The organism is Streptomyces beihaiensis (assembly GCF_026274175.1).
Taxonomy (GTDB): domain Bacteria; phylum Actinomycetota; class Actinomycetes; order Streptomycetales; family Streptomycetaceae; genus Streptomyces; species Streptomyces beihaiensis.
In genome coordinates this window covers 1-56,260 of the sequence record NZ_JAPHNL010000157.1, presented here as the reverse complement: position 1 = coordinate 56,260, position 56,260 = coordinate 1, and the positions used below count along the sequence as shown (strand labels likewise).

The window sequence follows — 56,260 nt, the reverse complement described above, 5'->3', positions numbered from 1 at the left end:
CGGGCCCGTCGTCCTGCTCTCCCTCTACTGGCCGCGCATGACCTGGGCGGGCGCCATGGCCGGGATCGTCTCGGGCGCGGCCACCGTCCTGCTCTGGTCCCACATCAACCCGCTGCTCGGCCCCCTGCGGTCGGGCATCTACGAGATGGTCCCCGGGGTGCTCGTCGCCACGGTCGCCGCGCTGGTGTTCGGCCGATTCGTGGGCCGGCCGCCGAAACGGGCGTTCTGGCGGATGCCGGGCGGCGGCATGAGCCAGCTGATGAGCACCCCGTTCCTCACCCACGCGCCCGTGGGCCTCGCCGTCCTGGACACCGACCTGCGCTACGTGTGGGTCAACGAGCCGCTGGACCGGCTCATCCCCCTCGAACAGCGGATGGGCCGACGGGCAGGCGAGCTGCTGCCGGGCCCCGAGGGCGCGGCCCTGGAGGAGCAGATGCGTACGGTCCTGCGGACCGGGGAACCGGTCCTGGACTACGAGTACCGCGGCTCAGGACCCACCGGCCCCGGCCTCACCGATTCCGACCGCACGCGCGCGTACTCCGCCTCCTTCTTCGGCATGAAGGACCGCAAGGGCCGGTACGTCGGCATCTCCTACATGGTCGTCGACGTCACCGAACGCTGGCGCGCCCAGGAACGCCTGGCCCTCCTCAACGACGCCGGTGCCCGCATCGGCAGCACGCTGGAGGTGACGCGGACCGCCCAGGAACTCGCCGACGAGGCCGTGCCGTCCGTCGCCGAGTTCGTCTCCGTCGACGTGCTCGACTCCGTCATGCGCGGCGAGGAACCGGCTCCGGGACCCGTCGGCATGGCGCCCGTCCTGCGCCGGGCGGGGCAGAGTTCGGTACGGGAGGGCTGCCCCGAGGCGACCTTGGCGGTCGGTGAGACGGTCCGCCGCGCCCCCTCGTCACCGGTGACGCTCTGCCTGCTGCAGAGCAGAACCCTGATCGACCGCACCCTGGACCCCTCCAGCAGCCCCTGGGTGACGGAGGACGAGGCGCTGGCCGCCTCCATCCGCGACTACGACTTCCGCTCGCTGCTGGTCGTCCCGGTGCGGGCGCGCGGCGTCACCCTGGGCGTGGCGACGTTCGCCCGCTCCGGTGGCCGGGGCCCCTTCGCCGACGACGACGTGCGGCTGGCCGAGGAGCTGGTCTCCCGCGCGGCGGTCTGCGTCGACAACGCCCGCCGCTACACCCGCGAGCGGACGGCGGCCCGCTCGATGCAGCACTACCTGATGCCGCGTGAACTGTCGGGCGGCTCCGCCCTCGACGTGGCCTCCTGGTACCTGCCGGCGGACGCCCCCAGCGGGGTGGGCGGCGACTGGTTCGACGTCATCCCGCTCTCCGGCGCCCGGGTCGCCCTGGTCATCGGCGACGTCGTCGGCCACGGCATGAACGCCGCCGCGACGATGGGCCGCCTGCGCACCGCGGTCCGCACCCTGGCCGACCTGGACCTCCCCCCGGACGAACTCCTCGCCCACCTGGACGACTTGGTGATCGGGATGATGGGGGCGGAGACCGTCGGGGAACGGGGGGCGGGGCCTGGGGCGGGACCTGAGTCTGGGCGGGGTTCCGGGCCGGAGTGTGAGGCGGGGGCGGCGGTGGGGGAGCCCGCGGCCGGGGCGGGGGCCGGTGAGTCCGTGGGCGAGTGCGTTGGTGGGACCGCGGGCGGGCCGGCGGGGGAGGCGCCGGTTGATTCCGCGGGCGGGGCGGCCGGCGGGTCGGTGAGGGAGGCTCCCGGTGGGCCGCGGGACGAGGTGGGGAGCGGCATCGCCGGTGCGGCGGCCGGTACGGCCGTGGGTGAGTCCGCGGGTACCGCGTTCCTGGGCGCCACCTGCCTCTACGCCGTCTACGACCCGGTCAGCCGCCGGTGCACGCTCGCTCGGGCCGGGCACCTTCCGCCCGTGATCGTCTCGCCGGACGGTGCCGTCGAGATCCTCGACCTGCCCACCGGACCACCGCTCGGCCTCGGCTACCTCCCCTTCGAGTCCGCAGAGCTCGAACTGCCGGAGGGCAGCCTCATCGGGCTCTACACCGACGGCCTCATCGAGACCTTCGACCGGGACATCGACGTCGGCCTCTCCCGCCTCGGCGCCGCCCTCGCCACGCCCCGGCCGACCCTGACGGAGACCGGAAAGGCCGCGGTCGACGCCCTGCTGACCGGCCCGCCCTCCGACGACGTGGCCCTGCTGCTCGCCCGGACCCGGGTCCTCGCCCCCGACCACGTCGTCTGCTGGGACCTGCCCAGCGACCCGGCCGCCGTCTCGCACGCCCGCGCCGTCGTGGTCCGGCGGCTGGCCGAGTGGGGGCTGGACGACCTCGCCTTCACGACGGAGCTCATCGTCAGCGAACTGGTCACCAACGCCATCCGCCACGCCACCGGCCCCGTCTCCCTCCGCCTGATCCGCGACCGCGCCCTGATCTGCGAGGTCTCCGACGCCGTGAGCACCGCCCCGCACCTGCGCCACGCCCGGACCACCGACGAGGGCGGCCGCGGCCTGCTGATCGTGGCCCAGCTCGCCCAGCGCTGGGGCACGCGCTACACGGCGAACGGCAAGGTCATCTGGACGGAGCAGGCCACCGAGGGAACCCGGTTCTGAGACCGTCGCGCTGCTCGCGGAGCAGGAAGCGGGGGATATAGTAAAGATGTCACTTGCGAATATTCGCAATTGCTGAGATTCTTGCCGAACCTGCCTGAGGGGGGAGGACGCATGCCCACTGCGCCCACTGCGCCCACTGCGCCCAGTGCGCGCAGTGCGCCGCTCTACCAGCTGAAGGCGGAGTTCTTCCGGACCCTCGGCCATCCGGCCCGTATCCGCGTCCTGGAGCTGCTGAGCGAGCGCGAGCACGCGGTCGCCCAGCTGCTGCCCGAGGTGGGGATCGAGCCGGCGCACCTGTCCCAGCAGCTGGCCGTGCTGCGGCGGGCGAGCCTGGTGCGGACCCGTAAGGAGGGGGCGACCGTGTACTACTCGCTGACCAGCCCGGAAGTGGGCGAGCTGCTGCGGGTGGCGCGCTCGATCCTTTCGGGCGTGCTCGCGGGCCAGGCGGAGCTCCTGGCGGACCTGCGTGCGGACGGCGGACCCCCGACCAGTAGCCATCGGTCGGCAGGCAACCGGTCGGCAGGCAACCGGTCGGCAGGCCATCAGTCAGGAAGCGATTAGTCGGAGGCGGAGGTTCCATGGGCCTGTTGCGCAAGATCCGGGCCACCGGGAGGGTGGCCGAGCCCGCTCCGCCGCGCCCGGAGGGCGGGGTCCTGGAGAAGGCGCGGGAGCTGGGCGGCTCGGCGCAGGTGCGCTGTGTGGACGCCGGGTCCTGCAACGGCTGCGAGATCGAGATCGCCGCCGCGTTCAACCCCCTCCATGACGCCGAGCGCTACGGCGCCCGCATCGTCGCCTCGCCGCGCCACGCGGACGTGGCGCTGGTCACGGGCCCGGTGACCCGGAACATGGCCGAGCCGCTGCGCCGCACGGTCGCCGCGATGGCCGAACCGCGCCTGGTGGTGGCGGTGGGCGACTGCGCGATCGACTGCGGCGAGTTCGCGGGCGGCCACGGCGTCGAGGGGGCCGTGGCCGACGTCGTACCGGTGGACCTGACCGTGCCTGGCTGCCCGCCGGAGCCCGAGGCGATCGTGGCGGCGCTGCGGAGGGTGACCGGTCGGTGAGCGCCATCCCGGTCGCCCTGGCGACGGCCACGGGGCTCGGCGGCGCGGGCGCCCTCGCCGCGCTCGTCGTGCCGCACCGCGCGCGTGTCCCGCTCGTCGGCGCGCTGACGGCGGGTGTCGGCGCGGCGGGCGCCGCGGTGGGCGTCACCGCGCTGACCGGCACCCACTGGTCCGCCGAGTTCCCGAACGTGCTCCCGCTGGGCGGCACGTACTTGGCGGTGGACGCGCTGGCCGGATGGTTCATGACGATCGCGGGCGCGGTGGTCACGGCCGTCGCGGTGTACGGCGTCGGGTACGCGGCCGGCCGACCGGCGCGACGCCCTGCCCCCGAGTGCCGCGCCCCGGGCCCCGGTGTGCCGGGCCCCGGCGTGCGGGGTCTCGGTTCGCGGGGCGCGCAAGCGGTGTTGCCGCTGTTCGCGCTCAGCCTGCTGCTCGTCCCGGTCGCGGCGTCCGTGTCCACGTTCCTGGCGCTGTGGGAGGCGATGGCGCTCGGCTCGCTGCTGCTCGTCCTCGCCGACCACCGGGAGCGTCCCGCGGTGCGGCGGGCGGGCGTCTGGTACGCGGTGATGACCCACCTCGGGCTCGTACTCCTGCTGACCGGGTTCGCGCTGTTCGCCGCGGACGCCGGCGGGGAGACCTTCGCCGCGCTGCGGGCGGGCGCGCACACCCTCTCGCCGGGCGTGCGCGGCCTCGTCTTCGTCCTCGTCGCCCTCGCCTTCACGTCGAAGGCGGGCGCGGTACCGCTGCACACCTGGCTGCCGCGCGCCTACCCGGAGGCCCCCGACCCCGTCTCGGCGCTGATGAGCGCGACGATGGTCAACCTCGGCGTGTACGGGCTCGTCCGCACCGGTTTCGATCTGCTCGGCGGCGGCACCGCGTGGTGGTGGCTCGGCGTGCTCGCGCTCGGCGGGCTCAGCGCCGTGTACGGCGTGCTGCAGGCTGCGATGGCCTCCGACCTGAAGCGCCTGGTCGCGTACTCGAGCAGCGAGAACATGGGTCTTGTCCTGATCGGCGTCGGCGCGTCGGGCCTGTTTGCCGCCCACGGTGACCGGCCGCAGGCCGCCCTGGCCCTGGCGGCGGCGCTGCTGCACGTCGTCAACCACTCCGCGTTCAAGGCCCTGTTGTTCTGCGCGGCCGGGTCCGTGGTGCGGGCCACGGGCCTGCGCGACCTGGACCGGTTGGGCGGCCTGCGGGCCCGTATGCCGTGGACCGCCGGACTCTTCGCGCTCGGCGCGCTCGGCGCGGTGGCGCTGCCCCCGGGCAACGGGTTCGTGAGCGAGTGGCTGCTGCTCCAGTCCCTCATCCACGGTCTGCGTGTGCCCGGTGTCGCGGTGGCCGTCGTGCTGCCGCTGTCGGTGGCGCTGGTGGCGCTGTCGGCGGGGATCGCCGCGGCCGCCTTCGTGAAGGCGCTCGGCGTGGGCTTCTTCGCCCGGCCGCGCGACGAGCGGGCCGCGGCGGCCCGCGAGGCGCCGCCGCTCATGCTCGTCGGCGCGGGGCTCCTCGCGGTCGGGGTCGTGGCGCTCGCCGTGGCGCCGGGCCTGTTCGCCGACGGTCTCGGCCGGGCCGTGAGCGCCGCGACCGGACCGACCGGCGGCGGAGCGCCGCGGGGCGGAGGCGAGTTGGGGGTGCGGCTCGCCGACGTGTCCGCGCGGATGTCCCCGCTGTGGGTGGTGGCGGCTCTGACCGCGGCGACCCTGCTCGCGGCCGGACTGCCCCGGCTCCTGGCGCGTCGCCGCCGACGCCGCGTGCACGCCCGTCTGTGGGACTGCGGGGGCGGCGCCCCGACGCCGCGCATGGCGTACACGGCGACCTCGTTCGCCGAGCCGCTGCAACGCGTCTTCGACGACGTGCTGGCCCCCGAACAGGACGTGGACATCACCCCGGTGCGCGAATCGGCCTACCTGGTGGACCGCGTGCGCTTCCAGCGCAGCGTGCCCGACCGGATCGAACACCGCCTCTACGAGCCCGTACTGCGCGGTCTGGACCGGGCCGGGCGGGCGGCGAGGCGCCTCGCCAACGGCAGCGTGCACCTCTATCTCGGCTACGGCTTCGCGGGCCTCGTGGTCCTGCTGCTGGCACTGACGACGGGCTGGTGAGAACGAACCCATGGAAGCCATGAGCACATCCGTACCCATCGGAACCGCCCTGACCGCCGGAACCGCCGGAACCGCCGGAACCGCCGGAACCGCCGGAACCGCCGGAGCGGTCGGGTACGCGGCCGTGGCCGCACAGATCCTCGTGGTCGTGGCGGGAGCGCCGCTGCTGACCGGGTGGATGCGGCAGGTGCGGGCCCGCCTGGAGGGGCGGGCCGGTGCCGGAGTGCTCCAGCCGTGGCGGGACACGCGCAAACTGCTGCGCAAGGAGTCCATCACGCCGGTGGGGACGGGGCCCGCCTTCCGGGCCGCCCCCGCCCTCCTGGTCGCCACGACCGTGGTCGCCGCGGCACTGGTCCCGTTGCTGTCCACCGACACCCCGGTCAGTTCGCACGCGGACCTGATCGTGGTGGTGGCCCTGATCGCGCTCGGCACGTTCGCTCTGGCCCTGGCCGGGCTCGACACCGGCACGGCGTTCGGCGGGATGGGCGCCTCGCGGGAGATGACGATCGCCGCGCTGGTCGAACCGACCATCCTGCTCTCGGTGTTCGCGCTGTCGATACCGGCCGGCACGACCAACATCCCCGCCATCGTCTCCGGAGCCGCGCACGAACCGGCTCGCCTCGCCTCTCCGGCCGGTCTGCTCGCCGCCGCCGCGCTCGCGGTGGCGGTGATCGCGGAGACCGGCCGCATCCCGGTGGACAACCCGTCCACGCACCTGGAACTGACGATGATCCACGAGGCGATGACACTGGAGTACGCGGGCCCGGACCTGGCCCTGGTCGAACTGGGCGCCCAGATGCGGCTCACCCTGCTGCTCGGCCTGCTGTCCTCGCTCTTCGCGCCGTGGGCGATCGCCACCAGCGGCTCGTGGGCGGCGCTCGCGATCGCGCTGGTGGCGTTCGCGGCGAAGGTGTGCGTCCTTGCCGCGGTGCTCGCCGCGGCCGAGGTGCTCTGGGCGAAGGTGCGGCTGTTCCGGGTGCCGGAACTGCTCGCGGGTTCGTTCCTGCTGGCGCTGCTCGCCGTGGCCGCCTCGTACTTCCTGAACGGAGCGGGGTCATGACCGGCGGCGGCGCGTACCCCCAGCTCCTGGACCTGGCCTGCGGGGCCTTCCTGCTGGCGGCGGTCGTCGTACTGTGGCGCCGCGAACTCACCGCGATGGTGCGGCTGTTCGCGTTCCAGGGCGTAGCGCTCGCGGCCGTCGCGGTACTGCTCGGCGCCCACGAGAGGCGGTGGGACCTGGTCGGCGTGGGCCTCGGTGTGGGGGCGCTGCGGGCGGGTGTGCTGCCGTATGTGATCCGCCGGACGCCGACGGCGACGGTAACGGCGACGGGGTCGGTAACGGCGACGGCGACGGTAACGGCGACGGGGTCGGTAACGGCGACGGCGACGGGGTCGGTAACGGCTACGCCGACTGTAACGGCGGCGGGGTCGGACGCGTCGGGAGGGGACGACGGGCGCCACAGGGCGCGCGAGGTCGGGGAGGCCCGCGAGGTCGGGGAGGCCCGCGAGGTCCACAAGGCCCGGGAGGTCCAGGAGGACCGCGAGGCCCGCCCCCTGGTCAATGTCGCGGCCTCCCTCCTGACCGCCGCCCTGCTGACCCTCCTCGCCTACGCCGTGGCGCGCCCGCTGACCGAGCTGAACCCGACACCGGCCACCCGCGCCCTGCCGGTGGGCCTCGCCGTGGTCCTGATCGGCTTCTTCGTCCTGGTCACCCGGCGCCGGGCGCCGGCCCAGCTGGTCGGCTTCCTGCTCCTGGACAACGGCATCACCGCCATCGCCTTCCTCGCCACCTCGGGCGTGCCGCTGATCGTCGAACTCGGCGTCTCCTTCGACGTGTTGCTCGCGGTACTGGTGCTGCAGACCCTCACCACCCGTGTGCGGGCCGCGTTCGGCACGACCGACATCGACGACCTGCGGGAGCTGCACGACTGATGAACGCCACGCTGGTGCTGACCGCACCCGCCGCCGTACCGCTGCTCGTCGCCGCGGCGTACGCGGCGGCCGGCACGGGCCGACGCCGCCTCACGGGCTCGGCCGGCCTCGTCTCTGCGCTGGTGATCCTCGCCTGCGGCGCCCTGCTCGCGGTGTCGGCCGCCGCCTCGGCCCCGGGCGCGCCGATCCGCGCGTACGCCGGTCTGTTGCGCGGCGACGCGCTGACCGCGTGGATGCTGCTGGTCGTCGGCGCGGTCGCGCTGATCGCCTGCGGCGCGACGCCCGCGTACCTGGCGGGCGAGCGGGCCGCGGGGCGCGCGACGGACCGTACGGTGTGGCGCTATCACGTCCTCGTCCACGCGTTCCTCGCCGCGATGTGCCTGGCGGTGGTCACCGGCAACCTGGGTGTGCTGTGGGTGGCGGTGGAGGCGACGACCATCGTCACCGCGTTCCTGGTCGGCCACCGGCGTACGCGTACGTCCGTCGAGGCCGCCTGGAAGTACGTGGTGATCTGCTCGGCGGGCATCGCGCTCGCCTTCCTCGGCACGGTGCTGATCTACTACGCGGCCCGGCAGGCGGGCATCGCGGAGGCATGGGCGCTCGACTGGCCGACGCTGGTCGCCCACGCCGACCGGCTCGACCCGGCGGTCACCCGTCTCGGCATCACCCTGATCGTCCTCGGGTTCGGTACGAAGGCGGGGCTCGTACCGCTGCACGCCTGGCTTCCCGACGCGCACAGCCAGGCACCCGCGCCGGTCTCCGCGCTCATGTCGGGCGTACTGCTGTCCGTGGCGTTCGCGGCGATCCTGCGCTACCGGGTCATCGCGGACGCGGCCCTCGGCACCGGCTTCACCAGGACCCTGCTGGCCGGGATCGCGCTGCTCACCCTCGCGCTCGCGGCCGGACTGCTGCTCGCCCAGCGCGACTACAAGCGGATGCTGGCCTATTCCTCGATGGAACACATGAGTCTGACGGCCCTGGCCGCGGCCATCGGCACACCGCTCGCCCTGACGGCGGCCCTGCTGCACATCGCGGGCCACGGCCTGGCCAAGTCGGTGGCGTTCTGCGCCTCCGGCCGCGTGCTGCACCTGACCGGTACGGCGAGGATCGGCCGCGTTCGCGGGCTGCTCGCCCGTACTCCCGTGTCCGCGGGCATGCTCGGATGCGCGGTGGTGGCGCTGCTGGGGTTCCCGCCGTTCAGCCTGTTCGCGTCGGAACTGGCCCTGGCCCGGGCGGGTTTCCTGGCCGGAGGTCCCCTGGCGTGGGCGACGGCGGTCGCCCTGCTCCTGGTCCTCACGGCCCTGGCCGCGCTGGCCGCCCGTACGTCCCGCATGCTGCTCGGCCCGACGCCGGTCCCGGCACGGATACCGGTCCCGGCACGGATGCCGGCCCCGCCCGGAGCCTCCGAGGACTCCGAGGGCTCCGAAGCCTCCGAGGGCTCCGAGGGCTCCGCCCTCTGGCCACTGGCGGTGGGGCTGGCCGCGTGTACCGCCCTGGGGATCTGGCTCGGCCCACTCGCCGGTGTGCTGCACGCCGCCGCCCAGACGATCGGAGGGCATTGAGCCGATGCGCACCACCTACGAGATCACGCCGGACGAACTGCCGCGAAGGGCAGCGGAGTTGCTGTCAGAGGGGTACCGTCTGGCCTTGGTGGCAGCCCACCCGGACACCCACGGTGACGCCCGGGGTAAGGGCCACCGCCGCGGTGACCGCAACGGTGAGCGCCACGACCGGCCCGAGGGCATCCGAGTCGTGCACCTCTTCGTCGCGGGCCCGCCGGACACCCGCACGGAGCTCCACGTGCGCCTGGACCCGGACCGCCCCGAGATCCCGAGCCTCGCCGAACTCTCCTTTCCAGCAGGCCGGTTCGAGCGCGAGACGCACGACCTGTTCGGCATCGTGCCGCTCGGCCACCCCCAGCCCCGCCGCCTCGTCCGCCACTTCCACTGGCCTCGGGGCTGGTACCCGATGGCGCCGGGCGCGGGCGAGCCGCCGCCCTTCGGTGAGCAGGAGGGCCCCTACCCGTTCCTGGAGGTCGAGGGCGACGGCGTCTACGAGATCCCGGTCGGCCCTGTCCACGCGGGACTCATCGAACCGGGTCACTTCCGCTTCTCGGTCGTCGGTGAGACCGTCCTCAAGCTCAAGGCCCGCCTCTGGTTCGTCCACAAGGGTGTGGAAAAACTCTTCGAAGGGCGCGCCGCCACCGACGGCCTGCCGCTGGCGGAGCGCATCAGCGGCGACACGGCGGTGGGCCACGCGCTGGCGTACTGCCTGGCGGTGGAGGAGGCCACGGGCACCGAGGCGCCGCCCGAAGCGGCCCGTGCCCGCGCCCTCCTCCTGGAGCTGGAGCGCGTCCACAACCACGTCGCCGACCTGGGCATGCTCTGCAACGACGTCGGCCACGCCGTCCTCAACGCCCAAGCCCAGCGCGTACGAGAACAACTCCTGCGCCTCAACCGGGAGATCACCGGACACCGCCTCCTGCGCGGTGGCGTGGTCCCCGGCGGCGCGGTGCTCCACGCCGTGCCCGACCCGCACCGCCTGAGGGCGCTGGGCGAGGACATCCGGGAGATCACCGCTCTCGCGCTCGGCCACTCCACGGTCCGCGACCGTCTCACGGCGACCGCCGTCCTGAAGCCCGAGGCGGCTCGGGAGATCGGCTGCCTGGGCTATGTGGCCCGAGCCAGCGGCCTGGCCGTCGACGCGAGGACCACGCACCCCTTCACCGACTACGGCCACGGCCACGGCAATGGCGACGGCAACGGCGCCAGGCTGAACGTCCCCGTACACACCACCGGAGACGTGCTGGCCCGCTTCCTGGTCCGCGCCGAGGAGATCGACGCGTCGCTGGCCCTGATCACCCACTTCGCCGAGGACCTGACCGCCGGTGCCTGGTCCGCGCCGCTCTCCGGAGAGGGCCCACGCTCGGGCGTGGGGATCGCGGAGGGCTGGCGCGGCACGATCGTCACCCGCGTCGAACTCGCCCCGGACAGCACACTCACCCGCGTCAAGCCGGTCGACCCGTCCTTCTTCAACTGGCCCGCGCTGCCCGTGGCCATGGCGGACACGATCGTCCCGGACTTCCCGCTGGCCAACAAGAGCTTCAACCTCTCCTACGCGGGCAACGACCTGTGACCGAGGGGAGAGGGGCCGGGCCCGCGCCCCCGTGAGGCGGTGCGGGCCCGGCCCTCGGGAGGCGGGGGTGGACGCCTTCGTCAGAAGGCGCCTGTTCCGTCGGGGGTGCCCAGGCCGGTCGGGCCGTCGTAGCCCGGTCCTGCCGTGCAGAGGTAACTGCCTCCGCAGGAGCCGTTGTTGCCGGTGGTGACGTCGTTGAGTGCCGACGTGTGGCTGTACGGGTACGAGCCGCCGACGACCTGCGAGGTGTTGCCGGCCAGTGCGTAGACGCTCGCGATGATCGGCGAGGAGGCGCTGGTGCCGCCGACCTGGACCCATCCGTCGGCGCCCTTGGCGAGCCCGAGTTGGAGGAAGGTGTCGCACAGGGTGCCGCCGCCGCAGCTGTTGTACGTGTCGCGGACCGCCACCCCGGTCTGCGGGTCGGCGACCGCGGACACGTCCGTGACGGCGCGCTTCGCGCAGCCGGGGTCGTGCTGCCAGGACGGCTTGGCCTCCTGCGCCGAGCAGCCCGAACCCGCGCCGCTCCAGGCGGACTCGGTCCAGCCGCGCGTGTTGGACGCCTTCTTCAGGGAGGTGCCGCCCACAGCGGTGACGTACGAGGAGGAGGCCGGCCAGGAGACGCCGTAGCCGGAGTCGCCCGAACTGGCTGTGATCGCGACGCCCGGGTGGTCGAAGTGCGGGTCGGTGCCGGTGGTGGTGCTGTCCTCGGGGCCACCCCAGCTGTTGGAGACGGAGACGACCCCCGGGGTGCCGGCGGCGGTGTCCTCGGCCGTCATGAGGTCGGGGACGTTCGCCGAGTCGGACTCGACCAGGAGGATGTGGCAGCCGGGGCAGATCGCCGAGACCATGTCGAGGTCGAGGCTGATCTCCTCGGCCCACCCGTAGTCACCGGAGGGCAGCGGCGACGCCTGACCGTGCTGGTTCACCTTGCGGAAGCAGCCGTTGGCGGTGGTGCAGGCCGGCAGCCCGTAGGCGCTGCGGTAGGCGGCCAGGTCGGACTCCGCGTTCGGGTCGTCCATGGCGTCGACGATCGCCACGGTCCGGCCGGAGCCGGAGGTGCCGCCGAGGTGGTAGGCGGATCGCAGGTCGGAGGGCACATACCCGGTGGTGGTGGGGGACCCGGTGGTGAACGGTGACAGGCGGCCCGTGGCGGTGCGCAGGCCCTCCAGGAGGCCGTAACAGCGGGCCTGTCCGGCGCGTACGGGATGCGAGCAGCCGAAGCCCGTTGTGCTCGCCGCAGTAGTCGTAGGTGTGGTGGCGGCCGCGGCGCCCGTGGCGAGGCCGACGGTGAGGGCGGTGGCGGCGAACGTGAGCAGTGCGGTGAGAGCGGCTGCCATGCTGCGTTGTCGTCGGCGGATCACCGGGGGGCCGGAGGATATCGGGCTGCGTGGCATCAAGCCTCCGTGTTGTGTGAGGTGGTTCGAGATGTTTCGAGGCGGATTCGTGCGGTGGGAAGTTCGGGTGCGGAAGGGCTGCGGGGAAAGGAGCCCCGGTCGGTGACGGAGTGTCAGGCCGATGTCGGGCCGAGGGGTTTCACCATGCGACCGCCGACTTCGGCTGGTCAAGGGCATGTCAATGCAGGTGTTGTGGGGTTGCCGCGACGACCGGGTGAACCCACCCTGGCGCCGGAGTGCCCGTGCCACCGGAGACCACCGCCGCCGGCGCAAGCCCGGTGGACCTGACGACGAGGGCCTCGGCGGGGTGTGGAGGGAGCGCAACCAGGTCGTGACACCGGCTCGGTGCCCGGGTCTCGGCGCGTCGGTGAGGGGGGCGCCGGGGCAAGTTTTCCCCGGCCGGTCGTCCGTCCCGCCGCGGCACATGGGCGGTGCCGTGGCCGGCGGGTGCGGGGGCGGGTGACCGCGCGCTCCACGTCACCCGCCCGCGGCTTGCTCAGGCTTACTTGGGCGTGAAGACCAGCAGCCGGTCCAGGAGGAGGGACGACATGGCGGGGCGGGTGTTCGTCCCGGGCTGCGCGTAGGCGCGGGCCACGGCGCGGAGCGTGGTCATGTCGACGGGCCTGTCGGTGCCGTACTGGGAGCAGAATTTCGTGCTGGTGGACGGGAGTTCGGTCACGTGCGGCCCGGTGGGTCCGGCGCTGCCGGCGCGGCTGAAGGTCCAGGCGTAGAACTTGTCCGCGTCGGGACGGTCGGCGAGGAAGTCCCGTGCGCTGCCCCGCAGATCACGGTTGTTCCGCGCGGCCAGCGACACGGCCGCCTTGGGGCCCGCGTACATCGTGACACTGGAGTAACTGGCCTGCCGGGTGGCCACGTGGTTGGTGCCGTAGGCGACGACGAAGGAGCCGTTCGGCAGGCGGAAGTTGCGGGTGATCGGGTCGTCGGCGTCGTTGGACAGCGCGTCCACTCCCGTGAGGGGCGGCTTGGTCAGCAGGTTCTCCTGCAGGCCGGGATTCGACTCCTCGAAGCCGCGCCTGACGACGATGTCCTGTGCCTTGTAGCCGGGGTGGGCGGCGATGATCCGTCGACGCAGCTTCTGCAGCGTGGGGTTGAGGTCGAGTTCGGTGGCGCCGGTCCCGGAGACGCGCATCCGGGGGACCGGCAGGGGGGCGGGACCGTAGACGGGCTTCGTCTGGTTCTCGGAGCCGCCGCGCGGCCGCACCCGGAAGACCTGCAGCGGGGGCTTCGCGCGGTAGTCGTCGAGCTTCTTCTCCAGGCCGGGCTTGGCCAGAACCGTGCGGATGCCGAGCAGGAACTGGTCGGAACGCTTGCCGAGGCCGAGCCGGTACATGGCCGGAGGGATCGTCATGTTGTTCGTCCCGTCGCCCAGCCCGGAGGCCGCCAGCATCTGGTCGACCTCCTCCCTGGTGTGCCGGTTGCCCGTGATCACCAGGGCGAACGGGCGGCCGTACGGTGACTTGCCGGTGGTGCGCACCGTCTCGTTGTTGACCGGGTCGACAACGGAGGGCCACATGATCGGTCCGGTGTGCAGCGAACCTTTGACCCGGGTGAGGTCGAAGCCGAAGTACGCCTCCGGCGGTGGCGTTCTGCCGATCAGCACGACGGCCTCGTCCTGCCTCAGGCGCCACGTCCTGGGTGGGTTGGTGTTGGGGGCCTGCCCCGGTACCTCGGGCAGTCCGGTGAGGATGTAGGGCGACTGGGGGTTGGGCCACAGGGCGCTGAAGACAGTTCCGTCGCAGTACCTGCCGTTGAGGTCGAAGACGCTTTCGCTGCCCGACTGAGACACGTAGCCGGACTCGGACAGGTGGTGCTTGAACCGCTCCACCTGCCGACCGGTGCCCGACGGTGCGGCGCTGTCCCCGGTCAACAGAGCCGGGGAGCCCGGTGAGATGCCTGATGAGACCCCCGGTGAGGCCGTCTCGGGAGGCGCGGCTGCCAGCGCGAACGGCGCGGCCACGAGCACGGCCAGCAGGGCGAGGAGGGTGGGACGTCGACGTCGTGAAGAACGAACCATGTTCGATCCATATCGCTGTCCCGCGCCCGGTTCGTCCCGACGTCGCGCAGTCCTCTGCCGGAATCACGCGCACGGCGGAGACGACGGCCCCGAACCGGCGGATCGGTAGGCATCTCCCCGGTTTTCCCCAGCACACCCCACGGGCATCCCCAGCATCCCCGCCCGGGAGTCCCCAGCATCCCCGCCCGGGAGTCCTCCGGCATTCACCACATGTGTCACTCGACAATATATGTCGTGCACCGATATATATAGCTGTTATGAGTGACCGACCGCTCCAGGAGCCGACGCTGCTCCTGCTCACCGCCCTCGCCGACGAGCCCAGGCACGGATACGGGCTGATCCAGGAGATCGACGCGATCTCCAACGGCCGCGTGCGCATGCGCACCGGCACCCTGTACGGCGCGCTCGATCGCCTGCTCCAGCAGGGCCTCATCCGGGTCGAGCGCGAGGAGGTCGTCGACGGCAGGGCCCGTAAGGTCTACGCCCTCGACGAGACCGGCCGCGGCGTGCTGGCCGCCGAGACGCGGCGGCTGCGCGCCGTCGTCGCCGAGGCGGAGCGCCGGATGGCCGCGCACAGCACCCCGGCCGTCCGCCCGAAAGGTGCCCTTGCATGACGGAACAGAACCCGCCGGGCCCGCCGCGTCCGCCGCGCACCCTCCGCTGGGCCCTGCGCTGCCATCCGGCCGCGTACCGCGCCGAGCACGAAGCCGAGCTGAGCGCGATCCACGCCGAGGCCACGCGGGACGCCGGCCCCCTCGGCCGGCTGCGCGAGGCGCTCGACATCGCCGGTCACGGCCTGCGGCTGCGTACCGGCCTGGGCTCCGACGGGACCGCAGGTCAGGTCCTGGCGCACGGGGCGCCGCTGATGGTCGCCGTGGCGACGGCGGGCAGCGTGGCGAACCTGTTGTGGCTCTTCGCCCCCGGCGACCGGGTCCCGTCCTCGTCCGCGTCCTCGCTGCCGGGCCTGCTCCTCCTGGCCAACCAGGGCGTCAGGCCGCTGCTCTGGGTGGTGGCACTCGCGGCCGTGTGGACCGGGCGCTGGAGTGCGGTACGTGCACTGGCCGCGGCGGCGACCGTGCTGCGCCTGGCCGACATCCCTCTGCTCGGGCTCGCCCACCTCTTTCCCGGCACCTACACCGGCGCCGCGCTGAACGTGATCGCGGCGCTGCTCACCGGCGCCGTCATCCTCGCCGCGCCCAGGGACCTGCTCGGCCCCTGCCGGTCGCGGGGCACCGCGATCACGGGCACCGTCGCGCTGACCCTGGCGCTGTGGGCGGCGCAGCTCGTGAGCGCCTATCAACCCATGACGGGGGGCCCGCTGGTCACGCACACCTTCTGGGCCGGGGTCTTCGCGGTCGCGTTGCTCTTCAGCAGGCGTGACAGGGCGCTCGCCGCGGGTCTCACGGTGGCCCTGCTGCCCGCCGCCGTGCAGATGACGGCGTCACTGCTGTACCCGCTCACCCCTGCCGGGTTGGGCGCTCTGCTCGTGGTGCTGGTCAGCGGCTCGGTCGCGCTCCTGCGCGCTCACCGGCGCCACGCCGCCCGGCCGCACCCGCCGGGCGCGGCGTAGCGGGACCAGGAGATGCCGGCCGCCGCGTCCTGCGCCCCGTCCCGCCGGGGGGCAGGTCCGCGCGCCCTCAGGCGTGCCGGCGGGACAGCGCACCTGGAGCGACGAGACGGAGGTCGGCGCGAGTTCGCCGCGGCTCAGTGCGCGCAGGACGCCGGAGTACAACAGCCGGTGTGCACGGCCGCCGCCGACGCCGCCGACGCGAGGCCGCCGCCGCCGACGGCACGGCCGAGGTGACCGCAAGGGGCACCGCCGGCCCGCTCCCGGCGGCCCTCTGCCAGGGCGTGTCGACACCGGCCGCCTGAAGCGGTGGGGTCCGCCCGGTCTACTGGACGTCCACGGTGACGTTCCACGACATGGCGGCGGCCGGACACCGGGCCCCGGGCGCTGTCGGCCTGCACACCGCTTGCGCCGTGACGCTGCCGCTGCCCGCCTCCTGGGCCTCGAACGTGGCGGCGGCACCACCGTCCGGGGCCGCGCTGCCGGTAGCGCGCGCGAGCAGGCCCGGATCAGAGGCGGTGGGCACGTTCCACACCCACTGCACACCGTCGCCCCGCACGGGGGTGAGCCGCACCTGGACGGTGTCACCCAGGTGCACTGCCACGGTCCTCGCGTTGTCGGCGTTGGTGAGGCTCGCGACGGCCGCCGCCGCGGAGCTGTACGAGGCGGCACCGGCGCTCAGGGCGGCGGCGGCCGCGACGGACAGGACGGCTCGGCCGGGACGAAGTCTGGTGATCATGATCGATACAACGACAGACGCGCCAGTGGGGTACGGCGCGGGCGAACGACTCGCTCGCGAGCGCCCTGCCGCCTTCCGATCTACTGGTCGTCGAGGCGTTCCAGGCGGTCGATCGTCTGCTCGCTCCAGGCCCGGATGACCGACGCCTGCTCGGAGGTCAGGGAGTCGAGGGCGTGGCGGCGAATGTTGCCGCCGTGCACGTCGATGGCGCTCCGGGCGGCTTGACGCCCCTCGGCGGTCAGCCCGATCCCCGCGCGGCGGCCGTCGGCCCCGTAACGGGTGCGGCTGACGAGACCGCGCTTTTCCATACGGGTCAGCTGGTGCGAGACGCGGCTCTTGTCCCAGTCGAGTGACTCGGAGAGCTCGCCGACACGCATCTCGCGGCCTCCGGCCTGCCACAGCGTCACCAGCACACTGAACTCGGCCTTCGAGATGTCGCAGTCGCGCTGCAGACCACGCTCCAGCTCCCTGGTGAGCAGGCGTTGCGCGCGCATCCAGACATCCCAGAACTCCCACTCCTCCGGCTCCAGCGATCGGGTCTCTGCCATGCCACCGAGACTATCGCGACCTGCGTAGTTGTCGCCTCAACTCGTTCCGGTCTAGAGTTGACGTGGCAACTCAGGCTGACAAGAAGCAACCAGCAGTAACGAGAAGCAACAAAGAAATAACAAGAAGTAACGAGAAGTAACGAGAAACAACGAGAGGTAACGAGGGAAGACCATGGCACTGCGCATCGCGCTCATCCTCGGAAGCACCCGCCCCGGACGTCGCGGCGACCAGATCGCCGCCTGGGCGCTGGACACCGCCCGTGCCCACGGCGGCGCCGACTACGAACTCGTCGACCTCGCCGACCACGACCTCGGCAACCTCGACGAGCCCGGCAATCCGAACCTCCAGCAGTACCAGCACGAGCACACCCGCGCCTGGGGCGCGCTCGTCGACAGCTTCGACGGATACGTGTTCCTCGTCCCCGAGTACAACCACTCCTATCCCGGGGCCCTGAAGAACGCCCTTGACCACGTCTACCGGGAGTGGAACGACAAGGCCGCCGGAATCATCAGCTATGGCGGCTGGGTCGCCGGGGCCCGCGCCGCCGAGGCGCTGCGGCTCGTCCTCGCCGAGCTCCAGGTGGCCACGGTCCGCGCCCAGCCCACCATCTCGACCCACCCCTCGTTCCGCACCGGGACCTTCGTCCCGCAGCAGGGCCTGGACGCCGCGGTGCGCGGCATGCTCGACCAAGTGGTCGCCTGGTCGGGCGCGTTGCGCGAGGTGCGCGACGCGAAGAGGCGCACGCCCGAGGCCGCCTGAGCGGACTCGGCCCCGCCGCGATCCCCGCCCGCCGGGTGTGGCCCCTCCGTCGACTGGAAGCCGTGGAGGGGCCGGGGTCCGATGTCCTGCCTCGGGGCCGGGGCCCGATGTCGTGCTTCGGGGCCGGGGTGCGATGTCGTTCCTCGGGGTCAGGGCGTGCGGGGCTGCCGAAGCCCGGCGAGCAGGAGGGCGATCAGGCGTCGCGGGTCGTAGCGGGGGTCGTCGTCGCGTCCGACGCAGAGGTTGCCGATGCCGCGCATCAGCTCGTACGGCTGTGTACCGGGTCTGATGTCGCCGGACTCGACCGCGGCGTCGAGTAGTTGGGCGCAGACGGGCAGCAGGCGGTCGAGGAAGTAGGTGTGCAGCGCGGCGAAACGGTCGCTGTCGGACTGCAGGGCGTCGGCGAGTCCGTGCTTGGTGACGAGGAAGTCGACGAAGAGGTCGATCCACTGGCGCAGCGCGTCGAGTGGGGAGTCGGCATCGGCCAGGAGCGTCGGTCCGGCCTCCGCGCATTCCTCGATCTGGTGGTGGTAGACGGCGGTGACGAGGTCCGCCCGGGTCGGGAAATGGCGGTAGACCGTGCCCATTCCGACGCCTGCCCGGCTCGCGATCCGGCGGATCGGCGCGTCCACGCCGGACGTGGCGAACACCTCGGCGGCCGCGGCGAGCACGGTCTGCCGGTTGCGCTGCGCGTCGGACCGCTTGCCTCGGGACGGCGACTGCCCTGCGGGGCTCTCGGCGGCCATCGCGTGGTCCTTCCGTAACTGGTTGACAAAGCGGAGCGATGTTCCGAAAATTAACTGGAGCGGCGCTCCGCTTCAGTCTAGCCGACGCGTGCCACTCCCGACCGCGCCGCCGCTCTGCCGCTCTGCTGGTCATTGGCGATTGGCCGCTGGCCGCCGGCCGCCGGCCGCTGGCCGCTGGCCGCTGGCCGCTGGCCGCCGGCCGCTGGCCGCTGGTCATTAGCCATTGGCCATTGGTCGCCCCGCCACCGGCCGCCGTCCGCCCCCGAAAGGAAAACCACATCGTGAGCACGTCCACCGTCATCAGCGCGGACACCTGGGGCACGCCCGTCCCGGTCCTGTCCTTCAGTCCCGTAGTCCTCCCGGCGCCCGGACGCCCCGTGGACCTCCACGTGCGGGTCTCCGCGCCCGCGACCGGAACCGGCCTCCCGGTCATCCTCTTCTCCCACGGTCACGGCCCCTCGAACCACCTCTCCTCGCTCAACGGCTACGCGCCGCTCGCCGACTTCTGGGCTGCCCGTGGATTCGTCGTCGTCCAGCCCACCCACCTCACCTCCAGGACGCTGAGCCACCTGGTCGCCGACGCGCCCGGCGCACCCGACTTCTGGCGCTCCCGCGCCGAGGACATGACCCACATCCTCGACCGGCTCGATGCGATCGAGGGCGCCGTGCCGCAGCTCGCGGGACGCGTCGACCGCACCAGGGTCGCCCTCGCCGGACACTCGCTCGGCGGGTTCACCGCCGCCCTCCTGCTCGGCGCCGGGATCACCGACCCGGACACCGGAAAGGTCGTGCGCCTCACCGAGACCCGGATCAAGGCAGGCGTACTGCTCGCCGCGCCGGGCAGGGGCGGCGACGCCTTCAACGGGCCCATGGCCGAGCGGTGGCCGATCATCGGCGCCGTCGACTTCTCCACCATGACCACGCCGGCGCTGGTCGTCGCGGGCGACAAGGACGACTCCCGGCACTTCACGGACATGGGGCCGGCCTGGCACGTCGATCCCTACACCCTCGCCCCCGGGCCCAAGACCCTGCTCACCCTGTTCGGCGCGGAGCACGGACTCGGCGGGATCGCCGGATACGACGCCGCCGAGACCAGCGACGAGGACCCCGGCCGAGTCGCCGCCCTCGCCCGGCTCACGGCGGCCTACCTCCACACCCGGCTTCACCCTGGCGCCCCCACGTGGCAGACCGCGTGCGAGGCGCTGACGACCGGCCCCGACGCCGTAGGGCGAGTGGAGTCCAAGTAAGCCCCGGGCCAGTGGGTTCGTGCTTCCAGTCCCATGTGAAATGTCACCCGTGAACGTGTGGCTCCGAGGGGTCTTGGCACAGTGGGTGCAATGTGAAATATTACTGCTGTGCCCACGAGAACATCCTCGGACGTCATCGTCGTCGGGGCGGGAATGGTCGGCGCGGCCTGCGCCTACTACGCCGGCCTGGCGGGTCTCTCGGTCACCGTGGTCGACCGCGGCGCCGTCGCGGGCGGGACCACCGGCGCGGGCGAGGGAAACCTCCTGGTGTCCGACAAGGAACCCGGCCCCGAACTCGAACTCGCCCTCCTGTCCGCGCGGTTGTGGCGGGAACTGGCGAAGTCCCTTCCGCCGCGGATCGAGTACGAGACCAAGGGCGGCCTGGTCGTCGCCTCCGGCCCTGCTGGAATGGCCGCGCTGCGGGACTTCGCGGCCGGTCAGGAAAGAGCCGGCGTGGAGGCGCACGAGATCACCCCCGACCGGCTCACCGATCTGGAGCCACACCTCGCCCCAGACCTGGCGGGCGGCTTCCACTACCCCCAGGACGCCCAGGTCCAGCCCGCCCTGGCCGCCGCCCACCTGCTGCGCGCCTCGGACGCCCAAGTCCGCCTCGGCGCAGAGGTCACGAGCCTCCTGGCCGGACCGGACGGACGGGTGACAGGGGTGCGGACGGCCACCGGAGTCCTCCATGCCCCGCACGTCGTGAACGCGGCCGGGGTCTGGGGCGGCGAACTGGCCCGGCGCGCCGGTTCGGACCTGCCGGTCCTGCCCCGCCGCGGTTTCGTCCTCGTCACCGAACCGCTGCCGCGCGTGGTGCGCCACAAGGTGTACGCGGCGGACTACGTCGCCGACGTGGCGAACGGGTCCGCCGCGCTCCAGACCTCGGCCGTGGTCGAGGGCACCGCGGCGGGCCCGGTGCTGATCGGCGCGAGCCGCGAGCGGGTGGGCTTCGACCGCGGGCTCTCCACCGAGGTGCTGCGCCGCCTCGCCGCCCAGGCCACAGCCCTGTTCCCGGTACTGGCCGGAGTCCGGGCGATCCGGACCTACGCGGGCTTCCGCCCGTATCTCCCCGACCACCTGCCCGCGATCGGCCCCGATCCACACGTGCCCGGGCTGCTGCACGCCTGCGGCCACGAGGGCGCCGGGATCGGCCTGGCACCGGCCACGGGCCTGCTCGTCGCCCAACTCCTGACCGGGGAACAACCACACATGGACATCGGCCCGTTCCACCCCCGCCGATTCGAGGCATCGAGAGGAACCCGCAGTGGCCCGCACCTCTCGTGAGTCGGCCGGGGCGCGCCCCGCTCCGCCGTTCGAGATCACCGTCGACGGCCGCGCCGTCACCGCGCTGCCCGGCCAGTCGATCGCCGCCGCCCTGTGGGGAGCCGGCATCCTCGCCTGGCGCACCACCCGGAACACCGGTCGCCCGCGCGGCGCGTTCTGCGGCATCGGGCAGTGCTACGACTGCCTGGCCACCGTCAACGGCGTTCCCAACCGGCGCGCCTGCCTGCTGCCCGCGCGCCCCGGCGACGCCATCACGACCCAGGAAGGAGACGGCCATGCCGGGCTCGGCGACTGAACCGTACGACCTCGCGGTGATCGGCGCGGGCTGTGCCGGACTCGCCGGTGCCGTCGCCGCGTCCGAACAGGGCCTCACCGTCGCCCTGTTGGACGCCTCCGCTCAGATCGGCGGCCAGTTCCACCGGCATCCCGCCCCGGCCCTCGGCGCCGCGCGGCCGCGGGCCCCGCACCACGACGAGGCCGCCTTCGACGGACTGCGCCGACGCCTGGAGGCGAGCGACATCGCGCCGCTCCTCGGGCACCACGTGTGGAGCGTGGTCCGGGAGAGCGGGGAGTCGTGGGCCGTGCACGCCACCACCGGCGCCGACGGTGAAGAGGAGCGTCCCGTGCGCGTACGGGCCCGCGCACTCCTCCTCGCGACCGGCGCGTCCGAGCGGCAACTCCCCTTCCCCGGCTGGACGGTGCCCGGAGTGGTGGGCGCCGGGGGCGCCCAGGCGATGCTCAAGTCCGGGCTCGTCCTGCCGGGCAGGCGCGTCGTCGTCGCGGGCAGCGGACCGCTGCTGCTCGCCGTCGCCTCCTCGCTCGCCGCGGCCGGGGCACGTGTCCCCGCCGTCGTCGAGGCGTCCGGCTACCTCCGGTACGCCCGCCACCCGCACGCTCTCGCCGCCAACCCCGGCAAACTCGCCGAGGCCGCGGTCCACGGCTCGGCCCTGCTGCGCCACCGGGTCCGGCTGCGCACCCGCAGCGCGGTCACCGCCGTCCACGGCACCGAACGGGTGGAGGCCGTGACCGTCTCCCGCCTGGACACGCGGTGGCGGCCGGTCCCGGGGACGGACCGGCGCGTCCCCTGCGACGCGCTGGCCGTGGGACACGGACTCGTCCCACAACTCGACCTGGCCACGAGCCTCGGCTGCGCGACCCGCCCCACCCCCGACGCCACGCGGGCCCTAGCCCTGGACGACCTCCAGGAAACCTCCGTCCCCGGCGTCTGGTCGGCCGGCGAGACCGGCGGCGTCGGCGGTGCCCAACTAGCGTGTACGGAAGGGGAACTGGCCGCCCTCGCGGTCGCCGCCCGGTTGCGGGGCAGGCCCGCCCTCACCGGTTCCCGGCGGGCCCTGACACTGCGCCGCCGCAGGGACCGGATGCGCGCCTTCGCCGACGCCATGGCGGCCGCACACGCCCCTGGCCCCGGCTGGACCCGGTGGCTGACGGACGACACGGACGTGTGCCGCTGCGAGGAGGTGACCGTCGGCGGCATCCGTGAAGCGGTCACCGACTTCGGCGCCCGCGACGCCCGTACGGTCAAGCTCCTCACCCGGGCGGGCATGGGCTGGTGCCAAGGCCGCGTGTGCGGGGCGGCCGTGGCCTGTCTGGCGGCAGATGGCGGCGGGGCGGTGCCATCGTCCACCGACCGCAGGCCGCTGGCCGTGCCGGTCCCGCTCGGGGTACTTGCCGCGCTCGACGAGGCCGGTGAGGCCGGAGAGCCGGGAGATACCCGCGCCCGGTGCCTGACTCCGCGTGACGCATGACTCGCAGTCCAGCGTTCACAACTCGCAACGCAACTCGCAAACGCAACTCGCAACGCAACTCACGGTCGCAATAAAATGTCACACATCATAGAAGGCTCACCGACATGACCACGGCCACCACCTCCACGCCCCTACCCGCCTCGACCTCCGCTCCCACCTCCGCCTCCACCTCCGCCTCCGCCTCCACCTCCTGGACTCCTGACCGCCCCTGGCGCGGCATCATGGTCGCCACCGCCCTGCCCCTACGCGAGGACCTCTCCGTCGACCACGACGCCTACGCCGAACACGTGCGACGGCTCCTCGACAACGGCTGCGACGGCGTCGTCCCCAACGGCTCGCTCGGCGAGTACCAGACCCTCACCGACGAGGAGCGCGCCCACGTCGTGCGCACCGCCGTCGAGGCCGCGGGCGACGGGGCCAGGGTGATGCCCGGGGTCGCCGCCTACGGCAGCGGCGAGGCCCGCCGCTGGGCCGAGCAGGCGGCGGAGGCGGGGTGCGGCAGCGTGCTGCTGCTGCCACCGAACGCCTATCGCGCCGACGAACGCGCCGTACGCGCCCACTACGCCGAGGTCGCCAAGGCCGGGGTGCCGGTCGTCGCGTACAACAACCCCATCGACACCAAGGTGGACCTGACTCCCGCACTGCTCGCCCAACTGCACGGCGACGGCGGCGTGGTAGCCGTCAAGGAGTTCACCGGCGATGTGCGCAGGGCGTACGAGATCGCCGAACTGGCCTCCGAACTCGACCTCCTGATCGGCGCGGACGACGTCCTGCTGGAGCTGGCGATCGCCGGTGCCGTCGGCTGGATCGCGGGCTACCCGAACGCCTTCCCGGCCACCTGCGCCCGCCTCTACCATGCCGCCGTCGCCGGTGACCTGGAGACGGCGCTGCCCCTCTACCGTTCGCTGCACCCCCTGCTGCGCTGGGACTCCAAGACCGAGTTCGTACAGGCGATCAAGCTCTCCATGGACCTCGTCGGCCGTCACGGCGGACCCGCTCGCCCACCGCGCTCCCCGCTCACCGGCGAGAGCGAGGCCCGGGTGCGCGCGGCCACGGAGAAGGCCATCGCCCAAGGCCACCACTGACCGGCCCCGGCCCGTACCCAGTCGTCGCAACCGAACCGGGAAAGGACACACGTCCGTGCGCACGCGTCACGTCTTCCACGCCGTCGACTCGCACACCGAGGGGATGCCCACACGTGTCATCACCGGTGGCGTCGGTGTGGTCCCCGGCGCCACCATGGCCGACCGCAGGCTCCACTTCATCGAGCACATGGACCACATCCGTACGCTCCTGATGTACGAGCCCCGCGGCCACGCCGCCATGAGCGGCGCGGTCCTGCAACCTCCGGCCCGCCCCGACGCCGACTACGGCGTCCTGTTCATCGAGGTGTCCGGCCTGCTTCCGATGTGCGGGCACGGCACCATCGGGGTGGCCACCGTACTGGTCGAAACCGGGATGGTGTCGGTCACCGAGCCGGTCACGACGGTGCGGCTCGACACCCCGGCCGGGCTGGTCAGCGTGGACGTGCGCGTCGAGGACGGCGAGGCGAAGGCGGTCACCCTCACCAACGTGGCCGCGTTCTGCGTGGGCCTGGAACGCCGGATCGACGTGCCCGGATGCGGCACGGTGACGTACGACCTCGCCTTCGGCGGCAACTTCTACGCCTTCGTCGAACTCGACGCGCTGGGGCTGCCCTTCGACCGGGCCCGCAAGGACGACCTCCTCGCCGCCGGTCTCGCCGTCATGGACGCGATCAACGCGTCACCGGACCGGCCCGTCCACCCCGAACGCCCGGAGATCACCGGCGTCAAACACGTCTACCTCGCCGCGCCGGGCTCCGACGCACACCGCTCACGCCATGCCATGGCCATCCACCCGGGCTGGTTCGACCGTTCGCCGTGCGGCACCGGTACGTCCGCCCGCATGGCCCAACTGCACGCCCGCGGTGAACTCCCGCTCCACCGGGACTTCGTCAACGAGTCGTTCATCGGTACCCGGTTCACCGGCCGCCTGATCGAGGAGACGGAGGTCGGCGGGCTACCGGCCGTCGTGCCCACCGTCACCGGTCGCGCCTGGGTCACCGGCACCGCCCAGTACTTCCTCGACCCGGACGACCCCTTCCCCGGAGGCTTCCTCCTGTGAGCCGTGTGAGCTGTGTGAGCCGTGTGAGCCGTGTGAGCCGTGTGAGCCGTGTGAGCCGTGTGAGCCAGGTGACCTGTATGACCTGTGTGATCCGTCTGACTCATGTGAGCTAGCACGGCCCGTGCGATCCATGCGATCCATGCGACGCGTGTGACTGATGTGACCGGTGTGAACTCCGCGACCAAGGCCGCTTCTGTCATCTCCCCCAACCCGGCCGACCCCTCCGACCTCCTGGTGCGGATGCCGGCCCCCGGCATCCAGCCACGGCCCGAGGGAGCAGGGCGGCGCGGCCCTGGACTTCTACACGGGCGACCGGACGTACACCCTGGCGCCCTGACACCCGGCACCCCGGAACCCCGGAACCCCGGAACCCCGGAACCCGCCAAAACAACGTGACATTGTACTCTGATGCTCCATTCAGGCACGGAGGAAGACCAGCATGGGGCACGGGCATCTGAAGGCGGGCCACCTCATCACCACCGGGGAGCGACTGCGCGACCAGGTCGCCCACGCCCTGCGCGCCGCCCTCATCTCCGGTGAACTGAGCCCGGGTGAGGTCTATTCGGCCCCGACGCTCGCCGAACACTTCGGCATCTCGGCGACGCCGGTACGCGAGGCGATGCTCGACCTGGCTCGCGAGGGCCTGGTGGAGCCGGTCCGCAACAAGGGCTTCCGGGTCACCGAGGTCAACGAGCGCGACCTCGACCACTACAACGAGATCCGCACCCTGATCGAGGTTCCCACGGTCAGCCGGATCACGAGGACGGCGTCGAGGAGCGACCTCGAAGCGCTGCGCCCGGCCGCCGAGGAGATCGTCCGCGCCGCACACGACCACGACCTCATCAGCTACCTGGAGGCTGACCGCCGGTTCCATCTCTCGCTCCTCGCGCTCTCCGGCAACGACCGCCTCGTCGAAACCGTTGACGATCTGCGCAAACGCTCCCGCCTGTACGGCCTGACCGCCCTGGACCAGCGCGGCGAACTGATCCCCTCGGCCGAGGAACACCTGGAGCTGCTGGAACTCATGCTCTCCGGCGACGCCGAAGCCGCCGAGCGGTGCATGACCCGCCACCTCGGGCACGTCCGCTCGCTGTGGGCCAAGGGCGAATCGAGCGAGTCGGAGGAGTCAGGCGAGTCGGGTGCGTCGGGCGAGTCGGGTGCGTCGGGCGGGTCCTGAGCTGACGCCTGCCGGGCAGGGGCGGTGAACTGGAAGAGGCGGGCGGTGTGGCGAGTGCGCGGCGTTCGAGGCGTTCGAGGTCTGCGCGGCGCCGTCGGGGCAAGGTGCGCACGGCATGGGGCAGCAGGGCGATGCCTGTCCTGAGGTGAGCACGGTTCGGCGGGGTGCGGTCGGAGTGCCGAACGCGCGCGCCCGTGCCTCTCTTGGGCCGCCGCGCCACGCGCCGGTCTTCAGCCGGAGGCGTGGCTGGGGCTGGAGGCGGAACTGCTCGCTGCCTCCTCGGCGGCACGGCGGTACTCGGCGTTGATGCGCTGCGCTTCCTCGAGCTGGTCCTCAAGGATGACGATGCGGCACGCCGCCTCGACCGGGGTCCCGTTGTCGACGAGTTCGCGGGCGCGCGCGGCGATCCGCAGTTGGTAGCGGGAGTACCGGCGATGCCCTCCCGCCGAGCGGAGTGGAGTGATCAGTTTCGCCTCGCCGATGGCCCGGAGGAAGGCCGGAGTGGTGCCGAGCATCTCGGCTGCCCGGCCCATCGTGTAGGCGGGGTAGTCGTCGTCGTCCAGACGATCATTCAGTGGGTTGTCCGATGTCATGTCACCTCGCTGTGGAACGCGTCGAGGGGCCCTGGTGCCGTACGGCACCAGGGCCCCGAAGGAAATTCAACACCATCTGTCGGCTCTACTACGGTGCCGACCTCTTTGTTTCCCGCTATCCGGCCCGACAGGGCGGAACGGGGGATCGTAGCTGCGTGACCGGGGACCACCTTCCAATCCGGGGCCTTGCGGTACCCGGGCCGAGGGCTTCTCTCGGACCGGGCGATCCTGATGGCGTCTACTCCTCCGTTCTTCTCTGATCTTCCCTGAACCCAACCCTGGGTCAACGTCCTGCGCAGGGCGGCCCTTCGGCTGCGAGCCGCCCTGCATGCTTCCTTCAGTCATCCGCCGTCCGTGTCTGGCGGATCTTTTTCGACCGTGTCTTTCGAGAAGAAGCATACCCGCGGCGGAGGCGAAAATCTACTGCGCCGGAGACAGGTTTCACTCTTCTGGCCGGGTAGATATCCTGCCCCGTCGCCCCGGCCCGTAGGCGACACAGCAGTGGGGCCCTGCCGACGAGCGTCGGCAGGGCCCCATCGGGAACCTGAGGGCGATGGCTCGGCCCGCCTTGAGGAGGAGTGCGGGCCGACCGCGCGGAGTCGGATCATGGGAGTTCGATGGGTTTGGCTCCCCGGCGGCGGCTGCGGACCGCGGCGACGGGCGCTTCCGGAAGCCGCGCCGCCTCCGGGAGAGCACGGGAACGGCGGGAGGCGACGCCGCCTCCGCGAGGCCACGGGAACGGCGGGAGGTGACGAGAGCTCCGGGCGGCGCCGGCTCAGGCGGCCGCCTCGTGGCGGGTGCGCCGCTGCGCTCTTCCGGAGACGGCCGCGCCGGAGGGCCGCCCCCGGCGTCCCCGGCGCCCTCGGGGCGGGGAGGACGCGGGGCGGGGACGTTGCGTGACGGGCGCGGTGATGACCACCGGCACGCCGGACGGCGTCCGGGCGCCCGTGATGCGGCTCAGCTCCGCCTCGCCCGAACGCACCGGGGTGATGTGCGGAGTGATACCGGCGGATGTCATCAGCCGGGCCATTCCGCGCCGCTGGCGGGGGGTCACGAGGGTGACGACGGTGCCGGATTCCCCCGCGCGGGCGGTACGGCCGCCGCGGTGTAGGTAGTCCTTGTGGTCGTTGGGCGGATCCACGTTGACGACCAGGTCGAGGCTGTCGATGTGGATGCCGCGGGCCGCGACGTTGGTGGCCACCAGGACGGTGACGTGACCGTCCCGGAACTGGTTCAGGGTCCGGGTGCGCTGTGGCTGGGACCGGCCCCCGTGCAGCGCGGCGGCACGGACGCCGTTGTCCAACAGGTGCCTGGTCAGCCGGTCCACGGCATGCTTGGTGTCCAGGAACATCATGACCCGCCCGTCCCGGGCCGCGATCTCGGTGGTCGTACGGTGCTTGTCCGCCTCGTGCACGTGGAGTACGTGATGCTCCATCGTGGTGACGGCACCGGCCGACGGGTCGACGGAGTGCACCACCGGGTCGGTCAGGTAGCGGCGGACCAGTCGGTCGACGTTGCGGTCCAACGTGGCCGAGAACAACATCCGCTGGCCGCCGGGACGCACCTGGTCGAGCAGCGCGGTGACCTGGGGCATGAACCCCATGTCGGTCATCTGGTCGGCCTCGTCGAGCACCGTGGTGGTGACGTCGGCGAGCCGGCAGTCGCCCCGGTCGATGAGGTCCTTGAGCCGACCGGGCGTCGCGACGACCACCTCCGCGCCGACCCGGAGCGCCCCGGCCTGCCGGCCGAGGGACATGCCGCCGACGACGGTGGCGAGCCGGAGGCCCACGGCGCGTGCATAGGGGGCGAGCGCGTCGGTGACCTGCTGGGCCAGCTCGCGCGTGGGGACGAGGACCAGGGCGAGGGGGCGGCGCGGTTCGGCGCGGCGGCCCGCCGTCCGGGACAGTACCGGCAGCCCGAAGGCGAGGGTCTTGCCGGACCCGGTGCGGCCGCGGCCGAGCACGTCACGGCCGGCCAGGGAGTTCGGCAGGGTCGCCGCCTGGATCGGGAACGGCACGGTCACCCCTTCCAGGCCGAGCGTGGCCAGCAACGGAGCCGGCATGGCGAGCTCGGCGAACGACTCGACGGCCGGCAAGGCCGGCGTGGTCGTCTCGGGCAGCGCGAATTCGGCCTGGCCGGGCTGTCGGCTTCCGCGACGGCCGGAGCGGCTGGAGGAGTTGTCGGCACGTGTACGCGTGGTACGTGTACGCGTGGTACGTGTGCGCGTGGTATGCGTGCGGCTCAAGAGGAACCTTCCTCGATGCGGGCGCGTATCAAGGAATTCCCGCAGTGGAATGAGCGGTGCAGAGAATCGCGAGAACGGGCCGAGAACAAGATGGGCCGAGAACAAGACGGGCCGAAAATAGTAGGGGGGCGAATCGCTCGGGGAACGAAACGAGCTGGGGCCCGCACCCCAAGGTGCGGGCCCCAGCTGCGAAATATGTGTCAGCGCTGAAGCGTCAGGCCGGAATGATGTTCTCGGCCGTCGGGCCCTTCTGGCCCTGAGCGATGTCGAACGACACCTTCTGGCCTTCCAGCAGCTCGCGGAAGCCCTGGGTGGCGATGTTCGAGTAGTGGGCGAAGACGTCGGCGCCGCCGCCGTCCTGCTCGATGAAGCCGAAGCCCTTTTCCGCGTTGAACCACTTCACGGTGCCAGTAGCCATTTTGTTCTCCTTCGGGAGCTCTAGGGCGGTGTCAGTGATCCGCTCTGTGCGAATCCTGTGTCGCCGTGATGATTACCCCGTCGGAAATAAACCCTCTGGCAACCACACCTGCAACTGAGATCGACAGTAGCACGGTGCGACCGGTCCTGCGTGCTCCGTAATTCCGTTGCCGCCGACGGTCGAGAAATATGTACCGCACCCCGCGCCAATATCTCATTTCGCGGGCACAGATATTGCTGCCCACGGGTATGGGTTTCCTGCCTGCCGCTGTCACCGCCGTCGGTGAGTGGCGCGACGGAGAGCGCGCATCTCCTCCGGCCGGCGCGGCCGTGAGCGAGTCCGGCTCTGTCTTCACAGACCGACGTTGGACTCCTTCGCCACATCCAGACGCCCCTTACCCCGCATTCGAGCCCATGCGACACCGGACAGAACGCCCGCGCCGGCAGCCCGGCGACGACAGCCCGCTCCCAGAGCTGGCACGATGTCCGGCATGGGCCGACCGGAGACGCTGAAGGACAACCTAACCGCCCGTGGCCGCTACGCGACCCTCCAGCGGGAGACCTTCGACAGGGCGGATCTCGTGTCGGTGCGCCTGCAGTCGTTGTGGTTCACACGGTGCACGTTCCGGGAGACCGACCTCCGCCAAGCCGCCCTCGACGGCTGCCACTTCAAGTTGTGCGATCTCCGCGGAGCCGATCTGAGCGGTGCCTCCATGCGGGGCGTCACGCTGGCGGGCTGCGACCTGACCGGCGCCGATCTCCGGGCAGCGGACCTGACCGGTGCCCGTTTCGGCCGGGTCCTCACCGGCGCCGCGCCTCATGGGCTCACCGACGCCACCGACGTCAGGCTGGACAACGCCATTCTCCGCGATCTTCAGCTCGACCAGGTCATCGGTTGGCCCACCACCGGGTAGTCAGCCGACTGTGGTGGTGCTCCTCAGGGCTCCGTGCAGGGAGTGAATGAGACGAGAACAGCGACGGAGACTGAGACGGAAACAGCGCCGGAGACTGAGACGAGAACAGCGACCGAAACATCGACGGAAACAGCGACGGAAACAGCGACGGAAACAGCGACGGATGGGCACGTAGAGGCGAGGGGCCTGCCTGGCCGGATTGCCGGCATGAAACGGCTGCGTCCCGAGATGAGCCGACGCGACCGAGTTCCGGCAACGTCTCGGCGAACTCCCGCTCGCCAGTGAAGGGCCTACGCGGGGCAGGCGGACTGCCTCGCGTCGGCACCCTCCTGTTGCTCGACGCCACGCTCCGTACAGAGGCGGGGGGGGCGGACGTGGAACTCGGCCTACTGGCGGGTCTGTTCCCGTGGTGCCGGATAGCCGTACGCCGTCTCCCAGTTGGTCAGGACGCGCTGCTGGATGTCGGCGGGCCAGCCATTCGCGAAACTGCCCTTGACGGGGCGACTCTCCTTGGGGAAGCGGTCGGCCAGCAGGCAGTTGTGGACGACCTTGCCCGCGCGGTAGCTGTGCTGCTCGGCCTCGGAGAGGTAGACGGAGAGCGCGGCCGTGGGCTTGGCGGGGAAGTGGACCTCGCCGCGTTCGGGATGGTTGCGGGTGGCGAAGGCCCAGACGAGTTCGTTGACGTCGGTGATGTCGATGTCGTTCTCGACCAGCAGTACTTTGGGCACACCGAAGCCCGCCTTGCCCGCGAAGACGAGGTCGCCGATCCTCCGCGCGAGTTCGCCGGAGTGGATGCCCAGGGTCTCGTACCAGTCCGGATCCATCGAGACGACCAGCCAGTGGAGCGCGGACTCGTAGGAGAACCAGGCGGAGGCCGCCGGCAGCCCGGCTTCGCGGAGTTGGTAGAGGATCTCCGCGGCGTGCATGGTCCCGGTTCCGGTGTGGTCCTCCTCCACCGGGGGACCGGCCGCGACCGCGGGGAGGATCGCCCCGTCCCTGTAGGTGACCGCGCTGACGTGGAACACCGGCTTGGGCGAGGCGTCGTCGCTGTTGTAGCCGGGATACTCGTTCATGGGCCCCTCCTCCACCGTCTCGTCGAACGCGATGTGTCCCTCGATGACGATCTCGGCGGTGGCGGGCACGCTCAGGTCGACGGTCTCGGCGGGCACCACCTCGATGCCCTCGCCGAACAGGGCCCCGACGAAGTGGCTCTCGTCCGCGCCCTCGGGCAGCGGCATCGCGCCCGCGTAGGGCAGAGCCGGCTCCACCCCCAGGGCGAGCGCGATGGGCATCGGTTCGCCAAGGGCCGTCCACTGGGCGCGGATGATGCCGAGATGCTGCGGCCCGGGGATGAGGCAGGCCAGCCGGTCCCTGCCGGCGATCATCATGCGGTTGATCGACCAGTTCGTCCAGGAACCGTCGGGCGTGCGGGCGATGTTCATGCCGTAGGTCTGGATGTACCGGCCGCCGTCGTTGCCGTGGAGCAGCGGGGTCGGGAAGGCGAACAGGTCGATGTCGTCGCCCCGCATGATGTTCTGCTTGCACGGCGCGTCGGCGGCGGAAACCTCCACCGGAGGGACGCCGGGCCGACCGCGGGCCGCGACCACGGCCTCCATGACCTGCCGTCCCGACGCCTCGGCAGGCAGCCCCAGGGCGAGAGCGACACGCGCCAGCCGGTGCTCGGGGCCGGACAGGCCACCGGGTGCGCCGAACACCCTGAAGCCGGTGCCGGTGTAACCAGTGACCGCGTTGAACAACGGCGCCGGCGCCTTCAGGTCGTAGGAACGGCGGATGATCGCACCGATCTCCAGGTTCCAGTCGACTTCGGTGTCGATCTCGTTGACTTCCCCGATCGCGGCCAGCGCCGCGATGAACTCACGCAGACTGCGCAGATGAGTCACGTCTGTCCTCTTCGAGTCGGCGCCGGGCGGCATCGCCGCTCCAGCGCGGGAGCTCGGGCACCTCGATGCCGAGCAGGTCAAGGGCGCGCCCGGCGGTGTGGTCGACGATGTCCTCGACCGTTCCGGGCCGCAGATAGAACGCCGGTACCGGCGGCATGACGATCCCGCCGGACTCGGTGGCCGCGGTCATCGCACGCAGATGCGCCAGGGTCAGGGGCGTTTCGCGGACCAGCAGGACCAGCGGTCGGCGCTCCTTCAGGGTGACGTCCGCGGCGCGGGTGAGCAGATTGTCCCCGCCCGCGAACGCGATCGCGGACAGCGTCCGGATCGAACAGGGCGCGACGATCATCCCGTCGGTCCGGAACGAGCCCGACGCGATCGCCGCGCCGATGTCGGTCGGCCGATGAATCACATCCGCCAGCGCGGCCAGGTCGCGCGCGCTCAGATCGGTCTCGTACGCCCTGGTCCGCTGGCCCGCGGGTGTCACCACCAGGTGGGTCTCGACCTCGGCCTTGCGGGCCAGCTCCAGTACGCGGATGCCGTACGCGATGCCCGTCGCGCCGCTGATCCCCACCACCAGCCGCCGCGGCCGTCCGCTCAGTGGCTTCCCTCTCCGCGAAGGACGCCGGCGTACTCGTCCGTGAACGCGTCGAAGGACCGCGCCGGCCGACCGGTCAGCTTCTCCACATCGCTGGTGACAGCCGCCGCGCCGCCGGCCGCGTAGAGCCCGTACAACTCGACCAGACCCTCCGCCCTCCAGCGGTCCCAGCCCGCGCCGAGCATTCCGGCGAGCGCCGCCTCGGGCCGTACGGCCTCGTACTCCACCGAGTGCCCTACGGCGACGCCGAGGTGTCCGGCGATCTGAGCGTGCGACAGGGCCGCCGGACCGGTCAGGGTGTAGACGGCACCCTCGTGCCCGTCCCCGGTCAGCGCTTCCACGGCCGAGTCCGCGACATCGCGCGCGTCGACGTACGACACCGGGCTCGTGCCGGCCGGGAGGGCCAGGTGCCCGCCGCGCACCGCGTCGGCCATGCCCAGGAAGTTCTGGAAGAAGCCGTTCGGAGCCAGCACCGTCCACGGCAGCCCGGTCGCGACCAGGTGATCGAGTCCGCTGTTGTGCGCGGCCAGGAACCGTACGCCGTCGGGCCGCTGCCCCATCCCGGCGGCGGCGTGCAGCACGATGCGCGGGCGGCGGCCGGTGCGGACGGCGGCGTCGATGACGTTCCGCTCGTGCGTGGCCATGTCCGGATGGACCGCCACGAGCAGATACACCACATCGGCACCGGCCAGCGCCGCGTCCAGCGACGCCGGATCGGTGAAGTCGGCGACAGCCGGAACGACTCCCGCACCCCACTCCGCCGGAACGGCCGAACCGGCACGCACCAGCGGCCGGACGTCCGTGCCACGGTCCTGCAGCCTGGTGACGACCTGCGACCCGACGGTGCCCGTCGCTCCGCTGACGACGATCACATGTACCCCCTGTGTTGTGTCGTGTCCCGCTCTGTCCAACCGGAGCCTGTCATCGCGAAGTTGGGACGATCAAGGCCGAATTGATGCACAATCCATGAGCCAGGCTCATCGAAGCGGGAAGCGGGAAGCGGGAAGCGGGAAGCGGGAAGCGGGAAGCGGGGGAGCTGGGAGCCGGAGAGCGGGGAAGCGGGGGAGCTGGGGCGGAATGGACCTGACGGAGATCGAGACCTTTCTGGCGCTGTCGGAGGAGCTGCACTTCGGGCGCACCGCGGAACGTCTGAGGCTCTCCCAGTCCCGCGTCAGCCAGCTGATCCGGTCGCTGGAACGCCGCATCGGCGCGCCGCTGTTCAACCGGACCAGTCGCCGGGTCTCACTGACCCCGCTGGGCGAGCACGCCCGCGACACCCTCGGCGCCGCCCACACGCATCTCAAAGCAAGCTATGAGGAGGCGTGCGCCATGGCGCAGGGCGTGGTCGGCGCTCTGCGCGTCGGATTCCTTGGCTGCCTCAACGGCCCGCCGCTGACCGACGTCGTACTCGCCTTCGGCCGTCAGCACCCGGCCTGCGACATCGCGGTGGCGGAGGTGCCCTGGACCGATCTCTACGGGCCACTGCGCGCCGGCGAGATCGACATCCTGCTCACGTTGCTGCCGGTCGACGAACCGGACCTGAAGGTGGGCGCCGTGCTGGTGTCCCACGGCCGGGCGCTGGCCGTGGCTCTGGGGCATACGCTGGCGGAACGGGAATCGGTCGACATCGAAGACCTCTCGGACCAGGTCCTGCTCAACGGTCCCGCCGAACTGCCCGAGGCCCTTCGGTACGACCTGTGCCCGCCGTTCACCCCGCTGGGCAGGCCGTTGCGCCGCGCGACCGGGGGACGGACCTATCAGGAGGCGCTCCACCGAGTCGCCTCAGGCGAGATGGTGTGGACGACCCATGAGGGACTCTTTCGCGTGTACGCGCACCCCGGCGTCGTGTACCGCCCTCTCAGCGGGCTGCCCTTGGCCAACGGCGCCCTCGTCTGGCGCGCCGACGGCGAGAACGCCAAGGTCCGTGCCTTCGTCTCCCTGGCCGCACAGTCTGCCTCCGGCCGCACGGTGCCCAGCGCGTCCTTGACGGCGTAGCACCGGTGAGACGGGCACCGACGACAGGGAGCCCGCCCGCCCCGCACGCCGGCTGTGCCCGCGCTCGTCCGGTCTCGGCCTGCTCGGCTGAACGGTCGGCTCTCCATAGAGCTCGTAACACAGTCTTGTGGCTTCAGTCAGAGGGAGCGCCATACTCACTTCTGGGAGTGGGCCAAGTCGCTACGAGTGCTTGCCGGTCCGGGAAGCGGGGACCGGAGACTATCTCCTGGGTGGGTTCACCGTTGAGCCAGCACACTTGCTCGGGCGCGCCATCGCCGGTGTCGAACAGGCAGCACACGCCGCTGCTGTCGGCGGTGAGATCGGTGAAGGTCTTTCTGATGTTGGCCGAACTCGCGAACAAGCGACTCATCGCTGACGTCGCTGCCCAGCACTCCAGTGACGCGTAGGCAGGGTGCAGGAAGGACTCGAACCGCACCGTCGCGTAGATGTACCCGATCTGGACACGCCCGTCCGCCTCGAGGTCAGGCCCGTACGTTTGTGCGTACTCGCGCAGGGCGTCATCGGCATCGAACATGAGGGACATGTCGAGCTCGAATGTGTCACCTGCGGAGCAGTCGACTGGTTCACTCTCGAAATGTGACGTGAACGGGAGGATGGTCCGATCCCCTCCGGGCAGGCTGACTTCAAGCCGCGGCACGGCGCGTTTCGGTGGCGCCAGTTGGGCCAGGTTGGCCAGCGCTCTGACGACGTTGCGGGGGCGCAGATAGATGTCATAGCCGTAGATCAGTCCCACAGTTACCCCTCGGGAGCCGTACGTCTTCTCGCCAAGCAACGCGTCGGGGTGTCGGCGGGAGGGCCCGGACGTCCGGCGACGGGCGGAAGTGTAGCCACTGGGGGAACGCTTCGCGGCGTTCGGTCTCTGACCGGGTTGAGCCCGGTGGGGCGGCCCGCGATACTCCGGGAATGGCCGACGTAGAAGCGTCAGAGGCGTGTGACCGTGGTTGGGACGGTCCTTGGTACCGCGTCCATACGGATCGCTTCGAGGCATCTTTCCTGCCGGGCGCGGGGGAAGATCTGGGCGCGGTCTGCAATGTGGACGTCGAAGTCCGGTTGACAGCGGATGGATCACGCTGGAGCGCGACCGTGTTCACCCTTGCGGAGGTGGAGCGCGTGATGGAGCACTGGTCTCGAAGCGGTGAGGCCCTGGGCGGACGGTACTTCTGGTGCTGGTCGTCCGGCCTGATCGTCCGGGAACCCGGCATCCTCGGCATGACCGATGTCTTCGTCGGCCTGCTCGACGCGGGCGAGTCCCGGCAGATGCTCCGCCGGCTCGACGACGATGAGCGCCCCGAACCCGACCGACTCGACCGACTCAGCCGGCAGGTGTCGTCGTCCAGGCGGCTGCCGTGACGGGCGGGGACCGGGTCGCCGGTGCTGTGGTGGGCTCGGCCGTGGGGGATGCGCTCGGGGCCCCGTTCGAGTTCAGCCTGGAGGGCAGCTTCTCCGCGCGCTTCCCGGACCGGTCGGCCGGCGGGGAGATGTGCGGAGGCGGTGGCTGGGAGCCCGGCGAGGCCACCGACGACACGCAGATGGCTGTGCACCTCGCCGAGTCCCTCTTGGAACGCGGTGGGCTCGATCTCCCGGACATCTTCGCCCGTTTCCAGCGGTGGGCGTCCGACGAGCCGAAGGACATCGGCCTGCAGACCGAGGACGTGCTCACCAACGGATCACCGTGGGATCTGGCTGCGGCGATCCACTTCCAGACCACGCATCGCGCGGCCGGGAACGGCTCGCTCATGCGCGCCACGACCTCCGCTGTCTTCTTCGCCGGCGGGGGACGGCAGGTGACGATGGACGCGGCCCGCCGCATTGCCGCGCTCACCCACGGCGACGCCGCCGCCTGGGAGGGCACCGCGATCTACCACGAGCTCGTGCGGGTGGCCCTGGGCGGCGAGGACCCGCTTGCCGCCGTCCCCGACACGCTCGCCGCGGTGGACGCGGGTCACCGGGAGCGGTACGCCGTTGTCCTTGACGCGGGCTGGCACCCTGACCGGGCCACGGAGTTCAACGGCGCGGTGTGGCCATGCCTGGGCTCCGCGGTCTGGGCGCTGCGCCACACGACGTCGTTCGAGGCCGCGCTCAGGGTCGCCGTCGACCTCGGCGGAGACACCGACACTGTCGCCGCGGTCACCGGCGGACTCGCCGGAGCCGTCTACGGACTCGACGCGATTCCCACCCGCTGGACGCGGCCCCTCCACGTCCCGCTGCCGGGCGGGGGCGGGCGCACGCTCGGCCTGCGCGAGCTCGTCCGGCTGGGCCGACGGCTCGGTCGGATCAACCAGCCGCGCACTCGGTAGCCGAACGGCCTTGTGTCGGTGCGGTATGCCAGAGTCCTCGCATGCTGGAGATCGTGGTCGAGACGGAGACCGGGGAGCGGCACGTCCGCGCGTCCGCCGAGGCGCTGGCCGGACTGATCCGTCGCATCGGGGCTGACAGGGACCGTTTTCTCGTGCTCCAGCGGCTGCCGGACCTGCCCGATGTCTTCGCGCAGGTCTGGCACGAGTCCGGTGGCGGCTACACGCTGGAGCATCGCGACGGCTCGGCCGACCGGCACTTCCAGGTGGTCCTCCACAACTCGGAGGCTGTGGTCGCGGCGTTGACGGGCTGGGCCCAGCACGAGCGCGGCTGGGGCACCGGCCTGCCATGGTCCCGGTTGGACATGGGCAGCGCCACAGAGGTGCCGCCGCTCGACCTGGACGAGCGCGAGATGTCGGAGCTGGAGGGCCGCGTTCGGATCTCACTGGTCGGCGGCTACGCCTCCCGGACCGAGCTCGCCGAGCTGGCGGAGGAGTACCTGGTCACCGCGGACCGCCGCCCCGTCTCGCGTGAGCAGGCAGCGGCGATGGTCGACCGGATGTGGCTGGAGCGTGTCGCGGAGCAGGCCGCGTGGGAGGGGGAGACGGACCCCGAGCGGCTCACCCGCGCCTTCGCCGCCCTGCAGAGCGCGGGCATCACCGCCCGCGAGAACTTCACCTGCTGCCGCGGTTGCGGTCAGTCCGAGATCGGTGCCGAAGGCGGGCCGGAGGCCCGAGGATTCGTCTACTTCCACACCCAGTGCACGGAATCCGCTGCGGCCGGTCAAGGGCTCATGCTCCTCTACGGGGGCTTCGACGGCTCGGCCGAGACCACCAGGACCATCGGCGTCGAGGTCGTGGCCGCGCTCGATGCGGTGGGACTCCACACCGACTGGGACGAAGACCCCGACCGAGCCATCACGATCACTCCGCTCGACTGGCGACGACGTCTGGAGTGCTAGAGCACGCCACCAGGGCATGGGCAGTGCGCCGCATACATCAAGTCGGTACATGGACTACTGTTGGTACATGTCCATGAAGCGCACCAACGTCTACGCCGACCCCGAGGACCTGGCCATCATCAAGGAGGCGGCCAAGCGCCGAGGTATAAGCGAGGCCGAGATCATCCGCCAGGGCATCCATCTCGCGGCCATGGCGAACCGGGTCTGGGACGAGCCGCTGTTCTCCCGCACCTTCGAAGGGCCGGGGCGCACGCTGTCCAAGCCGGAGGTCCGCGACACGGTCGCCCAGGCTGTCCGGCGTGAGGCCGGTTCGGGTTCCGGGTCCGCCGCGTGATCATTGTCATCGCCGATACGTCCGGCCTTCTGGCGGCCCTGGACTCGGCTCATCCGGAACACCGGGCGGCGAACGAGGCGATCATGGCGGCGGGCCTGCTGGTCATGTCGCCGCTCCTGCTGGCCGAACTGGATCACGTGGCGACGCGCGAGCTCGGCAGGGAGGCCGCCCTCAGCGCGGTCGACGACCTGCGGCGCTGGATAAGCCGGGGCCGTGTCGTCATGCCGGAGATCACGGGGGAGCACCTGGGCGCCGCCCAGTCTGTCCGGGTCCGCTACCGTGCGCTGGACCTCGACCTCGCCGACGCGGTGAACGTGGCGCTTGCCGCCGACTACGACACGGATGCGATTCTCACCCTCGACCGACGAGACTTCCGGGCCGTACGCCCGCTGGGCCGCTACAAGGCGTTCCGGGTACTCCCCGACGACCTGCCGCTCTGACGCGCAGTCCTTCGGCGTCAAGCGCCCGCTCTCGCATGGGGTTTGTGCACCGCCCGCGACGAAGCACGTGCGGGTCGGGCATCCGGCATCGCCCAGGAGCAGCGGGCCTCAAGGCGGCTTTGCAATGAAACAAACCCCAGGCCGAAGACCTGGGGTTTCATCGTGGAGCGGGTGACGAGAATCGAACTCGCGCTCTCAGCTTGGGAAGCGACGGCGCTTGGGGTGGAACCAAGGATCTGACCAGCGCAGATGCCTGATCCATGGACTGGTCCTGGAACTGGCAGGACGGGGAGTCGGCAGCGCCGCTTCCGCCGAGAAGTCCCGTGCCCCCGGTGCGGGGGAGTACCGGGGGCACGGAGTTTGAGTGTCAGGCGTGGAGCAGGAGACTGATCTCCTTCGGCATCCCGACGGGCCCGTCCTGTTGCGGCTGGGGTGCCTCGTTCAGCTCGAAGGCCCATCGGTGGTTCGGAGAGCCGCCGAACGTCTTCGCTGCGATCTTCGGCAGAAACCGGGCGGCGGCGGCCGAGTCGTCCCACAGCAGGGCCAGACCCTGTCGGCCTGCCATCGGGTCGGATATCCAGCTGCCACCCCGCAGGCCCGGGAACTCGCCATCATGGAAGAGATCCGCGCTGTTGCGGGGGGTGCCCGGACGGGCACCGCTCTCTGGATTCCCAATGTGCGAAGTAGCGGTGGAACGGTTCGTGTCCCACCAGGCGATGACGACATGCATGGAGTCCCCCAACCTCAGGGTGTCGTGAATGATGTTGCGGTGTCCCCGTTGACACCCTGTCCGTAATGCCCGCTCTACGCCTGAGTCGTGTGTCAGAGCTGGGAACCGCCGGTGGCGTCGATGACCTGTCCGGTCAGCCAGCGTGCGTCGTCAGAAGCGACGAAGGCCACGATGTCGGCCACGTCATCGGGACGGCCCACACGCCCGAGGGCCGAGAGTTCCGCGGCGGACTGTTCGGCGGCCTCGTTGCCCCGCAGCCAGGAGGCGTTCATGTCGGTGTCGATGATGCCGGGCGCCACCGAGTTGACGGTGATGCCCCGGTTGCCGATGGCCTTGGCGAGCGTGAGCGTGAGGGTGTCGATGGCCCCCTTGGTCATGCTGTACGCGATGATGTCGGTCAGCGCGATACGCGTGGCCCCGGATGAGATGTTGATGATCCGGCCGCCGTCCCGCAGGCGTGTGAGGCCCTGCTGCGTGAGGAAGAACGGGGCACGCACGTTGACCGCGAACGCCTCGTCGAAGGCTTCGGGTGTGGTCTCCTCGATGTGACCGCGCGGCGTGATGCCTGCGTTGTTGACGAGGATGTCGAGACCGGCGCCGTCACCGTGCTCGATGATCTGCCGGTCGAACTCGGCCCACAGGGCCTCCACATCACCGCTGGTGCCGAGCTCGGCCCGCACGGGGAACGCCGCGCCGCCCTGCGCGCGGATGGCGCCCACCGCCTCGTCGGCCGCGGCGGCATTGCGCCCGTAGTGCACAGCCACGAGGGCGCCTTCGCGGCCAAGCCGTTCCGCGGTCGCGCGACCGATCCCCCGACTGCCGCCCGTCACCAGAGCCGTCTTGCCTGTCAGAGCGCCCATGACCTTCCAATCTGTAGGGTTGACTATGGAATTACCTTACATCAATTACGTAGCGATCGCTGTAAAATAGGTGCATGACGAGGACGCGACGGGGACGACCGCGCAGTTTCGATCGTGAGGCGGGGCTCGTGCAGGCCACGCTGCTGTTCTGGCAGCACGGCTACGAGGGCACTTCCATCGCGGACCTGACCCACGCGATGGGGATCTCTCCGCCCAGTCTGTACGCGGCCTACGGAGACAAGCGCAAGCTCTTCACCGAGGTCGTGGAGCGCTACGGCGGGACCTTCGGCGCTTTCATGGGCAGGGCGCTGGAGGAGGAGAGCGATGCCCGCGCGGGGTTCGCCAGGATGCTGCGCGAGGCCGCCGTGTCCTACACGGACCCGCAGCATCCGGCAGGCTGTCTGATCACGACGGCGGCGACGAACTACTCGGTGCAGACAGCCGACATCGAGCGGGATCTGCGGGAGCGAAGGGTGGCGAACGTCCACGCCTTCGACAAACGGCTGACCGACGCCGTGGCGGTCGGTTCATTGCCCGAGGGCACTGACACCCGGGCTCTGGCCGTGTACTTCGCCGCAGTGGTCCAAGGCATGTCCCAGCAGGCGCGGGACGGGGCGAGTGCGGCGGAGCTGAAGCAAGTGGCCGGACTCGCCATGACGGCATGGCCCGGCCGGGAAGCGTGAACCCGGCTCACGCGGAAGGTGGCTCCTCGGCGCGTGGAGCGGCCTCGGCCCGGCACAGCCGGGCCACGATGTGAGCGTACTTCTCGTCGAAGGCCAACGTATTGAAGGCCGCGTCCAGTTCGCTGGCGAGCGTACGACTGGCCTGCTCCCACATGTTCCGGCCCGCCTCCGTGGCCCGCAAGTGGCCGATACGCCGGTCGCCGGTCTGGGACGCCCGGCTCACCAGGGCCGAGCGTTCCAAGTGGGTGAGCAGGCGGCTCGCAGAGGAAGCGGTCACCCCCAGTCGCCGGGCCACCGTGCCCACCGTCGCCGGCTCCTGAGCAGAGCTGAGTGCCACCGCGCCGAGTGCCATGAGGGGAGCGAGACTCAAGCCGTGACGGCCTTGGAGCGTACGGTCGAGCCGCCCCTCGATAGTGGTGAACAGAGGAACGACCCGCTCCCAGAGCCGGGAGCCGCTGTCCGTGCCGGCACCGGGAACCCCGCGACCGTACCGTTCGTCCACTGGTTGCTTCCCTATCGTTCTGAGCTGTTCCGGAACCTGGCAGATCCGACGCGCGAGCGGGTTGCCGACGGGGCTACGGCACGATCAGGAGCTTGCCTCGTACGCCGCCGTCGGCCAGCAGCCGATGGGCGTCGGCCGCGCCGTCGAAGCCGAGTTCCTTGTGCTTCCGCAGGTGCAGGGCGCCGCTGTCGACGAGCTCGGACAGCCCGGTCAGGCACGCACCGTCCTGTTCGACGTGGGACACCGTCACGGTGATCGCGCGCTCTGCGACGGGGCGCCGGGTCGGCACGACGGAGACGACGCGCCCGTTGTCGCGTACGGCGCCGATCGCCGACGCCAGCCCAGCCGTCTCCACCAGCCCGTCGGCCGCCGCCACGCCGACCGCGGTGAACAGGTCCGCGCCCACGATCACATCCTGTGCTCCCAGCCCCCGGGCCTCCTCGGCGTCACAGGCATGCCGGACATGCGCCACGGCCCGCAGTCCCCGCAGCCGTGCCAACTGCAGGGCAAGTCCGCCGACCGAACCGAGGGCGCCGGTGACGAGCAGCGTGGCGCCCTCGGGCAGGTCGAGCGTGTCGAGCGCCTGCTGCGCCGTGAGCCCGGCCAGGGGCAGGGCTGCGGCCGTGGTGAGAGGGACGGACACGGGGGCCGGTGCGGCGATGGCCGCGGGAAGGGCCAGCACTTCGGCATACGTCCCGCGGCCGGTCGCCATCTGCGCCGACATCGCCACCACACGGTCCCCGGGGCGGAAGTCGGTGACGTGCTCGCCCACGGCGGTGACCGTTCCCGCCACATCCCAGCCGAGCACCATGGGCGGCTGCAGGGCGCTGTGCTCCGCGTGCTTTCCGGCCCGCGTCTGGAGATCGACGGGATTGACGGCGGCCGCCGCGGTGCGGATCAGGATTCCGTCCGCATCGGGTGCGGCAGGCTCTGGAACCTGCGACACCGCGAGCTGTTCCGGCCCTCCGTAGGCGGAGAGGACGACTGCGCGCACGATGCTCCTTTCGGTCGGTGTGGCTTCGGGCCCGCGGTCAGGAAGCGACCAGTTCGGGTACGCGAGGCGGCAGCCGGTCGGAGACCGAGCCCGCCAGGGTGCGCACCGTGATGAGCCGCACCGGGCCGTCGCCTGCCCGGACCTGCCCGTCGGTCCCGTGCGGCACCAGAGCGAGCTGGCCGGCTCGCACATGTCGGTCACCGGAGGCCGAGGGGACGACGAGTTCGCCGTCGAGGACGAGCAGCGCCTCCTCCACTCCGTGGCCGGAGGCCACCTCCAAAGTGGCGCCTGCGGGCAGCTTCCAGTGCTCGATGGCCTCGCACTCGCTGTGCAGCATTCCTCTGCGGACCAGGCACTGCCACTCGGCCGTGGCGGCCTCGGGCGTGGTGGCCGCGGCCACTCGTACCGGCTCGTGCAGTGTCGAGATGATCACTACGCCTCCGCAGGGTGCCGCGGTACCGCCAGTGTCACGATCAGCAGCCGGAGTGGACTGGCGGCCTCGACCCTGGTCCTCGTACGGGCGCCGAGCGTGACGCAGGTGTCGGCGGCCAGCTCCGCCGAGGTACCGTCGGCGGCCCTTGCCCAGCCTTGGCCGCTGTGGACGAAGACCGCCAGCTCCGCGTCGTCGGAGCCCAGGAAGCACCGGTCCCCGGCCTCCAGTTCGGTGACCTCGACCCCGCGCAGCGGGCCGCCGAAGACTCCTGCGGTCGATACCGTGCGCTCCTTGAAAAGATCGTGAATGACGCTGTCGCCCATGGGGGGTACTCCTGGTCTGTATGTGGCTCCGGACAGAACGGCGCTCGTGCTCGGCGCGAGGGACTCGATCACCCACCAGTCGAGATCGGTGTCCGAGACGTTGCGCAGCCCGTGCACATTGCCCACAGCCGTCAGGGCGAGCGACCCCGGGCCGACGGGGTGGGGGCGGCCGTTGAAGAGGAACTCGCCCCGGCCACGCAGGACGAGATAGATCTCCTCGGTCCGTGTATGACGGTGCTCGCCACTGACACCGCCGGGAGGAATCGACGCCCACTCGACGGCCTCGGTGGCCGAGGCGAGTTGACGCCTACCGGCGAAACACTTCCAGCGGGTGCGTCCGGCCGCGCCATGTACTCCGTAGACCGTGGCCGCACCCGTCACCGTTCCGATCGAGGTGAATCCCGGCCCGGCACCGGGTGTCGGCGCAGGTGCCGTAGCGTCTGGCTTCATCGCCGCGCTCCCGCCGACAGTTCGGCCAAGGTCTGTGCCGACGCGGCGAGTTCGGTCTCCGTGACGTCGTTGGCGAAGATCGCGCTGCCGATTCCGACCGGAAGCGGCAGACGCTGTTTGCCATCACGGTGCCGGACGGTATCGCGCAGCGCGGGCACCAGCACCTCCGGCGTGCACAGCGAGTGCCAGGTGGGCAGGCCGAGCTGCGCCATCACGCCGAGGACGCGCTCGCGCTGGTAGACGCTGACCAGCCCACGGCGCTCGGCCATCACGGTGGTGAGCGCCATGTCCACCGTTACGGCTTCGCCGTGCAGCAGGGTGGGCAGTGCGTGCATCTCGATGGTCGGGCTGAAGGTGTGGCCGTAGTCGACGACCCGCTCCAGCACCTTTTCCCACAAATTGGGCTGCAGTTCCTCCAGCATGCCGTGAATGGCACGCTCGACGACCTCGGTCGCAGGATCAAGGTGCAGCCCACGGGCCGCGAGCCGCTGGTCGACCGGGGCGTCCGCGGGGGTGAGGCCGACTCCGGTCTCCGGGCTCTGCATCTTGTTGCGCAGCAGTTCGGCACCGTGCTGCTCCAACAGGTCGAAGAGCCGTGCGTCCTTGATCAGGGCGATCTTGAGGATCTCGGCCAGGCCGTTGCTGATGTGTCGATCGTCGAGGGTGGTGAGGAACGTGCGGTCCAACAGCGTGCGGTCAGCCGGGAAATAGGTGCCGAGCCGGTTCTTGTGCCCGTTGTGGTTGACGCCGGTCTTGGCGCCCACTCCCGCGTCCACAAGGCCGATCAGCGTGGTCGGGATCCGGATGAACGGAGTGGAGCGGCGGTAGAGGCTGGCCGCGAAACCGACGATGTCCATGAGAACACCGCCGCCGATGGCGATCACCGGCTCCCTCCTGCGATCGATGCCGAAGGAGTCCAGGGCTTCGGTGACCCGCAGGACTGCGTCGATCGACTTGTGGGTCTCACCGGCGTCCAGGACCAGGACCTCATGGTCGACGCCATGGTGCTCGAAGTAGCCGCGTATGCGGTCTCCGTAGAGGGAATCCACCATGGAGTCGGTGACGACGATGCGGCGGAGACCGGTTGTGCCGTCGGTGTCCTCGAGGATGGTGGTGTTCTGCGGGTCCAGAAGGTTCTCCCCGGCCCGGATCTCGTACTGGACCGGATTGCTGGTCCGCACCGACCAATGCGTCACAGGACTGCCGACTGCGAACAGGCCGTCGTTGCTCCGGGCTATCTGGGTGTCTTGCTGCATCAGGCGTCTGCCCTTCGACGAAGAGTGTCGTCATGTCCGTCGCGGATTGCTGCGGGGCAGCACGAACGCGTGTCTGCGCGGCGAAACCTGGTCACTTCAGCCGCTGGACCTGACCACCACGCTCCGTGGTGCGGCCCCCCTGCAGATGACCTTGCCATAGATATTCTTGCGCACGCAAGGATAGATAGAAGTGGCGCGCCGTGTTTCGCGTGTCGGAGTGGCTTCGGAGCTCTTGAAATCAGCGTGTGAGCTGGCATTTTAGGCGGAAGCGGATGGCGCGATCAGGCGTGACGCCCATGTCCGGATCCTTTCTCTCGCAAGAGATTGGGTCCGCGGACGGCGTTCGGGCCCGCCATGGAACGCGAGAAGCCCCTGCCGGTCACGGCAGGGGCTTCTCGGCGCGAGGGGGGCTCAGTGATCGAGGGTCGGCGCATACCGCAGCCGGGCCACGACCGAGCTGGTCCTGCTGTCCAGGGCCGCCACCTCGAGAGCCGCTCCCACTTCCTGGCGGAAGAGTCGGCTGATGTCCGTGACGATCGCACGTCCCTCATGGGTGATGCGCACCACCACACCTCGACGGTCCGTGCCGTGGGCGACTCGCTCCGCGAATTCGCGCTTCTCCAGCCGTGCCACGGCTCGGGTGGCCGAGGACTGATTGAGCCCGAGCCGCTGGGCTAGATGGTTCATCCGCATACCGGCCGGGTCTCCGGAGCTCAGGGCCTGCAGCGACAGGAAGTCGGTCAACCCAAGTCCGAAGTCTTCGGAGAGTTTCCTGTCCAGCGTGGTCCCGACTTCCGCGACCAGTACCGACAGCTGGCTCCACAGCTCGATGCCGTCTTCCTTGCGTGGTCGCATGGCTGCTGCCTTCTGTGCTCGAAGGGTCTCGTCGTCTGCCTCGGGGAGAGCAAGCAGGAACCCGGATCGGGCGCAACCGGAACTCGGGCGCGTCGGGTTAACGCCCAGCATACGAGCCGCAGCCTCTCACGAAAACCCGAAGTAACCCCGTTCTTTTCATGCCCACACAACGATCATGGAGGGTCCTTGCTGATGTGGCGACGCGCACCGACTCCACAGGAGGAGGAAAAGCGCAGGTCAACTACGCGATCTTTGATGAATCGTGCACTCGACCGGAAGTGATTGTTCTTGCGTGCGCAAGAATGTTCCTCTACTGTCGCCAGCGTTCGGGTGCGCTGCCCTGCCGGTGGCGGGCGTGCCAAAGGCGCCCGACGCACCGTCCAAGGGGGGACTGCATGCTCAGCGCTGCGCCTACATCATCTGCCAGGCCCGCACCCACAACCAGCGGCCTGCCGACCGCTCGGGCCGTGGACCATTACGCGTTCACCGTGCCCGACCTGAACGACGCGGTCGCCTTCTTCACCGACGTACTCGGTGGTGAGCTGTGCTATCGGGAAGGGCCTGTCGAGGCCGCGTCCGGCGACTGGATGACACGCAAACTCGGTGTTCACCCCCGGGCGCGGGCCCACGTCGCCCTGGTCAGGCTCGGCCCGTACAGCAACCTGGAGCTCTTCGAGTACTCGGCACCCGGCCAGGTCACCTCGCCGCCGGGGCCGAGCGATGTAGGCGGCCATCACCTGGCGCTGCGGGTGGTGGACCTCGACTCCGCGGAAGAGCACCTGCGCGCCAACGATGTCGTGCGTCTCGGCCCGGCGGAGGCCGGCGAAGGGCCGGAGGAGGCGCGGCGCTGGTTCCTGAGCCCGTGGGGCATGATGTTCGCCCTGTGCGGGCCGCCGTCCCCCACGGCCGGCCGCGGCACGTACGCCGGGCGGTTCGTGCCGGCACGCACCGCCCGGGGGGAGGGGCCGCTGCGTCTGCTGGGCGTCGACCATGTCGGGTACACGGTGGTCGACCTGGACGCGGCGACGGACTTCTTCACCGACGTCCTCGGCGCCGAGATCGTCGAGTGGCCACCCGCGTCGGTACCCACGAGTCACCGGCCGCCCGGGACCGAGCGGGAGCGGCGGGTCGTGCTGCGCACCGGCCCCACAGCCAACGTAGAACTCTCTCAGTGCGGGACAAACGCTCTGCGCACACGGCCGCCCCGCAACAGCGATGTCGGAGGCCACCACCTCGCCTTCTACGTGGACGACGTCGACACGGCCGCCGCCTACCTGCGCAGGCAGCCCGGAGTGACGCTGATGGGAGAGCCGGAGACGATCGCGAGCGGCCCGATCGCCGGAGACCGCTGGCTGTATTTCGGCACCGCGACGGGCATCCAGATGGAACTGATCAACATGCCGGACGGCGCCCTGCCTTACGAGGCGCAGACAACGGCCCGTCGGGCCACACCCGGGCGGTTGCGCTGGCACGACCGCCCGTGACGGCCGCCCGGCGGCCACGCACCACTCGCACCATCCGGGGGATCCAGTGAGCACGTTCGCACCGACACCGACCCGCACGACCGGCCCGCTTCGCAAGGCCACCGAGGCAGGAGTGGCCCTCTGGCTCGACTGCCGTCACACCCCGGCATCCGGGCACGTGGCACAGGCCCGTGCCGCGGTCGACGAGCGCACGTGTGGCGTGCTCGGCGGCGCGCCGGAAGGACGCTCCCCTCGCCCCGGCGGCATCCCGGCTGGCCTCGCCGTGACCGCGGTGGCGACGGACGGTACCGCGGTCGTGGGACCCGTGCGTTCCGTGGTCGGCTACCGGCGGATCATGGACGTTCTGCTGGCGGACCTGGAGGCGCTGGTCGCGTCGGGCGGCCCGCTGCCCGTGTCTCCCACGGTGATCGAGTACTCGTTGTCGGACGTCGATGCGGCCGTGGACGCCTGTCTCGACCTGGCCGGCAGCTGGGAGGCCAAAGCCATGCGCGGACTCGCCGGCGTCGCCGGCGCGCATCTGCTGTACGGCGCGCTGCGGCGGGATCTGGGCTCCGCCCGCTGGGCCCGCCTGATCGCGGCAGGCGCCCAGGTCCCGTACCTCCTGTGGTCCTGCGGCCCTGCCGTCACCGCCGACCGGGGTGCCCGCCTCGCCGAGAAGTGCCTCTTCCCCGGTACGGGTGTCGCGCTGTCGCCCGCGGCCCTGGCCGAGTTCGGCGAGCGCGGTGTGGTCACGGGCCCGACCGCACTCGACCTGGACGAGGCGGTTCGCGTTGCCAAGGCCCTCGGCTGGTTCGACGTGAATCTCAACTCCCTTTCCACCGCCGGGGTTTGAGGCATTCCGCCTCTCTGATCTCCCCCGGTCCCACCTCACCGACTCTCCACAGCCCTCTGCGGGCTGTCCCGTCATGCCCACGACCCAGGCATGACCGCGCCGAGAAGACAAGGACCTGCTCGATGAAGACCATGAAGCGGCGAATATTCCTTTCCGGTACGGCTGCCGCGGGTGGCGCCTTCGCCGCGACCGCGGCCGGAGTCGGCACCGCCGTCGCGGCCGAGGCTCCCCGCACCACGTCGGAGGCCACGGGCACGATCACCGTCGGCCCGCAGGACCGCCGCTACTCGGACCTGCGCCGCGGCACCAACCAGCGCTGGGTCGGCAGCCCGGAACAGATCCGCCTCGCCACCACCACGGAAGAAGTCGTCCAGGTCGTCCAGGAGGCCGTGGATTCCGGAAAGCGGCTGGCCGTGCGCAGCGGCGGGCACTGCTACGAGGACTTCACCACGCACAAGGACATCTCGATCGTCCTGGACCTGTCGCGCATGGACGACGTCTCCTATGACACGCACCGCCGCGCCTTCGCCGTACAGCCCGGCATGCCGCTCGGCCGCGTGTACGAAAGCCTCTACAAGGGCTGGGGCGTCTACCTTCCGGCCGGCAACTGCCCCAGCGTCGCGGCCGGAGGGCACATCCAGGGCGGTGGTTACGGCTCGATGAGCCGCCGAGACGGCCTCGCGGTCGACCATGTGTACGGCATAGAGATCGTCGTCGTCGGAGCCGACAAGAAGGCACGCGTGGTCACCGCGACCCGAGAGCAGGACGATCCCAACCGCGACCTCTGGTGGGCCCACACCGGCGGCGGTGGCGGCAACTTCGGTGTGGTCACCCGCTACTGGCTGCGCTCCGCCGATGCCACAGGGTCCGACCCGGCCGATCAGCTGCCCACTCCGCCGCGCGAGGTCTGGCTCAGCGAGATCGCCTGGCCCTGGGCCGATCTGAACGAGGCACGCTTCACCCGCCTGATGTGGAACCACGGAGAGTGGCATGCCCGCAACAGCGCCCCGGATTCGCCGTACACCGCTCTGTTCAGCCAGCTGAAGACGTTCCACAAATCAGCCGGCGCCGTGGTGCTCGACTCACTCGTCGACGCTGGAGCCCCCGGTGCCGAACGCATGCTGAAGAGCTACATCGATGCCGTGTCGGCGGGCGTCGGAGTCAAGCCCCAGGTACGGCAGTACCGGCGGATTCCGTGGCTGCACGCCACTCAGTGGCCCGGCTTCACCGGTCCCGACCCCACCATCAGGTTCAAGGGCAAGTCGGTCTACGCCAAGCGCACCTACACCGACACACAGATAAATGCCGCTTACCGGCACCTGACGCGCGACGACTTCGACAACCCCGGCGCGCTCCTGATGATCGCGTCGTACGGAGGCGTGGTGAACAAGGTCGCCGAAGACGCCACCGCCGTACCGCAGCGCGACTCCGTACTGAAATACCAGGTCGTCTCCCTCTGGAACGACGCCGCGGACGACAAGGCCAACATCAGCTGGGTCCGCACGTGCTATCGCGACATGTTCGCCGAGACCGGCGGAGTGCCGGTACCGAACGACACCACCGACGGGTGCTTCATCAACTACGCCGACGTGGACCTCAGCGACCCGCTGTGGAACACCTCGGGCGTCGCCTGGCACGACCTCTACTACAAGAACAACTACCCACGGCTGCAGAAGGTCAAGGCGGCCTGGGATCCCACCGGGTTCTTCCAGCACGCCCAGTCGATCAGTGCCTCTTAGGGCCTGACCGCCCCAGTACCGCGCAGCCCGCCGTCTCACGTGTACAGGTGATCCTCGTGCCCGACGTACGTCCCCGTCCCGCTCCCGTGCCCTCCGCACGGCTCTCGTCCCTCACCGGGGTGCGGTTCCTCGCCGCCTTCCTGGTGTTCCTCTTCCATCTGTCGCTGCTCGACGCCTATTCGTCCCCAGGAGGGGAGCACGGCCTCTTTGCGGCCGTCGTGAAGAACGGCGGCTGGGCAGGAGTCACGTTCTTCTTCATCCTCAGCGGCTTCGTCCTGACCTGGTCGGCCAGGGACAAGGACAATCCCCGCGCCTTCTGGGGACGCCGCCTGGCCAAGATCTACCCCAACCACGTCGTCACCTTCGTGTTCGCCCTCGTCCTCTACGCGTCGGCGAGCGCGACGCTGGACCGGGGGCTTCCCAACTTCCTGCTCCTCCAGGCGTGGATACCGCGCGACGACGTGTTCTTCAGCATCAACAACCCCAGTTGGTCGCTCTCCTGCGAACTGGTCTTCTATCTGCTGTTCCCGGTGCTGCACCGGTTGATCGTCCGGATCGGAGCCCGACGGCTGTGGTGGTGGGCCACCGGCGTCGCCGTGACAATCGTGCTGCTGCCGCTGATCGCCCAACTGATTCCTAGTGGTGCGGCGTTCGGTCCGAACCACGCCAACTCCCCGCTGCACGGTCACTCGATCAACCAGATGTGGTTCGTCTACATCTTCCCGCCCACACGGGTGCTCGACTTCGCCCTCGGCATCCTGATGGCCCGGATCGTGCTGAGCGGCAAGTGGCCGCGTCTCGGCGTGCTGCCCGCCCTGGCCCTCGCTGTCGCCGCATACGTCGTCAGCCTGCGGGTGCCCTTCCTCTTCTCCTTGAACGCCGTTGTCGTCATCCCCTTCGCGCTGCTCATCGCGGCCATCGCGGCGCGGGACGCGCAAGGCGTAGGCACAGCCTTCGGCGGACGCGTGTGGGTCTGGCTCGGCGAGGTCTCCTTCGCCTTCTACCTCGTGCACCAGACCCTGCTCTCTTTCGTGCAGGAACGACTGGGCTTCCGAGAGGCAGGCTCCGCCCTGGAGGCGGTGGCCGTCGCCGTGCTCGTCGCCGTGGTCAGTCTGCTGCTGGCCTGGCTGCTCTACGCGGGAGTCGAGCGGCCCGCCATGCGCCTCTGGTCCCGGTACCGGGGCCGCTCCCGGAACCAGGGGATCCCGGCCGCGGGCGCACCAGCCGTCTCATCGACGAGCACGGCCGCGGACGAGAGCGAGAAGACCGTCACAGCGGGCGCGCCCTGATGTCCCCGTCCCAGTGAGCCCAGGCCAGGAACAGGAACACCACCATGCCTCTACCCGTGTTCGCGATGATGCTCTGTACCTTCTGCGTCGGCACCGCGGAGAGTGTCATCGCCGGGATTCTTCCGAACATCTCTCGGCACGTCGGCGTTTCGCTGAGCGCCGTGGGAATGCTGATCAGCGTCTACGCCCTCGTCGTCGTCATCGTCGGACCCTGCGTGACGGCCCTGACCGTCCGGCTTCGCCGCGCCGTGCTGCTCCCCGGCATGATGGGCACCTTCATCCTCGGCAATGTCGTGGCCGCGCTCGCCCCCGGCTTCAGCTGGCTGGTCGCGGGCCGGGTGGTGAGCGCGCTGGCCCACTCCACCCTCATCGCCGCGTTCGTGGCAGCCGCACGGGACATCGCGCCACCCCACAAACGGGCAGCGGCCGGGGCCAAGGTCACCCTCGGCATCGGCCTCGCGACCGTCATCGGCGTCCCGGCCGGAACACTGGTCGGGGACAACTGGGGCTGGCGCGCCACCTTCTGGGCACTGGCCGTGCTCAGCCTGTTGTCGACTCTGCTGCTCATGCGTGAGCGCATCCCCGACCCCGCACCGGCCGAACCTGCCGCCCGCGATCAGGGCCGGCCCGGCGAGGGTGGACTCACATCCCTCGTACCCATGGCCCTGGTCGCCCTGGTGATCGTGATGGGTACCGGTGGCGTGTTCGCTCTGTACACGTACGCCTCTCTCTACCTGACGGAGGCCGCCGGATTCGGCTCCTCCGCCGTTACCGTCCTGCTCTGGCTCTACGGTCTCGGAGGTATCGCGGGCAACGTGGTCGGTGCCCGCGCGGCCGACCGCCACCTGTCGGCCGCGGTACTTGGCAGCCTGGGCCTCGCCGCCGCCGGGCTTCTGCTGCTCGTCCTGCTGGTCCACAGCCCCTGGGCCGTAGCCGCGCTGTTCTGCATTCTGGGCGCTGCGTACTTTGCCACCATCCCGGCGCTGAACTCCCAGATCGTCGCCTCCGCGGGTCCTGCGTCGGCCACGATGGCACTCACCGTCAACAACTCGGCCTTCTGCGTGGGAATCGCCCTCGGCAGCTGGCTCGGCGGCGCCCTTCTCGCCGGTGGACACACCGTACTTTCCATTCCGGAGGCGGGAGCCGCTCTGGTCACTGGCGGGTTGCTCCTCAGCGGCATCGGCAGTCGAATACCGCGCAGAAAGCCTACGAGCGCCGCCGCTGTGGCTCCTGGAGCCGCCATCCAATGAGAGCCCATTGGTTACGTCTGCCGAGGCCATACGTGGCATGCCACCAGGCGTCTACACGTGTCGCGCGACTCCAGGCGCTACCAGAACGGGGGCTGCCCTGCGGTGTCGGGAACGTCGGAGTGAAGCGCATACAGATGCTCAGACACAAACAAACCCCAGGCCGCAGACCCGGGGTTTCCTCATGGAGCGGGTGACGAGAATCGAACTCGCGCTCTCAGCTTGGGAAGCTGATGTTCTACCATTAAACTACACCCGCTTGGTACGGCCCCGCTTGAGCGATCCGTACTGGCGGACACTGTACCTCACACCGGGCCCCGGGCGCTGACGCCCCGGGGCCCGGATGCGTTGCGGAGGGTGGAAGTGACTGCGGGTGAAGGGAGTTGGGGCGTACGGTGTGGGGACCGCGAGAGGGTTGTCCAGGGTCGGGGAGTCGCCTGGATCGGCGTCCCTTTCATCCCGTAATGTGACCCCTCGTCGTCGGTCGGGAAACCGGCCAAGTGACTCGTGGGGAAGGGACTCAAGGGACCTTGATGGACTCGATGGAGCGCACCGTCGTCCGCTGTGCCGAGGGGCACGTCTTCAGCACCTCTTCGTTCCCGATGCAGCAGGCCGACCGGCTCGGTCCCGGCCGGCTGATCCGATGTCCTCGGTGTGCCCGGCTGCGTCACGCCGTCCCCGTGGGGTCGGAGAAGCGCTGACCGTGGCCGAGGGGCGAGCCGAGCGGCGAGTCGAGGAACGAGCCGATGGGCGAGCCGAGCGGTGAGCAGGCCGAGTGCGCGGGCCCGCCGATTGTGGCGGGCCCGCGCGCTCTGCGTATCCTCGGTGCGTGCTTCTCTCAGACAAGGACATCCGGGCCGAGATCGACGCCGGGCGGGTCCGGATCGATCCCTTTGACGAATCGATGGTTCAGCCGTCGAGCATCGATGTGCGGCTCGACCGCTACTTCCGGGTGTTCGAGAACCACAAGTACCCGCACATCGACCCGAGCGTGGAGCAGAAGGACCTCACGCGGCTCGTCGAGCCGGAAGGCGACGAGCCGTTCATCCTCCACCCCGGTGAGTTCGTGCTCGCCTCGACGTACGAGGTGATCAGCCTTCCCGAGGATCTCGCCTCTCGGCTGGAGGGGAAGAGCTCGCTGGGGCGGCTGGGTCTTGTCACGCACTCGACGGCCGGGTTCATCGATCCGGGCTTCAGCGGGCATGTGACGCTTGAGCTGTCCAACCTCGCCACCCTTCCCATCAAGCTGTGGCCGGGGATGAAGATCGGGCAGCTGTGCATGTTCCGGCTGTCGTCGCCCGCCGAGTTCCCGTACGGGAGTGAGCGGTACGGTTCCCGCTACCAGGGGCAGCGTGGGCCCACCGCGTCCCGGTCGTACGTCAATTTCCATCGGACACAGGTGTGAGCAGCAGCGACATGAGTGATGTGGCCTCCGTGCGCGAGAACCTCACGTACGAGCAGTTCGGTGCCGCCGTGCGCGAGCTCGCGCAGACCATCGCCGACGACGGGTACGAGCCCGACATCGTGCTGAGCATCGCCCGTGGCGGCGTGTTCGTCGCGGGCGGGCTGGCGTACGCGCTCGACTGCAAGAACATCCACCTGGTCAACGTCGAGTTCTACACCGGTGTCGGCACCACCCTGGAGATGCCGGTCATGCTGGCGCCCGTGCCCAACGCCATCGACTTCAGCGACAAGAAGGTGCTCATCACCGACGACGTCGCCGACACCGGCAAGACGCTGAAGCTGGTGCACGACTTCTGCCTCGATCACGTCGCCGAGGTGCGTTCCGCCGTCGTCTACGAGAAGTCGCACAGCCTGGTCAAGTGCGAGTACGTGTGGAAGCGGACCGACGACTGGATCAACTTCCCGTGGAGCGTGCTGCCTCCGGTGCACGCGTCGGGGCAGGCTCCCAAGGAGAACAAGGAAGCCGTCTAGCCGTCGCTGCCCCTGGCCGTCGCCGCGCCCGGAGGCTGAGGGCTAGAGCTTGGTCATCTTCGCGTACGGGCTCGGTACGCGCATCTGCGTCGAGCCGAAGTCCACGAGGGCCGCGATTCCGTCCTCCATGCCGACCACGCGGCCGAGGCCGTACATGTCGTGGGTGACCTGGTCGCCCACGGCGAAGTGCTTCGGATCCGGTGCGACCGGGGCCTTGAAGGGGCTGGTGGGCAGGTGCCGCTTTGACGCCGGAGGCTTTTGCATGGCTCAGTATGCGCCTTCGCGGCCGTCCGGCGCCATGGGGGCGGGCAGACCGTAGAGCGTCGGCCCCTCATGGCGCCCGGCCTGACCGGTCACCCGGTCGTCTAGAACGTGCCCAGCTTGATGATCGACAGCAGCGCGATCAGCTGGATCACCGACGCGGCCAGCGCTTTCGGCCACGGCAGGTCGTGGGACTTGGAGACCATCGTCGTCAGCAGGCCGGCCGCGGCCAGCCATGTCGCCCAGCCGAGCAGCTGCACGAACGTCTCGTCGCCGCCCAGGAACATGCCGACCACCAGGCGCGGGGCGTCCGTGAGCGACGCGATGAGCATCGACAGGCCCACCGTGGGCTGCCAGGCGCCGTCGCCGCCGAGCTGGCGGGCCAGGGTGTGGGTGACCACGCCCAGGACGAAGAAGCTGACGGTGATCGCGACGCCCGTCGTCAGGACGTACGGGACCGCCGACGAGAACGTGGCGTTGATCACGTCCTTGCGGGCGCCGTCGAAGCCGAAGATCGCGAGCAGGCCGTAGAGGAACGTCACGATCAGGGCCGGGGCCCACATCGCGTAGTCGCGCATCTGGAGGTACGTCTGGGCCGGGCGCAGGATCACGCCGCTCAGGAGCTCCTTCCAGTGCAGGCGGGGGCCGATGGGCGGCGCCGGGGCCGCGCCCGCCTGGTAGGTGGAGCCCTGGGTGTACGCGTACGGGTCCTGGGCCCCGTTCACCGAGAACGCCTGGGTGTGGCCCGGGTTGTTCGCCGCGTACGGGTCGTTCGTGTACGGGGCGTTCGCGCCAGGGGCGTTCGCGTTCGGGTCGCCGAAGTACTCCGGCTCGCCCGTGCCGCTGTTCGGGTGGGGCCACTGCTGCTGGTGCTGCTGCTGTTGCTGTGCGTACGGGTACTGCTGTTGCGGTTGCCCGTACGGCGGGTGCCCCTGACGTCGGCCCTGCGGCGCTTCGCGGTTGTCCCGGCCGCGTCCGTTCCTGAATCCAGCCACGTACTCGAACGTACCTGGTTTGGAGCGATGCGTTGCCGGGCCCGGGGGACGGGCCCGGCATTGCTTCTGACCTGTGACATCCCCTAAGGGGCGACCCTGCGGTCCCTGAGGGAGGGCGGTCTTCGGGAGGCGTGGCCGACGGCGAACGGCCCGCACCCCCCGTCGCTTCGACGCTGCGACGGGGGGTGCGGGCCGTTCGGGCTACTTCGCCGCTACCGCACCGTTACTTCACCGGCGCGGGCTCCGGCGCGTCCTCCGGCTCGGTCGAGCCGGCCGGGGGCGGGGTGTCGGAGGGCGGCGTCTTGACGGAGTCGAGGAGCAGCTGGGCCACGTCGACGACCTGGATCGATTCCTTCGCCTTGCCGTCGTTCTTCTTGCCGTTGACGGAGTCGGTCAGCATGACGAGGCAGAAGGGGCAGGCGGTGGAGACGATGTCGGGGTTGAGGGAGA

Annotated in this window: 56 protein-coding genes and 1 tRNA gene (1 of these 57 cut by a window edge); 33 read left to right on the top strand and 24 right to left on the bottom strand. The window is 70.8% G+C overall.

All coding sequences use genetic code 11. The features are described 5' to 3' along the window. From putP to OFY01_RS15465, 8 genes are all read left to right on the top strand, one after another. A protein-coding gene (putP, locus tag OFY01_RS15500; RefSeq protein ID WP_266600256.1) for a sodium/proline symporter PutP crosses the window boundary here: on the top strand, positions 1-2,596 show its 3' portion. 1,253 nt of this gene lie to the left of the window's left edge; the window shows 2,596 of its 3,849 coding nt (coding positions 1,254-3,849); its start codon lies off the left edge, out of view; its stop codon occupies positions 2,594-2,596. A gap of 111 nt (positions 2,597-2,707) precedes the next feature. Further along, positions 2,708-3,157 carry an ArsR/SmtB family transcription factor gene (locus OFY01_RS15495; protein ID WP_266600254.1) on the top strand — a complete coding sequence of 150 codons (450 nt, stop codon included), beginning with the start codon at positions 2,708-2,710 and terminating at the stop codon, positions 3,155-3,157. A gap of 17 nt (positions 3,158-3,174) precedes the next feature. Continuing rightward, positions 3,175-3,657, top strand: coding sequence for an NADH-quinone oxidoreductase subunit B family protein (locus OFY01_RS15490; RefSeq protein WP_266600252.1), 483 nt, complete (start codon positions 3,175-3,177; stop codon positions 3,655-3,657). Beyond that, positions 3,654-5,753: a proton-conducting transporter transmembrane domain-containing protein gene (locus OFY01_RS15485; RefSeq protein WP_266600250.1), complete on the top strand. Its 2,100-nt coding sequence runs from the start codon at positions 3,654-3,656 to the stop codon at positions 5,751-5,753. Before OFY01_RS15490 ends, OFY01_RS15485 begins: the two co-directional genes overlap by 4 nt. A gap of 19 nt (positions 5,754-5,772) precedes the next feature. Then, entirely contained in the window at positions 5,773-6,813 is a 1,041-nt protein-coding gene (locus OFY01_RS15480) for a respiratory chain complex I subunit 1 family protein (protein WP_266600248.1), read from the top strand. Continuing rightward, on the top strand, positions 6,810-7,685 hold the full coding sequence (locus OFY01_RS15475) for a hypothetical protein (protein ID WP_266600247.1): 876 nt from the start codon (positions 6,810-6,812) through the stop codon (positions 7,683-7,685). The genes OFY01_RS15480 and OFY01_RS15475 overlap by 4 nt, the downstream gene beginning before the upstream one ends. Beyond that, on the top strand, positions 7,685-9,247 hold the full coding sequence (locus OFY01_RS15470) for a proton-conducting transporter transmembrane domain-containing protein (protein WP_266600246.1): 1,563 nt from the start codon (positions 7,685-7,687) through the stop codon (positions 9,245-9,247). Before OFY01_RS15475 ends, OFY01_RS15470 begins: the two co-directional genes overlap by 1 nt. Before the next feature lie 4 nt (positions 9,248-9,251). Then, positions 9,252-10,820: a hydrogenase large subunit gene (locus OFY01_RS15465; RefSeq protein ID WP_266600245.1), complete on the top strand. Its 1,569-nt coding sequence runs from the start codon at positions 9,252-9,254 to the stop codon at positions 10,818-10,820. A gap of 80 nt (positions 10,821-10,900) precedes the next feature. On the opposite strand, the gene OFY01_RS15460 is transcribed toward OFY01_RS15465, so the two are convergent. Together OFY01_RS15460 and OFY01_RS15455 are read right to left on the bottom strand one after the other, a co-directional pair. Continuing rightward, entirely contained in the window at positions 10,901-12,157 is a 1,257-nt protein-coding gene (locus OFY01_RS15460; protein WP_266600244.1) for a S53 family peptidase, read from the bottom strand. 559 nt (positions 12,158-12,716) lie between these two features. Further along, complete coding sequence (locus OFY01_RS15455) at positions 12,717-14,249, bottom strand: hypothetical protein (RefSeq protein WP_266600243.1); 1,533 nt, start codon at positions 14,247-14,249, stop codon at positions 12,717-12,719. A 257-nt stretch (positions 14,250-14,506) separates the two neighbouring features. Between OFY01_RS15455 and OFY01_RS15450 the strand changes: the two genes are divergently transcribed. Both OFY01_RS15450 and OFY01_RS15445 read left to right on the top strand, forming a co-directional pair. Beyond that, positions 14,507-14,863, top strand: coding sequence for a PadR family transcriptional regulator (locus OFY01_RS15450; RefSeq protein WP_266600242.1), 357 nt, complete (start codon positions 14,507-14,509; stop codon positions 14,861-14,863). Continuing rightward, a complete protein-coding gene (locus OFY01_RS15445; RefSeq protein WP_266600240.1) occupies positions 14,860-15,819 on the top strand; it encodes a hypothetical protein in 960 nt (319 codons plus the stop codon). Before OFY01_RS15450 ends, OFY01_RS15445 begins: the two co-directional genes overlap by 4 nt. Before the next feature lie 322 nt (positions 15,820-16,141). On the opposite strand, the gene OFY01_RS15440 is transcribed toward OFY01_RS15445, so the two are convergent. Continuing rightward, on the bottom strand, positions 16,142-16,555 hold the full coding sequence (locus OFY01_RS15440) for a hypothetical protein (protein ID WP_266600238.1): 414 nt from the start codon (positions 16,553-16,555) through the stop codon (positions 16,142-16,144). 80 nt (positions 16,556-16,635) lie between these two features. Continuing rightward, the gene (locus OFY01_RS15435; protein WP_266600237.1) at positions 16,636-17,103 is read right to left on the bottom strand and encodes a MarR family winged helix-turn-helix transcriptional regulator; all 468 of its coding nucleotides are present in this window, start codon (positions 17,101-17,103) and stop codon (positions 16,636-16,638) included. 172 nt (positions 17,104-17,275) lie between these two features. On the opposite strand from OFY01_RS15435, the gene OFY01_RS15430 reads away from it, so the two are divergent. After that, positions 17,276-17,863 (top strand): NADPH-dependent FMN reductase, encoded by a 588-nt coding sequence (locus OFY01_RS15430; protein WP_266600236.1) that lies wholly within the window; start codon positions 17,276-17,278, stop codon positions 17,861-17,863. Positions 17,864-18,012: 149 nt separating this feature from the next. Here OFY01_RS15430 and OFY01_RS15425 read toward each other — a convergent pair whose 3' ends face one another. Continuing rightward, positions 18,013-18,609, bottom strand: coding sequence for a TetR/AcrR family transcriptional regulator (locus tag OFY01_RS15425; protein ID WP_266600234.1), 597 nt, complete (start codon positions 18,607-18,609; stop codon positions 18,013-18,015). A 281-nt stretch (positions 18,610-18,890) separates the two neighbouring features. On the opposite strand from OFY01_RS15425, the gene OFY01_RS15420 reads away from it, so the two are divergent. The 7 genes from OFY01_RS15420 to OFY01_RS15390 all read left to right on the top strand — a co-directional run bounded on the left by OFY01_RS15420 (position 18,891) and on the right by OFY01_RS15390 (position 26,228). Beyond that, positions 18,891-19,856, top strand: coding sequence for an alpha/beta hydrolase family protein (locus OFY01_RS15420; RefSeq protein WP_266600232.1), 966 nt, complete (start codon positions 18,891-18,893; stop codon positions 19,854-19,856). A gap of 108 nt (positions 19,857-19,964) precedes the next feature. Continuing rightward, positions 19,965-21,140 (top strand): NAD(P)/FAD-dependent oxidoreductase, encoded by a 1,176-nt coding sequence (locus OFY01_RS15415; protein ID WP_266600230.1) that lies wholly within the window; start codon positions 19,965-19,967, stop codon positions 21,138-21,140. Continuing rightward, positions 21,121-21,435: a (2Fe-2S)-binding protein gene (locus tag OFY01_RS15410; protein ID WP_266600228.1), complete on the top strand. Its 315-nt coding sequence runs from the start codon at positions 21,121-21,123 to the stop codon at positions 21,433-21,435. The genes OFY01_RS15415 and OFY01_RS15410 overlap by 20 nt, the downstream gene beginning before the upstream one ends. After that, positions 21,416-22,906, top strand: coding sequence for an NAD(P)/FAD-dependent oxidoreductase (locus OFY01_RS15405; protein WP_266600226.1), 1,491 nt, complete (start codon positions 21,416-21,418; stop codon positions 22,904-22,906). Before OFY01_RS15410 ends, OFY01_RS15405 begins: the two co-directional genes overlap by 20 nt. Before the next feature lie 221 nt (positions 22,907-23,127). Continuing rightward, positions 23,128-23,991 carry a dihydrodipicolinate synthase family protein gene (locus OFY01_RS15400; protein ID WP_266600270.1) on the top strand — a complete coding sequence of 288 codons (864 nt, stop codon included), beginning with the start codon at positions 23,128-23,130 and terminating at the stop codon, positions 23,989-23,991. Between the two features lie 55 nt (positions 23,992-24,046). After that, on the top strand, positions 24,047-25,051 hold the full coding sequence (locus tag OFY01_RS15395; protein WP_266600224.1) for a proline racemase family protein: 1,005 nt from the start codon (positions 24,047-24,049) through the stop codon (positions 25,049-25,051). Between the two features lie 439 nt (positions 25,052-25,490). After that, positions 25,491-26,228, top strand: a complete 738-nt coding sequence (locus OFY01_RS15390; RefSeq protein ID WP_266600222.1) for a GntR family transcriptional regulator — start codon at positions 25,491-25,493, stop codon at positions 26,226-26,228. A 230-nt stretch (positions 26,229-26,458) separates the two neighbouring features. Here the strand turns inward: OFY01_RS15390 and OFY01_RS15385 are convergent, their stop codons facing one another. From OFY01_RS15385 to OFY01_RS15375, 3 genes are all read right to left on the bottom strand, one after another. Continuing rightward, on the bottom strand, positions 26,459-26,821 hold the full coding sequence (locus tag OFY01_RS15385; RefSeq protein ID WP_266600220.1) for a MerR family transcriptional regulator: 363 nt from the start codon (positions 26,819-26,821) through the stop codon (positions 26,459-26,461). Between the two features lie 775 nt (positions 26,822-27,596). Then, entirely contained in the window at positions 27,597-29,066 is a 1,470-nt protein-coding gene (locus OFY01_RS15380) for a DEAD/DEAH box helicase (RefSeq protein WP_266600218.1), read from the bottom strand. A gap of 214 nt (positions 29,067-29,280) precedes the next feature. Next, the gene (locus OFY01_RS15375) at positions 29,281-29,484 is read right to left on the bottom strand and encodes a cold-shock protein (protein ID WP_184905941.1); all 204 of its coding nucleotides are present in this window, start codon (positions 29,482-29,484) and stop codon (positions 29,281-29,283) included. A 490-nt stretch (positions 29,485-29,974) separates the two neighbouring features. Between OFY01_RS15375 and OFY01_RS15370 the strand changes: the two genes are divergently transcribed. Continuing rightward, entirely contained in the window at positions 29,975-30,397 is a 423-nt protein-coding gene (locus tag OFY01_RS15370) for a pentapeptide repeat-containing protein (protein ID WP_266600215.1), read from the top strand. A gap of 386 nt (positions 30,398-30,783) precedes the next feature. Here OFY01_RS15370 and OFY01_RS15365 read toward each other — a convergent pair whose 3' ends face one another. From OFY01_RS15365 to OFY01_RS15355, 3 genes are read right to left on the bottom strand one after another with little or no spacing between them, the layout of a single operon-like run. Beyond that, complete coding sequence (locus tag OFY01_RS15365; protein WP_266600213.1) at positions 30,784-32,298, bottom strand: UbiD family decarboxylase; 1,515 nt, start codon at positions 32,296-32,298, stop codon at positions 30,784-30,786. After that, positions 32,273-32,875: a UbiX family flavin prenyltransferase gene (locus OFY01_RS15360; protein ID WP_266600211.1), complete on the bottom strand. Its 603-nt coding sequence runs from the start codon at positions 32,873-32,875 to the stop codon at positions 32,273-32,275. The genes OFY01_RS15365 and OFY01_RS15360 overlap by 26 nt, the downstream gene beginning before the upstream one ends. Positions 32,876-32,895: 20 nt before the next feature. Beyond that, entirely contained in the window at positions 32,896-33,768 is an 873-nt protein-coding gene (locus OFY01_RS15355) for an NAD(P)H-binding protein (RefSeq protein ID WP_266600209.1), read from the bottom strand. Positions 33,769-33,973: 205 nt separating this feature from the next. On the opposite strand from OFY01_RS15355, the gene OFY01_RS15350 reads away from it, so the two are divergent. Further along, the gene (locus OFY01_RS15350; RefSeq protein ID WP_266600207.1) at positions 33,974-34,891 is read left to right on the top strand and encodes a LysR family transcriptional regulator; all 918 of its coding nucleotides are present in this window, start codon (positions 33,974-33,976) and stop codon (positions 34,889-34,891) included. A gap of 133 nt (positions 34,892-35,024) precedes the next feature. Here the strand turns inward: OFY01_RS15350 and OFY01_RS15345 are convergent, their stop codons facing one another. Further along, the gene (locus tag OFY01_RS15345; protein ID WP_266600205.1) at positions 35,025-35,645 is read right to left on the bottom strand and encodes a hypothetical protein; all 621 of its coding nucleotides are present in this window, start codon (positions 35,643-35,645) and stop codon (positions 35,025-35,027) included. Positions 35,646-35,815: 170 nt separating this feature from the next. Between OFY01_RS15345 and OFY01_RS15340 the strand changes: the two genes are divergently transcribed. The 5 genes from OFY01_RS15340 to OFY01_RS15320 all read left to right on the top strand — a co-directional run bounded on the left by OFY01_RS15340 (position 35,816) and on the right by OFY01_RS15320 (position 38,942). Next, complete coding sequence (locus OFY01_RS15340) at positions 35,816-36,262, top strand: hypothetical protein (RefSeq protein ID WP_266600203.1); 447 nt, start codon at positions 35,816-35,818, stop codon at positions 36,260-36,262. Then, positions 36,259-37,209 (top strand): ADP-ribosylglycohydrolase family protein, encoded by a 951-nt coding sequence (locus tag OFY01_RS15335; RefSeq protein WP_266600201.1) that lies wholly within the window; start codon positions 36,259-36,261, stop codon positions 37,207-37,209. The genes OFY01_RS15340 and OFY01_RS15335 overlap by 4 nt, the downstream gene beginning before the upstream one ends. 41 nt (positions 37,210-37,250) lie before the next feature. After that, positions 37,251-38,168 carry a DUF6891 domain-containing protein gene (locus OFY01_RS15330; protein ID WP_266600199.1) on the top strand — a complete coding sequence of 306 codons (918 nt, stop codon included), beginning with the start codon at positions 37,251-37,253 and terminating at the stop codon, positions 38,166-38,168. Positions 38,169-38,235: 67 nt separating this feature from the next. Beyond that, positions 38,236-38,502 carry a ribbon-helix-helix domain-containing protein gene (locus OFY01_RS15325; RefSeq protein WP_266600197.1) on the top strand — a complete coding sequence of 89 codons (267 nt, stop codon included), beginning with the start codon at positions 38,236-38,238 and terminating at the stop codon, positions 38,500-38,502. After that, positions 38,499-38,942, top strand: a complete 444-nt coding sequence (locus OFY01_RS15320) for a PIN domain-containing protein (RefSeq protein ID WP_266600195.1) — start codon at positions 38,499-38,501, stop codon at positions 38,940-38,942. The genes OFY01_RS15325 and OFY01_RS15320 overlap by 4 nt, the downstream gene beginning before the upstream one ends. 367 nt (positions 38,943-39,309) lie before the next feature. Here OFY01_RS15320 and OFY01_RS15315 read toward each other — a convergent pair whose 3' ends face one another. Then, positions 39,310-39,507, bottom strand: a complete 198-nt coding sequence (locus tag OFY01_RS15315; RefSeq protein WP_266600193.1) for a hypothetical protein — start codon at positions 39,505-39,507, stop codon at positions 39,310-39,312. Between the two features lie 257 nt (positions 39,508-39,764). Further along, complete coding sequence (locus tag OFY01_RS15310; RefSeq protein ID WP_266600191.1) at positions 39,765-40,532, bottom strand: SDR family oxidoreductase; 768 nt, start codon at positions 40,530-40,532, stop codon at positions 39,765-39,767. A gap of 74 nt (positions 40,533-40,606) precedes the next feature. On the opposite strand from OFY01_RS15310, the gene OFY01_RS15305 reads away from it, so the two are divergent. Beyond that, positions 40,607-41,215 (top strand): TetR/AcrR family transcriptional regulator, encoded by a 609-nt coding sequence (locus tag OFY01_RS15305; RefSeq protein ID WP_266600189.1) that lies wholly within the window; start codon positions 40,607-40,609, stop codon positions 41,213-41,215. Between the two features lie 7 nt (positions 41,216-41,222). Here the strand turns inward: OFY01_RS15305 and OFY01_RS15300 are convergent, their stop codons facing one another. The 6 genes from OFY01_RS15300 to OFY01_RS15275 form a co-directional block, all read right to left on the bottom strand. Next, positions 41,223-41,585: a MarR family transcriptional regulator gene (locus OFY01_RS15300; RefSeq protein ID WP_266600187.1), complete on the bottom strand. Its 363-nt coding sequence runs from the start codon at positions 41,583-41,585 to the stop codon at positions 41,223-41,225. 205 nt (positions 41,586-41,790) lie between these two features. Then, entirely contained in the window at positions 41,791-42,711 is a 921-nt protein-coding gene (locus OFY01_RS15295) for an NADP-dependent oxidoreductase (protein ID WP_266600185.1), read from the bottom strand. A 37-nt stretch (positions 42,712-42,748) separates the two neighbouring features. Next, a complete protein-coding gene (locus OFY01_RS15290) occupies positions 42,749-43,144 on the bottom strand; it encodes a cupin domain-containing protein (RefSeq protein ID WP_266600183.1) in 396 nt (131 codons plus the stop codon). Next, positions 43,144-43,917, bottom strand: a complete 774-nt coding sequence (locus OFY01_RS15285) for a cupin domain-containing protein (RefSeq protein ID WP_266600181.1) — start codon at positions 43,915-43,917, stop codon at positions 43,144-43,146. The genes OFY01_RS15290 and OFY01_RS15285 overlap by 1 nt, the downstream gene beginning before the upstream one ends. Next, complete coding sequence (locus tag OFY01_RS15280) at positions 43,914-45,173, bottom strand: sedoheptulose 7-phosphate cyclase (protein ID WP_266600179.1); 1,260 nt, start codon at positions 45,171-45,173, stop codon at positions 43,914-43,916. The genes OFY01_RS15285 and OFY01_RS15280 overlap by 4 nt, the downstream gene beginning before the upstream one ends. A gap of 411 nt (positions 45,174-45,584) precedes the next feature. After that, entirely contained in the window at positions 45,585-46,028 is a 444-nt protein-coding gene (locus OFY01_RS15275; RefSeq protein WP_266600177.1) for a MarR family winged helix-turn-helix transcriptional regulator, read from the bottom strand. 467 nt (positions 46,029-46,495) lie between these two features. On the opposite strand from OFY01_RS15275, the gene OFY01_RS15270 reads away from it, so the two are divergent. The 5 genes from OFY01_RS15270 to OFY01_RS15250 all read left to right on the top strand — a co-directional run bounded on the left by OFY01_RS15270 (position 46,496) and on the right by OFY01_RS15250 (position 52,622). Next, entirely contained in the window at positions 46,496-47,512 is a 1,017-nt protein-coding gene (locus OFY01_RS15270; protein WP_266600175.1) for a VOC family protein, read from the top strand. A gap of 46 nt (positions 47,513-47,558) precedes the next feature. Beyond that, complete coding sequence (locus OFY01_RS15265) at positions 47,559-48,344, top strand: beta/alpha barrel domain-containing protein (RefSeq protein ID WP_266600173.1); 786 nt, start codon at positions 47,559-47,561, stop codon at positions 48,342-48,344. 122 nt (positions 48,345-48,466) lie between these two features. Continuing rightward, complete coding sequence (locus OFY01_RS15260; protein ID WP_266600171.1) at positions 48,467-50,083, top strand: FAD-dependent oxidoreductase; 1,617 nt, start codon at positions 48,467-48,469, stop codon at positions 50,081-50,083. A gap of 56 nt (positions 50,084-50,139) precedes the next feature. Further along, a complete protein-coding gene (locus OFY01_RS15255) occupies positions 50,140-51,372 on the top strand; it encodes an acyltransferase family protein (protein WP_266600169.1) in 1,233 nt (410 codons plus the stop codon). 44 nt (positions 51,373-51,416) lie between these two features. Further along, positions 51,417-52,622 carry an MFS transporter gene (locus OFY01_RS15250; RefSeq protein WP_266600167.1) on the top strand — a complete coding sequence of 402 codons (1,206 nt, stop codon included), beginning with the start codon at positions 51,417-51,419 and terminating at the stop codon, positions 52,620-52,622. 182 nt (positions 52,623-52,804) lie between these two features. Here OFY01_RS15250 and OFY01_RS15245 read toward each other — a convergent pair. After that, positions 52,805-52,878, bottom strand: a tRNA-Gly gene (locus OFY01_RS15245). Positions 52,879-53,448: 570 nt separating this feature from the next. On the opposite strand from OFY01_RS15245, the gene dcd reads away from it, so the two are divergent. Then, positions 53,449-54,024 carry a dCTP deaminase gene (gene dcd, locus OFY01_RS15240; RefSeq protein ID WP_266600165.1) on the top strand — a complete coding sequence of 192 codons (576 nt, stop codon included), beginning with the start codon at positions 53,449-53,451 and terminating at the stop codon, positions 54,022-54,024. An 11-nt stretch (positions 54,025-54,035) separates the two neighbouring features. After that, complete coding sequence (locus OFY01_RS15235; protein ID WP_266600163.1) at positions 54,036-54,554, top strand: phosphoribosyltransferase; 519 nt, start codon at positions 54,036-54,038, stop codon at positions 54,552-54,554. Between the two features lie 42 nt (positions 54,555-54,596). Here the strand turns inward: OFY01_RS15235 and OFY01_RS15230 are convergent, their stop codons facing one another. The 3 genes from OFY01_RS15230 to OFY01_RS15220 form a co-directional block, all read right to left on the bottom strand. Further along, positions 54,597-54,818 carry a hypothetical protein gene (locus OFY01_RS15230; RefSeq protein WP_266600161.1) on the bottom strand — a complete coding sequence of 74 codons (222 nt, stop codon included), beginning with the start codon at positions 54,816-54,818 and terminating at the stop codon, positions 54,597-54,599. Between the two features lie 101 nt (positions 54,819-54,919). Beyond that, a complete protein-coding gene (locus OFY01_RS15225) occupies positions 54,920-55,810 on the bottom strand; it encodes a Yip1 family protein (RefSeq protein ID WP_266600159.1) in 891 nt (296 codons plus the stop codon). Between the two features lie 223 nt (positions 55,811-56,033). Further along, on the bottom strand, positions 56,034-56,260 hold a 227-nt coding region (locus OFY01_RS15220; RefSeq protein ID WP_266600157.1), incomplete at its 5' end, for a hypothetical protein.

Coding starts and splice junctions, on each gene's coding strand:
- OFY01_RS15285 (WP_266600181.1), bottom strand. CDS start 43,917: ATGAAGCCAGACGCTACGGCACCTGCGCCGACACCCGGTGCCGGGCCG.
- OFY01_RS15235 (WP_266600163.1), top strand. CDS start 54,036: ATGAGTGATGTGGCCTCCGTGCGCGAGAACCTCACGTACGAGCAGTTC.
- OFY01_RS15230 (WP_266600161.1), bottom strand. CDS start 54,818: ATGCAAAAGCCTCCGGCGTCAAAGCGGCACCTGCCCACCAGCCCCTTC.
- OFY01_RS15405 (WP_266600226.1), top strand. CDS start 21,416: ATGCCGGGCTCGGCGACTGAACCGTACGACCTCGCGGTGATCGGCGCG.
- OFY01_RS15400 (WP_266600270.1), top strand. CDS start 23,128: ATGGTCGCCACCGCCCTGCCCCTACGCGAGGACCTCTCCGTCGACCAC.
- OFY01_RS15375 (WP_184905941.1), bottom strand. CDS start 29,484: ATGGCTACTGGCACCGTGAAGTGGTTCAACGCGGAAAAGGGCTTCGGC.
- OFY01_RS15370 (WP_266600215.1), top strand. CDS start 29,975: ATGGGCCGACCGGAGACGCTGAAGGACAACCTAACCGCCCGTGGCCGC.
- OFY01_RS15315 (WP_266600193.1), bottom strand. CDS start 39,507: ATGGCAGGCCGACAGGGTCTGGCCCTGCTGTGGGACGACTCGGCCGCC.
- OFY01_RS15280 (WP_266600179.1), bottom strand. CDS start 45,173: ATGCAGCAAGACACCCAGATAGCCCGGAGCAACGACGGCCTGTTCGCA.
- OFY01_RS15440 (WP_266600238.1), bottom strand. CDS start 16,555: ATGATCACCAGACTTCGTCCCGGCCGAGCCGTCCTGTCCGTCGCGGCC.
- OFY01_RS15340 (WP_266600203.1), top strand. CDS start 35,816: ATGGCCGACGTAGAAGCGTCAGAGGCGTGTGACCGTGGTTGGGACGGT.
- OFY01_RS15455 (WP_266600243.1), bottom strand. CDS start 14,249: ATGGTTCGTTCTTCACGACGTCGACGTCCCACCCTCCTCGCCCTGCTG.
- OFY01_RS15250 (WP_266600167.1), top strand. CDS start 51,417: ATGCCTCTACCCGTGTTCGCGATGATGCTCTGTACCTTCTGCGTCGGC.
- OFY01_RS15430 (WP_266600236.1), top strand. CDS start 17,276: ATGGCACTGCGCATCGCGCTCATCCTCGGAAGCACCCGCCCCGGACGT.
- OFY01_RS15385 (WP_266600220.1), bottom strand. CDS start 26,821: ATGACATCGGACAACCCACTGAATGATCGTCTGGACGACGACGACTAC.
- OFY01_RS15435 (WP_266600237.1), bottom strand. CDS start 17,103: ATGGCAGAGACCCGATCGCTGGAGCCGGAGGAGTGGGAGTTCTGGGAT.
- OFY01_RS15305 (WP_266600189.1), top strand. CDS start 40,607: ATGACGAGGACGCGACGGGGACGACCGCGCAGTTTCGATCGTGAGGCG.
- OFY01_RS15480 (WP_266600248.1), top strand. CDS start 5,773: ATGAGCACATCCGTACCCATCGGAACCGCCCTGACCGCCGGAACCGCC.
- OFY01_RS15465 (WP_266600245.1), top strand. CDS start 9,252: ATGCGCACCACCTACGAGATCACGCCGGACGAACTGCCGCGAAGGGCA.
- OFY01_RS15425 (WP_266600234.1), bottom strand. CDS start 18,609: ATGGCCGCCGAGAGCCCCGCAGGGCAGTCGCCGTCCCGAGGCAAGCGG.
- OFY01_RS15495 (WP_266600254.1), top strand. CDS start 2,708: ATGCCCACTGCGCCCACTGCGCCCACTGCGCCCAGTGCGCGCAGTGCG.
- OFY01_RS15470 (WP_266600246.1), top strand. CDS start 7,685: ATGAACGCCACGCTGGTGCTGACCGCACCCGCCGCCGTACCGCTGCTC.
- OFY01_RS15445 (WP_266600240.1), top strand. CDS start 14,860: ATGACGGAACAGAACCCGCCGGGCCCGCCGCGTCCGCCGCGCACCCTC.
- OFY01_RS15490 (WP_266600252.1), top strand. CDS start 3,175: ATGGGCCTGTTGCGCAAGATCCGGGCCACCGGGAGGGTGGCCGAGCCC.
- OFY01_RS15275 (WP_266600177.1), bottom strand. CDS start 46,028: ATGCGACCACGCAAGGAAGACGGCATCGAGCTGTGGAGCCAGCTGTCG.
- OFY01_RS15390 (WP_266600222.1), top strand. CDS start 25,491: ATGGGGCACGGGCATCTGAAGGCGGGCCACCTCATCACCACCGGGGAG.
- OFY01_RS15310 (WP_266600191.1), bottom strand. CDS start 40,532: ATGGGCGCTCTGACAGGCAAGACGGCTCTGGTGACGGGCGGCAGTCGG.
- OFY01_RS15330 (WP_266600199.1), top strand. CDS start 37,251: ATGCTGGAGATCGTGGTCGAGACGGAGACCGGGGAGCGGCACGTCCGC.
- OFY01_RS15260 (WP_266600171.1), top strand. CDS start 48,467: ATGAAGACCATGAAGCGGCGAATATTCCTTTCCGGTACGGCTGCCGCG.
- OFY01_RS15350 (WP_266600207.1), top strand. CDS start 33,974: ATGGACCTGACGGAGATCGAGACCTTTCTGGCGCTGTCGGAGGAGCTG.
- OFY01_RS15450 (WP_266600242.1), top strand. CDS start 14,507: ATGAGTGACCGACCGCTCCAGGAGCCGACGCTGCTCCTGCTCACCGCC.
- OFY01_RS15325 (WP_266600197.1), top strand. CDS start 38,236: ATGTCCATGAAGCGCACCAACGTCTACGCCGACCCCGAGGACCTGGCC.
- OFY01_RS15475 (WP_266600247.1), top strand. CDS start 6,810: ATGACCGGCGGCGGCGCGTACCCCCAGCTCCTGGACCTGGCCTGCGGG.
- OFY01_RS15460 (WP_266600244.1), bottom strand. CDS start 12,157: ATGGCAGCCGCTCTCACCGCACTGCTCACGTTCGCCGCCACCGCCCTC.